This is a genomic window from Bradyrhizobium sp. USDA 4354, from assembly GCF_054060315.1.
Genome location: NZ_JBSSDC010000001.1, coordinates 2,209,770 through 2,266,979, shown reverse-complemented (window position 1 = coordinate 2,266,979; position 57,210 = coordinate 2,209,770). Strand labels below are relative to the sequence as shown.

The window sequence follows — 57,210 nt, the reverse complement described above, 5'->3', positions numbered from 1 at the left end:
CTCAAGCTCGACAACCAGGACGTCGGCCGCGCCGGCTTCGTCCGCTGCCTCCCCAACGGCTGCGTCGCCGAGGTCGTCCTGGAAGACAAGCTGCTCGGCCAGCTCCGCAGCGCCAAGACCGCGACCTTCATCATCTTCGAGACCCCCGAAGAAGGCATCGGCTTCCCGCTCAGCCTGAACGGGCTCGGCGAGGGTTATGACAAACTGCCGTAGCGGCGGCTGACGCTGGCGATTCTATTGTTTCCGTAATGTGAGGCTTCGCGCCCTCGCGGAACCGGTCCGAAACCATTATCTTGCCCCACATCTTCCGCTAATGGACGGACGCATGACCAACCCTGCCACAACCTCCCTGCTCGACCGTGCCAATCTCGACCGCGACCAGGTTCGCCACGAGATCGCGCGCGGGCTTTCGGGCGCCGACGACGGCGAACTGTTCCTGGAATACAGCCAGACCGAAGCGCTGATGTTCGACAATGGGCGGCTGAAGCAGGCGACCTACGACACCTCGCAGGGGTTTGGCCTACGCGCCGTCAAGGATGACGCGGTGGGTTACGCGCATTCCTCCGACGTATCGCTGCCGGCGCTGATTCGCGCCGCCGACGCAGTCGCAGCCGTGCGCGGCGGCTACTCGGGCAGCTTCGCCGCGCCGCCGGCGCATACCAACGTGCGGCTCTATGGCGATGACAATCCGCTGGATGCGCCGGGGTTCGAGACCAAGGTCAAGCTGCTCGCCGAGATCGACGCTTACCTGCGCGACAAGGATCCGCGGGTGCGGCAGGTCAGCGTGAGTCTCGGCGCGACTTGGCAGGTCGTCGAGATCCTGCGGCCCGACGGCGAGAGCTATCGCGACATCCGTCCGCTGGTGCGCGTCAACATCTCCGTCGTCGCCGGCCAGGGCGACCGCCAGGAGAGCGGCAGCAAGGGCTATGGCGGTCGTGCCGGCTATGCCGAATTCATCGAGAGCAGGAGCTGGCGCGAGGCCGCCGACGGCGCGCTGCGCGAGGCGCTTGTCAACCTGGAATCGATTCCGGCGCCGGCCGGCGAGATGGACGTCGTGCTCGGTGCCGGCTGGCCCGGCGTGATGCTGCATGAAGCGGTCGGCCATGGTCTCGAAGGCGACTTCAACCGCAAGAAGACGTCGGCGTTTGCGGGCCTGATGGGCCAGCAGGTCGCGGCCAAGGGCGTCACCGTGGTCGATGACGGCACCATCGCCTCGCGGCGCGGCTCGTTGTCGATCGATGACGAGGGCACGCCGACCAATCGCACCGTGCTGATCGAGGACGGCATCCTCGTCGGCTACATGCAGGATCGTCAGAACGCGCGGCTGATGAACATGAAGCCGACCGGCAACGGCCGCCGCCAGGGCTATGCCCATGTGCCGATGCCGCGCATGACCAACACCTACATGCTCGCGGGCGATCGCGATCCGGCCGAGATCCTTAGCTCAGTGAAGAACGGCGTGTTCGCCGCGAATTTCGGCGGCGGCCAGGTCGATATCACCTCGGGCAAATACGTGTTCCAGTGCACCGAGGCCTACAAGATCGAGAACGGCAAGATCGGCGCGCCGCTGAAGGGCGCCATGCTGATCGGCAACGGGCCGACCGACCTGCATCGCATCCGCATGATCGGCAACGATCTTGCGCTCGATACCGGCATCGGGACCTGCGGCAAGAACGGTCAGGGCGTCCCTGTCGGCGTCGGCCAGCCATCGCTGCTGATGGAGCGTATCACTGTGGGTGGAACGGGCGCATGAGCGTTGAGAAAGCAACCGTCACCCCGAAACGGAAAAGCAGCGGCTGGGGTGGGCAACTCGTGCAGCTCGCCGGCATCGTCGCCGCGGTCTTCATCGCCAAGGGCGCGCTCGCCGAGCCGTTCTACGTGCCGTCGGGCTCGATGGAGCCGACGCTCTTGATCGGCGATGCGCTGCTCGCCTCGAAATTCCCCTATGGCTACGGCACCTCGTCGCTGCCGATTCAGATCAGCCTGCCCGAGAGCGGCCGCGTCTTCGCGGAGACGCCGAAGCTCGGTGACGTCGTGGTCTTCCGCTGGCCCGGCGATCGCTCGCAGGCCTGGGTCAAGCGCGTGGTGGGGCTGCCCGGCGACCGCATCCAGATGCGGCAGGGCCAGCTCTTCATCAACGACCGCCCCGCCGAGCTGAAGCCCGATGGCGTCGGCGCCGCCGAGGACGACCATGGCGGCAGCGAGCCCGCCTCTCGCTATGTCGAGACACTGCCGAACGGCGTCTCCCATCTGATCTTCAAGATGCGCGACAGCGGTCCGCTCGACAACACGCCCGAAGTGACGGTACCGGCCGGCCACCTCTTCGTGCTCGGCGACAACCGCGACAATTCCGCCGACAGCCGCGTGCCGCTGCGCTCCGGCGGCGTCGGCCTATTGCCGATCGACAATCTGATCGGCCGTGCGGATGCGGTGGTCGGCTCCTGGGATCTCGGCATACGCGGCCAGCCGGTGTGGACCTGGCTGTCCGGGTTCAGGCTGGCACGGTTCTTCACCGCCGTGCATTGATTGGTCGTTGGGTGAGAAGAGACGAATTCGTCGATCTTGCCTTGCGCAATCCGGTCAACGCCGCGATTCTGGACGAGCTGCATCGCCTCGCGCTGCCGGATGCTTGGCTGGTGGCAGGTTGCCTGGTGCAGACGGTGTGGAACGTGCTCACCGGCCGTCCGATCAGTCACGGCATCGCCGACTATGACGTATTCTATTTCGATCCTGATACCTCATGGGAGGCGGAGGATGCAGTCATCCGCACCCTGCATGCGCGGCTCGCGCATCTCGGCGCCAAGGTCGAGATCCGCAACCAGGCGCGGGTGCATCTGTGGTACCCCGACAAGCATGGCCTGCCCTATCCGCCGCTGACGCGCTCGACTGATGGTATCGACCGCTTCCTCACGGAAAATACGCAACTGGGTGTCGGACCCGCTGCTGATGGGAATTTCGACGTCTATGCACCCCACGGATTCGATGACGTCGCAAGGCTGATCGTGCGGCCCAACCGGGCGCCAAATTTTTCCATCGCCAACTACGAGGCGAAGGCCGCGCGATGGAAGGCGCTGTGGCCGGAGCTCACGGTGATTGCGGCGGACGCATGAGCCCCACGTGTCCCGGACAAGACGCATCGTGAAACGATGCGGCGCAGAGCCGGGACCCGTGGCGCAATAGATTCCGGTGTTGCGTGGGCCCCGGTTCAGCAGCGCATCACTTCGTGCTGCGCCGCGCCCGGGGCACGATTGCTAACCTACCGCACCACGCCCGACGTGAATCCCGGCTTGCGGCGCGGCGGCTTGATTTCCTTCTTCAGGAAGCAGCGCGCCTCGCGCCCGGTGTAGCCGGGGCGGGCATAGGTGAAGGCGCGGCATTTGTTGTCGGCGCTGCAGGCGGCCTTGCAGGTCTCCTCGCCTTCGCCGACCTTGAGCTCGAAATTGCGCAAATCCCCGCCGGGACGGTCGATCGACGTCTCGACGCCCTCGACGCGCGGCTCGATTACGCCGGCGCCGCGCACCCCCGAGATGCAGCAACTTCCCGGCACGCGCGCCGGCACGGTATTCTTCAGCCAGCACACCGCCTGGCCGCCTTCGACGTCGGGATAATTGAAGCTCCAGGAGCGGCAGCGGCGATCACGCTCGCACAGCAGCGCGCAATCCTCAGGATCGCCCGAAGTGACCGGCGTGCTGAAATAGTCGCCGCCGGGCCGGTCGAATGCCGTCTGGGCACGCGCCGGCACGCTCGCAATTGCAAGCGAAAGCAGCGTGGCACATGCCACGACGCTGGCCATGACGGCCCGGGACAGGCGGCCCTTCCCCATCGGAACAGCTTTCGAGTTATTGACGACGCTCAGGTTTTTTCAGCCGGTCATTTGATCGCCGTAAACCTGTATGGGCGATGAACGGCTGAAATCCCGATCGTTGGGCTAAAGCATGATCCGGACCCGAAGGGCCGCGTTAGCGCAAAGTGTGACGCGGTCTTCCGAGAAGTTCATGCTCAAGCAAGGTCTAGAACGCGTACTCCGCGTAGGCCCGTTCCACCGAGCCCTTCCAGGGACCGTTGAACTTCTCCAGCATCTCCTCGGCCGGCGTCCTGCCGGAATCGATGATGCGATCGAGCGGCTCGAGGTGCCGGGTCTCGTCGCGGCCAAGCTGGTCGATCCGGCCGCGCCGGCGCAGGCCGGCATGTGCCAGAACGAGGCACTCCTTGGCGATCTCGAACAGATAGCGGTCCTTGATCCGCGCCTTGAAGCCGAAGCGCGGCACGTCGTCGCGCAACGCCTGACGCTCATGCGCGCTCCAGTGCTTCACCATGTCCCAGGCGGCATCGAGCGAAGCGTCATCGTAGAGCAGCCCGACCCAGAATGCAGGCAGCGCCGGCAAGCGGCCCCACGGGCCGCCGTCGGAGCCGCGCATCTCGAGATAGCGCTTGAGCCGCACTTCCGGGAAGATCGTCGAGAGATGGTTGGCCCAGTCCGACAGCGTCGGACGCTCGCCGGGAAGGTTGTTGTTGCGGCCGTCGAAGAACGCGCGGAACGAGGAGCCCGCCACGTCGATGTACTCCTCGCCGCGCTTGACGAAATACATGGGCACGTCGAGCGCGTAATCGACATAACGCTCGAACCCCATGCCGTCCTCGAACGCCCACGGCATCATGCCGGCGCGCGCGTTGTCGGTGTCGCGCCAGATCTCTGACCGGAACGAGAGGAAGCCATTCGGCTTGCCCTCGGTGAACGGCGAATTGGCGAACAGCGCAGTCGCGACCGGCTGGAGCGCGAGCGAGACGCGCAGCTTCTTGACCATGTCGGCTTCGGAGGAGAAGTCGAGATTGGTCTGCACGGTGCAGGTCCGGTACATCATGTCGAGGCCGTACTGACCGACCTTCGGCATGTAATTGGTCATGATCTTGTAGCGGCCCTTGGGCATCACCGGGATGTCGGCGCGCGACCAGGACGGCGTCATGCCGAGCCCGAGGAAGCCGATGCCGAGCGGCGTTGCGATCTCGCGCACCTGTGCAAGATGCGCCATCAACTCGCCCTGGGTCTGGTGCACGTTCTCGACCGGTGCGCCCGACAGCTCGAACTGTCCGCCCGGCTCGAGCGAGATCGCGCCGCCACCGGTGACATCGTAGAGGCCGATGATGTTGCCCTTCTCCATGATCGGCTCCCAGCCGAGCAGGAGCTTCATGCCTTCGAGCAGCGCGCCGATGCCGCGCGCACCCTCGTAAGGCACCGGACGGTGGCCGTCGAGGGTGAACGGCGTCTTTTCGTGCTCTGTGCCCATGCGGAATTCGGACGGGTCCTTGCAGCCGGCCTCGAACCACGCGACGAGCTCGTCGCGTGACTGCAGCGGCGTCATATCGATCTGGTCTCGCGCCATATCAAACTCTAATCAAAGGGCGCTTCGACCGAACGCGCGCGGGTGACAGGGATGGTCCGCGAACCCACCGGTTGCGCGGACGAGCGGGTTTGCCGCGCGATCATCGCGACGGCATGATTTCGTTGACGCCCGCAGGCGGTAGTTTCATCTCGCCGCACGAGCAGCCCAGGCGATCGAGCAGACTGCTGAGCTTGACGGCGTCGGCATCCGACAGTTTCGAACCGACATATTTCTCGATAGCAGCCGAATACGCGCCCCACATCCGCTTCTGCAACTCGCGGCCGGCCTCCGTGATCTCGACGAACTGACCGCGCTTGTCGATCTTGCATTCGCGCCGCGAGGCGAGGCCCTCGTCGACCAGGCGGTCGATCAGCCGCGAGGTAGAATATTGCGGAATCAGCATCTGCCGCTCGAGTTCGACCGGCCGTAGCTCGCCCGACGGCGCCCGCGACAGTTCGAGCAGCGCGTCATACCAGGCCAGCGGTGGGAAGCCGGCCTTTTTCAAGTCCTGCTCGACGCAATCGAGCACGCGGCTCTGCACCCGCATCAGGCGGATCCAGGCGGCTGTTGCCTCGGTCGATGGTTTGCGTTTCATGGTCCCGCTCAAGCTCGTCGCCCGTCTCTTACTCCATTTGATGCACCTGCATCAATCTTGACTATTTCAAGCAGGGGCATGTAGTCGTTCTTTCGGCCGAACCAAGCATCAGGCGAAGGAAATTCCGTGAAACCGTACGCTTCACCCGGTGCCGGCTCGCTGTCCCCAGATCGCGCTCCTGGAAGCCGGCCTGCCCGATGAGCTGGTCAAGCTCGATATCAGCGCCTGGAAGCTCGGAAATGGTGAGGATTATCTGAAGCTGAACCCCTGGGGGGCACCCTGGGGGCCAGGTCCCTGCGCTGCTAGGCTCGACGGCGGTGAGATCGTGACCGAAGGCCCTGTGATTGTCCAGATGACCGCCGATCAGGCTTTGGCCGAAGGCGCTGGCGCCGACCCGCGACAGTTCCGAGCACCACAAGCTGGATTTCCTCGCCTCCAAGGTGCGCAAGAGCTTTGGTCCGCCGTTCGCGGAGCACGACAGGCGGGACGACGACAAGCCGGATCGATGATCCGGCTCTTTGCTTGCACAATTCGCGAATTCAGAAGATTCGAGACGCACTGACGTCAATTTTTAGAGCATTGTCGGGGTTAACAATAACTCTGCGTTATGCGCCCCGCGGGCGTCGCCATCCTTGTGAGAGCAATCCACTTGGCTCAGCTTCAGCGCGGGACATGACGCAGACCGCTGGACCGGAAAGCTATTGTGACGACGGTACTCCTCCTCCTGCTCGCGAGCTCGATCACTGGCTTGGCGACGGGGCTATTCTTCCGAGTTTGGACGCTATTGCTGGTCTCGCCGGCGACCGCGATCCTTGCGGCAACGGTCCTTCAGACCTCAGGCTTTGGATTTTGGACGGGCGTTCCAATCGTCGTCGGCTGCCTGATTGCCGGCCAAATCGCCTATCTGGCGGCGACGTTCTACGTGCACAGAGGGGAGCTCTCAATGCAGGACGAGATCGACGGCGAGCCAGGCAAGCACGGCCAGCGCCATATCAAAGACGAGAACGAGTAGGACCAGGCCGACCCACGAAGGAATTTTTCTGCGCCGCCGGAGCAGCCTGCGGCGCGGCCACGGCCGACCCAGCAGCAATAGGGGAGCGTATCTTACCGCAAGGCCGGCTGCGCTGTCCTGAGACACCGTGGGGATCATTGCGGGACACCTTCAATGCCAATGGGCCATCCGGTGGACCATCAGCAAGAGCGGTGCCAGCGAGCGGGCGCGGCCGGGGCGGCGATAACCGATTTGGACAAGGCGCAAACAGATCGGCCGGATCGATGATCCAGCGCTTTTCATTTGAAAGTAAAAAAGCCGGATCGATGATCCGGCCTTTTGTTTCTGCGTAGCCCGGATGGAGCGCAGCGCAATCCGGGTGACTGCATCCGAGGAGATGCTGTCCCGGATTTCGCTCACGCTCCATCCGGGCTACAGGCGCCGTCAGGCCGCCGCCTTCTTCGGCGCGAAGCGGCCGTAGAAGGTCTCACCCTTCGCCGCCATCTCCTCCAGCAGCTTCGGCGGGGTAAAGCGCGAGCCGTACTTCGCCTCCAGCTTGTGGCAGAGCTCGACGAAGGTCCTCGTGCCCATGAAGTCGATGTAGGACAGCGTGCCGCCGGTGAACGGCGCAAAGCCGAAGCCGAGGATCGAGCCGACATCGGCTTCGCGCGGATCGGTGATGACGTGGTCCTCCACCGTGCGCGCGGCTTCCACAGCCTGCACCACCAGGAAGCGCTGCTTCAACTCCTCGATATCGAGCGTGTCGGGGTCGAGCTGCTTCGGCTGCAGCGCGGAGAGACCCGGCCACAGGCTCTTCTGGCCCTTGCCCTTCTCGGGGTAATCATAGAAGCCCTTGCTGTTCTTGCGGCCGAGACGGCCCTGCTTCTCGACCATCTCCACCATCAGCTTCTTCTGCTCGGGATTGATGGCGTTGGGGCCGAGGTCCGTTTCGGTCGCCTTCATGATCTTCAGACCGAGATCGAGCGCGACCTCGTCCGAGAGCGAGAGCGGCCCGACCGGCATGCCGGCCATCTTGGCACAGTTCTCGATCATTGCCGGCGGCACGCCTTCCAGGAACATCTCGTTGCCTTCGGCGACATAGCGGCCGACGCAGCGGTTGGCGAAGAAGCCGCGGCTGTCGTTCACGACGATCGGCGTCTTGCCGATCTGCCGGACGTAGTCGAGCGCGGTCGCGAGCGCGACATCGCCGGTGTTCTTGCCGAGGATGATCTCGACCAGCATCATCTTCTCGACCGGCGAGAAGAAGTGGATGCCGATGAACTTGCCCTGGTCCTTGAACGCCTCGGCCAGCGAGGTGATCGGCAGCGTCGAGGTGTTCGAGGCGAAGATCACGTCGGGCTTGAGATATTGCTGCGCCTTGGCGAAGGTCTCCGCCTTGACCTTGCGGTCCTCGAACACGGCCTCGATGACGAGGTCGACATCCCCAAGCGCGGCATAGTCGGCCGTCGGGGTGATGCGCGCGAGCAGGGCTTCGGCATCGGCGGGCTTGGCGCGGCCCTTCTTGATCTGCTCCTCGATCACCTTCTGCGCATGCGCCTTGCCCTTGTCGGCGCTCTCCTGGTCGCGGTCGATCAGGACGACGTCGAGGCCGGCACGGGCTGAGACGTAGCCGACGCTCGCGCCCATGAAACCGGCGCCGATCACGGCGATCTTCTTCACCTTGGTCGGGGCTACGTCCTTCGGACGGCGCGCGCCCTTGTTAAGCTCCTGCATCGAGAGGAACAGGCTGCGGATCATCGCCGCCGCTTCCTTCGAGCGCAGCACCGAGGTGAAGTAGCGCGACTCGACGCGCAAAGCGGCGTCGATCGGCAGCTGCAGGCCCTCATAGACGCAGCTCATGATCGCGCGCGCGGCCGGATAATTGTCGTAGGTCTCGCGGCGGTAGATCGCGTTGCCGGCCGGGAACATCATCATGCCCGCCTTGGAGAACACCGGGCCGCCGGGCAGCTTGAAGCCCTTTTCGTCCCAGGGCGCGACGGCCTTGCCGCCGCCCTTGATCCAATCCTTCGCGGCCTTGATGAGGTCGGCGGCGGGAACGATGGCGTGGATCAGGTTCAGCGCCTTGGCCTTGTCGACCGTGACAGGATCGCCCTTGAGCAGGATCGTCATCGCGTCCTGCGGCGGCACCAGGCGCGGCACGCGCTGCGTGCCGCCGGCTCCGGGGAACAGGCCGACCTTGACCTCCGGCAGGCCGAGGCGGGTCTTGGGATTCTCCACGGCGACGCGATAGTGGCAGCACAGCGTGATCTCGAAACCACCGCCGAGTGCGAGGCCGTTGATCGCGGCCGCCCACGGCTTGCCGGAGGTTTCGATCGAGCGCAGCACCAGCGAGAAGCGTCGGCTCTGTTCGAACAGCATCTGGTTCGCCGCGGTCTCGCCCTGCTCCTTCAAGACTTTGGCGTAGGCCTGGTTCATGCCTTCGAGCATGGACAGGTCGGCGCCGGCGCAGAACGCTTCCTTGGCGGAGGTGATGACGACGCCCTTCACGGCGGCGTCTGCCGTGGTCGCCTTGACGATCGCGTCGAGCTCGTTGGTCGAGGTCTCGTCGAGCACGTTCATCGAACGGCCCGGGATGTCCCAGGTGACGAGCGCGATGCCGTCGGAATCGGTCTCAACCTTGAAATTTTTGTACGACATGTTGGTTGCTCCTCGGTGCCGCAGCCAGTCTTCGGCGCGGCGGTTGACTGTGATCTCGTAGGGTGGGCAAAGGCGCTCTTGCGCCGTGCCCACCATCATTCGCGAAGACAGCAGTGATGGGCACGCTTCGCTTTGCCCACCCTACGGCAGCTCGTTACACCCGCTCGATGATGGTCGCGGTGCCCATGCCGCCGCCGATGCACAGCGTGACGAGGGCGGTGGACTTGTTGGTGCGCTCGAGCTCGTCGAGCACGGTGCCCAAAATCATCGCACCGGTCGCCCCTAGCGGATGGCCGAGCGCGATGGCGCCGCCATTGACGTTGATCTTGGCGTTGTCGATGTCGAAGGCCTGGATGTAGCGCAGCACGACGGAGGCGAAGGCCTCGTTGAGCTCGAACAGGTCGATGTCCGACTTCTTCATGCCGGAGCGCGCGAATAACTTTTCGGTGACGTCGACCGGACCGGTCAGCATCATCGCGGGCTCCGAGCCGATGTTGGCGAAGGCGCGGATCTTTGCACGCGGCTTCATGCCGTACTTGGCACCTGCCTCCTTGCTGCCGAGCAGCACGGCGCCGGCGCCGTCGACGATGCCGGATGAGTTGCCGGCGTGATGCACGTAGTTGACGCGCTCGATCTCCGGGTGCGACTGGATCGCGACGCCGTCAAAACCGCCCATCTGCGCCATCATCGTGAACGACGGCTGCAACTGGGCCAGCGACTGCATCGTCGTCGAGGGGCGCATGTGCTCGTCCTTGGCGAGGATGGTGAGGCCGTTGATGTCCTTCACCGGGACCACCGACTTGTCGAAACGCCTCTCGTCCCAGGCCTTGCCGGCACGCTGCTGGCTCTGCACGGCGTAGGCATCGACGTCGTCGCGCGAGAAGCCGTATTTCGTGGCGATCAGATCGGCCGAGACACCCTGCGGCATGAAATAGGCCGGCACTGCGATCGAGGGATCCACCGGCCAGGCGCCTCCGGAGGCGCCGATGCCGACGCGGCTCATCGATTCGGCGCCGCCGCCGATCACGAGCTCATGCTGACCGCTCATGATCTGTGCGGCGGCGAAGTTCACGGCGTCGAGGCCGGAGGCGCAGAAGCGGCTGATCTGCACGCCGGGCACGGCTTCGCCGAGGCCGGCCTTGAGCGCGGCGAAGCGCGCGATGTCGGAGCCGGCTTCGCCGACGGGATCGACAACGCCGAGCACGACGTCATCGACCGAATCCTCGGGAAGGTTGTTGCGGTCCTTCAGTGCCTTCAGCGGCACGGTCGCGAGCGCGAGCGCGGTCACTTCGTGCAGCGCGCCGTCCGGCTTGCCGCGGCCACGCGGGGTGCGGACGTGATCGTAGATGAATGCCTCAGGCATGACGCCCTCCTGATGTGATGTTCGAAAGCTGTTGGGAAACGGCAGCGGAAGCAGGCTCAGAACGCTTCCGCCGGCAATTCCATGATGGTGGCGCAGCCGGACTGGATGCGCGCGAGATTGGCCGCGGTCTCCGGCAGCATCCGCTCCATGAAGAAGCGCCCGGTGACGAGTTTCGTGGAGAGATAGGGCGTGGCGCCCGACTCGGCAATCTTGGCATTCGTCACCTTCGCCATCTTCGCCCACATGTAGCCGAGCGCGACGAAGCCGAAGAGATGCAGGTAGTCGGTTGCGGCTGCTCCCGCATTGTCCGGCTTCGCCATCGCATTCTGCATCAGCCAGGTGGTGGCCTGCTGGAGATGGCCGAGCGAGGTCGAGAGCGGGGTGATGAAGGGCTTCAGTGCCTCATCGCCGCCGTTCTCCTTGGCGAAGGCCATCACCTCGCCGAAGAACGCCATGATGGCGCGGCCGCCGTCGCGCGGCAGCTTGCGGCCGACCAGGTCGAGCGCCTGGATGCCATTGGCGCCTTCATAGATCATCGCGATACGCGCATCGCGCACGAACTGCTCCATGCCCTGCTCGGCGATGTAGCCGTGGCCGCCATACATCTGCTGCGCCTGCACTGCGTTGGCAAAACCGTATTCGGTGAGGAAGCCCTTCAGCACCGGGGTCATCAGGCCCATGTGGTCGTCGGCGGCCTGACGGTCCTTCGGATCTTCCGAGCGGTGGGCGACGTCGCTCTTCAGCGCGGTCCACATCACGAAGGCGCGCGCGGCCTCGTTGAAGGCGCGGATCGAGAGCAGCGTGCGGCGCACGTCCGGATGCACGATGATCGGGTCGGCCGGCTTGTCCGGCGCCTTGGCGCCGGTGAGCGCGCGGCCCTGGATGCGCTCGCGGGCATAGGCGACCGCGTTCTGATAGGCGACCTCGGACTGCGCGAGGCCCTGAACGGCGACGCCGAGGCGGGCCTCGTTCATCATCACGAACATGCCCTGCATGCCCTTGTTCTCTTCGCCGATCAGCCAGCCGGTGGCGTTGTCGTAGTTCATCACACAGGTCGAATTGCCGTGGATGCCCATCTTGTGCTCGATCGAGCCGCAGACGACGCCGTTGCGGGCGCCGACCGAACCGTCGGCGTTGACCAGGAATTTCGGCACCACGAACAGCGACACGCCCTTGATGCCGGCGGGCGCGCCCTCGATGCGGGCCAGCACGAGGTGGATGATGTTGTCGGCCAGATCATGCTCACCGGCCGAGATGAAGATCTTGGTGCCCGTGATCTTGAAGCTGCCGTCCACCTGGCGCACCGCCTTGGTGCGGAGCATGCCGAGGTCGGTGCCGCAATGCGGCTCGGTGAGGTTCATGGTGCCGGTCCATTCGCCGGCCACCATTTTCGGCACATAGGTCTTCTTCTGCTCGGGGCTTCCGTGCACCAGCAGCGCCGCGGTCGCGCCCATGGTGAGACCGCCATACATGGAGAACGCCATGTTGGCGGAGATCTGGAATTCGTTGACCGCCTGGCTCAGCGTCACCGGCAGGCCCTGGCCGCCGTATTCAGTCGGCGCCGACAGACCAAGCCAGCCGCCTTCGGCGACCTGCTTGAACGCCTCCTTGAAGCCTTTCGGCGTAGTGACGCCGCCGTCGTCCGCGCGCTTGCAGCCTTCGAGATCGCCGACGCGATTGAGCGGCTGCAGCACCTCTTCGGCGAGCTTGGCGGCTTCGCCCAGGATCGCCTCGCGCACGTCGCTCGACGCATCGGAGAAGCCCGGCAGATTGTCGTAGCGGTCGATCTGGAAGACGTCGTTGAGCAGGAAGTTCACGTCTTCGACGGGGGCTTTATAGATCGGCATGGCGTTCTCCCGGCATCTGCCTTGAAGTCATGGGCCTTGAAGTGATGATGTTGGGCTTATGATTGGGCGGCGGCAAGCTGCTCCGCCATCAGGCGGTGCAGCATGTTGATCGCCTTGAGCGGACGCACCATGACCTTGAAATGGGTGATGCGCCCCTCGCTATCGAAGCTGATGATGTCGACGCCGTTGATCTCGATGCCGTCGATCATGGTCTTGAATTCGAGCACGGCGCCGCGCTCATTCTTCCACTCACCGACATAGGTGAAGCCGGGACCGCCGAGCACCTTCTCGGCGCTGGAAAGGTATTTGAAGGTGATGTCGCGGCCGCGCTGCGGCGTGTGCACGACGGGGCTTTCGAAGATCGCGTCAGGATGCAGGAGGTCCCAGAGCGCTGTGCGGTCATGAGACTTCATGTAGGCGTACCAGGAATCGAGGCCGGTCATTCTCAGGTGCCTCCCTAGGCCAAAGGCAAAAGTTACGAAAACAACCCCATGCACAGTAGAGATGTGGTTGAATTCACTGGTTTTTTCAGTCGGGCTTTGGCCCGCTTGCACGTTGCCTCATATGCACATTGACGCATATGCGCCAATGCGCATAAAGTCAAGCAGGTTTGGTCAGACTTGGGAAGAGAGGCCGGTGATGGCGCTGGGCGACGCAATCCTCGCATGCCTGACGGAACGTCCGATGACGGGCTACGAGCTCGCCAAGACGTTCGATTCCTCGATCGGCTTCTTCTGGAAGGCCGACCATCAGCAGATCTACCGCGAGCTCTCCAAGCTGCGCGACCGCGGCCACATCCAGGGCCGCGAGGTCGTGCAGTCAGGCAAGCCCAACAAGCTGGTTTATACGCTCACGCCCGAAGGCAGAACAGCGCTGCGGCACTGGGCCGCGCGACCAAGCACGCCGCCCTCGATCAAGGACGACCTCCTGGTGCGGCTGCATGCGCTCGACAGCATCGACATCGAGCCCATGCGCACCGACCTGATGGCCCGTCTGGAGCACCACCGCGACCGCCACGCCAATTACGAGCGCATCCTGAAGAAGCGTTTTCCGGACGGTACGGCGGAAGGCCGGCTCGACCTCGGCAATTTGCTCCTGCTCCGCCTGGGGGCCCGGCACGAGCAGATGGTGGCCGACTTCTGCGAGGAGGCGCTGGAGGCGCTCTCGGCGATGAGCGGCAAGGCCGCGGTGGTGCCGCTGGAGGACGGCAAGCGCGAAGAAAAAGCCTGAACGCCTCTAAGGACCGGCGGCCGTCGCCGCGCGCCCGGCCTCGTCAGGCCGCCAGCTGGCTGACGTATTTGAGGGTCTGGAACTCCTGGAGGCCCTCGATGCCGCCTTCGCTGCCGATGCCGCTGTCCTTGTAGCCGCCAAACGGCGTTTCCGGCAGCGACGCCTGCCAATGATTGACGATCACGTTGCCGCTCTGGATCGCCTCGGATGCGGCGGAGGCGTTGCGCATGTCGTGCGTCATCACATAGGCGGCGAGCCCGAAAGGCAGGCGATTGGCAAGCTGCAGCGCCTCGTCCACGGTGCGGAACGGGGCCGTCGTCGCCAGCGGGCCGAACGGCTCGACGTTGGAGGCGAGGCACTCCTGGTCGACATGGGAGAGCACGGTGGGGCGGTAAAAATATCCGCCCTCTCCGCAGCGCCGGCCGCCCGCCGCGACGCGGATCTGGCGCGCCCGCGCGTCGTCCACGAAGCGCTCCATGCTCTCCACGCGCCGCGCATGGGCCAACGGTCCCATCTGGGTCGATGCATCGAATCCATCTCCGACCACGATGGCCTCGGCGAGTTCGGCCAGTTTGGCCGCGAAGCGGTCGTGGATCGATTCATGCACGAAGAAGCGCGTCGGCGAGGTGCAGACCTGGCCGGCATTGCGGAACTTGGCGGTGACCGCCGACAGCGCGGCAGCTTCGGGATCGACGTCGTCAAAGATCAGCACGGGCGCGTGGCCGCCGAGCTCCAGCGTCATCCGCTTCAGGCCCTGCACGGCGAGCGCCCCGATCTGCCGGCCGATCTCGGTCGATCCGGTGAAGGTGAGTCCGCGGATGACGGGCGAACGCAGCAGCGTCTGCGAGATCAGCGTGGGGTCACCGAACACGACGTTGAGCACGCCGGCCGGAAGTCCGGCGTCGTTGACCGCGGCGGCAATGGCGAGCGCCGTCGCCGGTGTTTCCTCCGCCGGCTTGATCACGACGGCACAGCCCGCCGCGAGGGCGCTGGAGATCTTGCGTGCCGGCGTGATGGCCGGCGCATTCCAGGGCGAAAAGGCCGCGATCGGACCGAGCGGCTCACGGATCGCGACCTGCTGGATGGCACGATGGCGCGAGGGAATGACCCGGCCATAGGCGCGGCGTCCCTCCTCCGCATTCCACACGAACAGCGCGGCCGCGGTCTCGACCTCGGTGCGGGCTTCGGCGATCGGCTTGCCGAGCTCCAGCGTGATCAGGCTTGCGATATGCTCGCGCCGCTCGGTGATCAGCGCCGCGGCGCGCTGCAGGATGCGGCCCCGGTCGCCGGGCGACATTCGGCGCCATTGCTCATGCCCCCGCGCGAGCGATGCGAGCGCCTCCTCCAGATCCTCTGCGCCGGCACAGGGCAGCTGCCCGATGACCTGCCCTGTTGCAGGATTGCGCACCGGAACGGTGGCGCGCCCGGCGGCGTCTCGCCACTGGCCATCGATGAAGAGTGCGAGCGCAGGATAGTCGGTCATGTGGCCCTCTGGGCAGGACGGACCGCAGCATGGCTGCGATCCGATCGCCGTTCGCGTGCTACTTGGCGACCAGCGGGCAATTGCCGTCCTTGAGCGGACGGAACGCCTGATCGCCGGGTACCGTGGCGAGGATCTTGTAATAGTCCCAGGAATATTTCGATTCCGAGGGATCCTTGACCTGCAGCAGATACATGTCGCGGATCACCCGCCCATCCTCGCGGATCGAAGCGTTGGTAGTATAGACGTCGTTGATCGGCAGCTTCTTCATCTCTGCGACCAGAGCCGCACCCGACTCGCTCTTCTTCGCATCGATCGCCTTCAGGTAATGCGTGACCGCGCCATACACCGCGATCTGCAGGCTGCCGGGCGCCTTGCCCTTGAAGCGCTCCATGAAGCGCTTGCTCCAGGCACGGGTCTTGTCGTTGGCATCCCAATAGAAGCTGTCGGCGAAGATGAGCCCCTTGGCGTTTGCGAGACCGAGACCGTGAATGTCGGGCAGATTGACTAGCAGCGCCGCGATGCTCTGCCCGCCGGCGGTGAGGCCGAACTCGTTCGCCTGCTTCAGCGAATTCATCATGTCGGCGCCGGCATTGGCGAGCCCGACCACCTGCGACTTCGAGGCCTGGGCCTGCAACAGGAAAGACGAGAAGTCCGGCGTGTTGAGCGGCGCCCGCGCCGCACCCAGCACCGTGCCGCCATTGGCGAGCACCACCTTGGAGGCTTCCGCCTCGAGCGCCTGTCCGAAGCTGTAATCGGCGGTCAGGAAGAACCAGCTCTTCAGGCCCTTCTTGACCAGCGGCGCGGTCGCGACATTCGCCAGCGCGTAATTGTCGTAGGCCCAGTGCACGCCGTTCGGCGAACAGGCCTTGCCGGTGAGGTCGGGCGTTCCGGGGCCGGTGGCGAGGAAGACCTTGTCCTTTTCGCGGGTCAGTTGCTGCACGGCCAGCGCGACGCCCGACGAGACCACCTCGGTGATCGCATCGACGCCTTCAGTGTCGTACCAGCGCCGCACGATGCCGAGACCGACATCGGCCTTGTTCTGATGGTCGGCCGAGACGATCTCGACCGGCATGCCGCCGGCCTTGCCGCCGAAATCCTCCACCGCCATCTGCGCCGCCAGCACCGATCCCGCGCCGACATTGTCGGCATAGGGACCGGACATGTCGGTGAGCACGCCGATCTTCACGGTGCCCTTGGCGATCTCCGCTTGCGCGGGTCCCCATACGGACAGCGCTGCCAGAGCCGCAACCAAAGCTTTCGTCTTCACGAATATCCTCCCTTGCTTTTCTTGAAACCGTTCACTCGATGGCCTGCAGAACGGGCAGCAGATATCCGAGGAACTTCTCGGGATCTTCGCTCATCGGGAAGTGGCCGAGGCCCTTCATGATGGTCACGTGGCTGCCCTTGATGCTGTTGGCGACCGCGAGCGTTTCCTCTGGGGTGCACGAATAGTCGTACTCGCCCGACAGCAGGAACAGCGGGCACCGCGACGTATCGATCTGCGCGACGCGGTCGCGGATGTCGCCGTCGAGCTTGTAGAAATACAGGTCGCCCTTGAAGACGCCGGGACCGCCCTGCATGTAGTGCCACAGCGTTTCCCAGCGATCGGCATCGGGTGCTTCGGGGCCGACGAGGCCGGAGACAATCGCCGCGCAGACCTCGCCGCCATGCACGTCAGGACGGTGCAGGAAGTTGAGGTCGTAATAAGGATCGACATGAGCGCCGGCCTGCAGGCCGATGATGGCGCGGAAGCGTTCGGGATGGTCGAGCGCCAGATGCAGCACGATGCGTCCGCCGATCGAGCAGCCCATCACGACCGGCCTGTCGAGTTCGAGCGCTTCGGCGACGCTCAGGATCATCCCGGTGTATTGGGCCGAGGTCAGCTGATATTCCTCGTCGTGCCAGCCGGCCGGCGGCGACGATTTGCCGTGCCAGGGCATGTCGAAAGCGATGACGCGAAATTTCGACGTTACGCGCGGATCGTTCATCAGCGCGCGATATTGGCGGCCGTCGGCGCCCGCGGTATGCAGGCACAGCAGCGGAATGCCCTGGCCGGCCTCTTCGACATACAGACGGTGGCTGCGGCCGAACAGATCGAGGTGGAGATAACGTCCGATCGTGGCTTCGAAACGCGGGCTCATGCTGCGACTCCCGTTGCACGCAGTTTCACCAGCGCTTCCTTGAAGTAGCGGAGGTTGGCCATGAAGACCTGCAGATTGCCTTCGGCCTTGAGGGTGCGCCGCTTGATCAGCGCCATGAGGTCGTGCGACCCGGGTTGCGGCTTCGTGCTCCAGAACTTCGTCCATTCCTCCTCGGAGGCGCGCAGCGCAAACGACCATGAGGGCATCACGAAGGGGCCGCGGGTCACTGCGGCAACCTTGCCGTCGGCAATCGTGATCAGCCAGGCCGCAGCTCCGATCTCGAGCAGGAACGTCGTCGACAGGAAGCGACCGCGCCGCACCAGATTCACGTCCGCGTTGACCCTGTCCTTGAGGTCTTCGATCATGTGTCCTCCCTTCGGGCGAGCGCGACCAGGGCGTCGACGGCGATGACGCCCTCGCCCACCGGCCTGACGATCAGCGGATTGATCTCCGCATCGACCACCTGAACGCTCTCCTCGTTTGCCAGTTGCGACAGGGCCACGATGGCCCGTGCCAGCGCTTCCATATCGCCATGCGGCCTGTTGCGATATCCCCGGAAGATGCGGCTGATGGCGAGGTCGGCGATCATGCTGCGGGCGGTGTCGAGATCGACCGGCGCGAGGCGGATGCTGCGATCGCGATAGATCTCGGTGTAGATGCCGCCAGCGGCGAGCAGCACCAGCGGCCCGGCATCGGGATCGACGCGATAGCCGAGCAGAAACTCGCCGAGGCCTGCCGTCATCGGCTGCACGATCACATGCGATGCCGCGTGGCCCTTGCCCATGGCATTCCCGGCAATGCGGCGCATCGCGGAGCTGAGCTCGGCATCGCTGCGCACGTTCAGCACCACGCCGCCGATCTCGGTCTTGTGCGCGATTGTCGCCGACAGGATCTTCACGGCCACCGGATAGGCGAAGGGAAGATCGAAGGGGCCTTCGGCATCGATCGCGACGGCAACGGCAGGCGCATGGGAGATGCCGAGCTTCGCCAGCAGCGCATAGGCTTCGATTTCATCGAGCTGCTGCGCCAATCCAGACGCGCTCGGCCGCGGGGATGGAGCGAGTGCCGTGGCCGCCCGGCGTAGCAAGGCTGCGCTCATCGCGTCCGCACAGGATTCCGGGGTGCGGAATGCGGGCACCCCGGCCGCGGCCAGCATGTTCAACGCCTCGGGCGCTTCCGGAACCAGGAAGGCGGCAAGCGGCTTGGCATGCCCGCCGCTGTCAGTGACGGGCTTGACGGCGAGCTCAGGCTGAAAGCGTGCGGACGAGCCGATCACCGCGATGATGGCATCGAACTCCGGGGCGCCCAGCAGAGTGTCGAGCGCCGCCTTCATCACGTCGTAGCGGGTGCCGGCCAGCGTCAGGTCGGTGATGCGGTCGTGCCCCGCCTTGACGCCGGCGGCGCCGAGACGCGCGTAGGTCTCGTCGTTCGGGGCGACCACATCGATGCCGCGCAGGGCCAGCTCGTCGACCACCATGGCGGCGCCGCCGCCGGTGGTGGTCACGATGCCGACGCGGGGAGCGCCGGCGCCCGGCCGACGCGCCGGCACACGCGCGACCAACGGCAGCGCTTCGAGCAGCGTTTCGAAGTTGAAGATGCGGGCGATGCCGCAATCGGCGAGGAAGGCGGCCGCGACGTCGTCCTCGCCGGCCAGCGCCCCGGTGTGCGACAGCGCCAGTTCGGCGGCGGCTGCGGAACGGCCGAGCTTGTAGGCGACGACCGACTTGCCACGGTCGGCAGCACCGCGCGCGAAGGCGCGCAGATCGTCGGCGTGGCGGATGCTTTCGAGGAACAGCATGTAGCCTGTGATCGTGGGATCATCGAGCGTCGCCGCGCAGATCTCGCCGAGGCTGAGATCAATCTCGTTGCCGACCGAGACGAGACCCGCGAAACCGAGATGGCGCGCCTTGCCGCGCGAGATCAGGCCGCCGAGCAAACTGCCGCTGTGGGAGGCGACGAAGATGCCGCCGCGCGGCAGGTCCGGCTCGGCGAATGCGGCGTTGGCAGTGATGATGGTCCTGCTGTGCAGATTGATGGCGCCGAGGCTCGACGGGCCCAGGATGCGCAATCCGTTCGCCCGCAGCGCCTTCAGCCGGGCGAGCAGCTTGCGGCCCGCTTCGTCGGCCTCCGAATAGCCGGACGCCAGGATGGTGGCCACGGAGACGCCGAGCCGCGCGCATTCTTCGGCGGCGTCCACGGCATCTTCTGTCGGCGTCAGGATGAAGGCATGGTCGGGAACGACGGGCAGACTTGCGAGCGACGGCCACGCCGGTTCGCCGAGCACGGTCTTGCGGCCCGGATTGATCGGATAGATCGCGCCCTCATAGCCGGCGCGCCGCAGATATTGCAGTGGGCGCGACGACGTCTTCGACGCATCGTCGGAGGCACCGACCAGCGCGATGCTGCGCGGTGCGAACAGCGCCTGGGCCAGCGAGGGTCTGGTCGTCTCAGCTGCCACGTCCGGCCTGCCCGCGCTGATCGAACCGGCGGTCGAACACGGATTCCGCGATCCGGTTCTTGAGGATTTCCGTGGAGCCGCCGGCGATCATCCAGCCGCGCGTCCGGCGCATGCAATATTCCGCGAGCGATTCCTGGCTGTAGCCGAGGCCGCCCATGATCTGCACTGCCTCGTTGGCCACCTCGAAACCGGCCTGGTTGCAGGCCAGCTTGGCGATCGCGGTCTGGTACGGCGATGGCAGTTCGTCACGGACATTGGCGGCGCGATAGAGCAGCATCTGCGCGGATTCGAGCTTCAGCGCCATGTCCGCGAACTTCCATTGCAGGCCCTGGAACTCGCAGAGATGACGGCCGAACTGCTTGCGCACGGCGGCGTGGTCGCGCGCCAGGTTGAAGGCGTAGCGGCCGAGCGCGAGCGAACGGGCGGAATTGCCGAGGCGCTCGACGTTGAAGCCAGCGATCTGCTTCTTGAAGCCACCAATTCCGAGCAGAACGTTACGCTTCGGGACCCGGCAGTTCTCGAAATAGAGCTGGCTCCACTCTTCGCCGCTCATGAAGGCGGTCGGCTTTCCGATCGTGAAGCCGGGCGTGCCGCGCTCGACGATCACAGAGCCGATGCCGGAGACCCCGGGCGCGAAGCGGACATAGACGAGGTAGATCGCCGCATCGGAACTGTGCGTGCCGAACACCTTGCTGCCGTTGATGACGTAATCGTCACCGTTCTCGGTCGCCATGGTCTTGAGTTCGGTGACCGCGGAGCCGGCTTCCGGCTCGCTCATGCCGAGACTGATGCAGATGTTGCCGGCGAGCAGATCGGGCAGCCAGCGCTGCTTCTGTTCCGGTGTCGCGTATTCCACGAAGGTGCGGATCGGTCCGAAATTGCCGGCCTGCACGACATCGGCGCTGCGCGGGCACACCGACGCGACCTGCTCGATCGCGATGACGGAATCCAAGAGCGTACCGCCCTGCCCGCCATCCTCCGGATCGAACGAGATGCCCATCAGGCCCTGCTTGCCCAGCATCTGCGCGACTTCGCGCGGAAAGCGCGGATCGTGTGCGCGCGCCAGCGAGCCATCCCTCAGGTTCGCTTCGGCAAAGCGGCGCACCGAATTGGCGAACGCCTGCTGCTCTTCATTCAGTTCAAAATCCATGGGCCATCACATCGCTGGAGCGACATCGTCTTCTCAGCGGGGGCTTTGACAAACAACTGCGTAAAAGTTATGTTGTAATTACATTTTGTAATGACCCTGCATGATACCTCCGCTCAATCCGCTGCACGCCTTCGACGTGGCGGCGCGACATCTGAGCTTCACGCGCGCGGCGCGGGAACTTCGCGTCACCCAGCCGGCCGTAAGCCGCCAAGTCACGATCCTCGAAGCCTTTCTCGGCGTACGGCTCTTCGAAAGGGACAAGACAGGACTGCGGCTGACCTCGGAGGGTGACGAGTTCCACCGCCAGATCGCGCCGGCGTTCCGGATCATCGCCCAGGCCACCACGGGCCTCACCGCGACCGGAAAGGCCCAGCCGCTGAAGATCAGGGTCTACACGACCTTTGCCGCGAAATGGCTGATCCCGCGGCTGCCGTCGTTCTATGTCAGCTACCCCAATATCCGGCTGGACATCAGCAACGTGGTGGCGCCGGTGGATTTCGAGAACGACAGGGTCGACCTCGCCGTCCAGTTCGGTTCGGGCGAATGGCCCGGCGCCGAGACCGAATTGCTGTTCCGGGACGTCATCCAGCCGGTCTGCAGCCCGAAGCTCCTGAAACGGGCGCGGCTTGCCGAGCTCGACGACCTCCGCAAGATCCAGCTGCTCCACTCCCATTACCGCCGCTCGGACTGGCCGGACTGGCTCATGGCAGTGAAACGGCCGGACCTGCTGACCGATCGCAGCGTGAGTTTCCAGAGCTCGGTGCTGACCTATCAGGCGGCCGCCGAAGGCGTCGGCGTCGCCATGGGCCAGCTCTTCCTGCTCCGGAACGAGATCGAGGGCGGGACGCTCGTCCCGCTATTCAACGCGCCGCTGGAACGCGCCTCCGCTCATTACCTGGCCTGGCCGAAGAGCCGACCGATGACCCGCAAGGCGCGCAGCTTCGTGGTCTGGCTGAAGGCCCAGATCGCCCACGACGTGAATCGCGGACGGGCCTGATCCAAGCTCGGGCCGGGCGCCCCGCCCAACTTTAAGACACCCGCGCCGCGTTCCTTAACCCGTTATTTACCGTAACAGGAAAAAGTCGGTTTTCGAGGCAGACGACCCGCGCCAAATTCGATTGTCTTTGCAACCGGCACGCGTGGGGAGGCTGGAGGCGCCGGGTGGGGCGCCGGAGTCGGAACCGGACAGAGTCATGAATTCGCGCGTATCGTGGAGTGTTGACGGCATCGATCCCTCCGTCCGGGAGCGGGCCGAAGCTGCTGCGCGCAGAGCCGGCATGTCGCTCAACGACTGGCTGAACTCCACGCTCGGCGAGACGACCCCGCCGAACTTTCGCGGACCCTACGACCAGCGTCCGCAACACATGCCGAGCCAAGGACCAAGTCAGGAGAGCCGCGAAGTCGCCGACATCCACCAGCGGCTCGACGCGATCACCCAGCAGATCGAGCGGATCTCCAAGCCCGCCCCGCGCCAAGACTCCTCAAGACCGGACGTCTCGCGCGAGCAGGGCGTCGCGCGCCAGCTCAATGACGCGATCTCGCGGCTCGATGCGCGCCTGTCGCAAATCTCCCGCCCGCAGCGACAACCGCAGCAGCCGCAGGCGCCACGCCCCGCCCCGGCCGACACGCGCCAGCGCCAGGCCGACGCCGTCGAGCGCGCGGCCGCGCAGGTCTATCGCAGCTCACCGCCCCTGAGCCCGGCTTCGTTCGACGTCGCGGTCGCCGAGATCACCGCGCGCCAGAGCGAGCTCGACGGCTTTTCGCCGAGGCAGATGCCGCCGCGTGCCGCGCCGTCGCTTGCACCCAATGCGGCTCCTTACGCGCCGCCGATGGCGCCGCCCGCACCGGCCTACGCGCCACCGCCGCCCCCGCAGCCGGGGCCGGATTTTTCTTCGCTCGAACGCCATCTGCTCAAGATCACGAGCCAGATCGAGTCGCTGCAGCGCCCTGATAATACCGAGCAGGCGATCGCCGCCTTCCGCAGCGAGCTTGGCGAAATCCGTGCCGCCATCACCGAGGCGATGCCGCGGCGCGCGATCGAATCGATCGAGAACGAGATCCGCTCGCTGCACCGTCGCATCGACGAGACCCGCTCCAACGGCACCGACGGCCAGGTCCTCGCAGGCATCGAGCACGCGCTGTCCGACATCAAGCAGGTGCTGCGCACGCTGACACCGGCCGAGCAGCTCACCGGTTATGACGAGGCGATCCGCAATCTCGGCGCCAAGCTCGATCTGATCCTGCGCGCCAATGACGATCCCTCGACCGTGCAGCAGCTCGAAGGCGCGATCTCCGCGCTGCGCGCCATCGTCTCCAACGTCGCGTCCAACGAGGCGCTCGCGCGTCTGTCCGAAGACGTGCAGCTGCTGTCGTCCAAGGTCGACCAGATCACCCGCGCCTCCGGCCATGGCGACAGCTTCGCGGTGCTGGAGCAGCGCATCGCGGCGCTCACCGCCGCGCTCGAAACCCGCGAGCGGCCTCAGCCATCCGAGAGCACGGAGCGCTTGGAAGCCGCGATCCGCGCGCTGTCGGACCGTTTCGACCGCATGCAGGTCGGCAACGATTCCGCCTCGACCTTCGCCCATCTCGAACAGCGCGTCTCGTATCTCTTGGAGCGGATCGAAGCCGCCTCCGACCCGCGCAACGGCAATTTGAGCCGCGTCGAGGACGGGCTGCACGACATCCTGAGGCACCTGGAGCGGCAGCAGGCGACCTATGCCGCGCTGGCCGAGAGTCGCAACTCCGCGCCGCCGCCCGATTCCGGCATGGTCGATCTCGTCAAGCGCGAGCTCTCCGACATCCGCTTCAGCCAGGCCGAGACCAATCGGCACACCCAGGACTCGCTCGAGGCCGTCCACAGCGCGCTCGGCCACGTCGTCGACCGCCTCTCCATGATCGAGGGCGATCTGCGCGCGGTGCGCACCGCGCCGCCGGCCCCCGCTCCGCAGCCGATGCCAATGGCGGCGCCGATGGAGCCGGCGCCGATGGCGCGCGAGCCGCGCCCGCAGCCACCGAAATACGATCCGAAGCCTGAGCTGCCCAATCCCGCTGCCGCGCAAGCCGCGCAGGCCGCCTTCGTCGCCGCGCCGCGCGAATTCCACGCTGCCGCTCCCGCCGCGCCGCCGCCGGTGCCGGCTGCACCACAAGCCGCACCACCCTTGCCGCCGCGTGCGATCAGCGAAATCCTGGAGCCGCACACTGCGCGGGCCGCGCTCGCGCCGGAATTGCCACCGGACCATCCGCTCGAGCCGGGCACACGGCCGGGCGGACGCGTCGCCACGCCGTCGGAGCGTATTGCCGCCTCCGAGAGTGCGATCAGCGAAATTCCCGCGGCTCCGAAGGAGCCGGTGTCGTCGTCGAGCTTCATCGCGGCCGCACGCCGTGCAGCCCAGGCCGCCGCCGCGCAGCCGCCCGAGAAAGCCGGCCGCGGTGCCAAGACGGCGGCGAGCCGCGGCAAGGACAAGGGCCAGGAAGGTGGTTCGACCATCACCTCGAAGATCCGCTCGCTGCTGGTCGGCGCGAGCGTGGTCGTGATCGTGCTCGGTACCTTCAAGATGGCGATGAATCTGCTCGAAGGCGGCAGCGCACCGCCGGCGCCGCAGGCCATGCAAAATATTCCGGGCGAGCCGGCACCACAGGCCGCGCCACCGCCGGTCGAGACCAAGCCGGCCGCGCCCGAGCAGATCACGCCGTCGATGACCTCGCCGACGCCGATCGGACGGCAATCCCAGAACAATGCCGCGCCGGCGCCCACCCCGAATTCCGGTAGTTCGGCCTCGGTTGAAATCCCGCAGGCGCCTGCCGCGGCAGTACCGCCGCCGGCTGCGAGCAGCGACGTCACCGGCGCACTGTCGGGCACGAGCCGCGCCAAGCTCGGCCTCGTCCAGGTCCCGCCGAGCGAGAGACTGCCTGACGGCATCGGCGGCCCAGCCTTGCGCACCGCCGCGATGAAGGGCGATGCCACCGCGGCCTACGAGATCGGCCTGCGGTTTGCGGAAGGAAAGGGCGTCGCCACGAATTACGACGAAGCGGCGAAGTGGTACGACCGCGCGGCGCAAGCCGGCGTCGTCCCTGCGACCTTCCGCCTCGGCACGCTCTACGAAAAGGGCCTTGGCGTGAAGAAGGACGCCGACATCGCCCGCCGCTACTACACGCAGGCTGCCGAACGCGGCAACGCCAAGGCAATGCACAATCTCGCGGTGCTCGACGCCGACGGCGGCGGCCGCGGCGCCAATTACAAGAGCGCGGCGCAATGGTTCCGCAAGGCCGCCGACCGCGGCGTTGCCGACAGCCAGTTCAACCTCGGCATCCTCTATGCCCGCGGCATCGGGGTCGAGCAGAACCTCGCCGAATCCTACAAATGGTTCAGCCTGGCGGCCGCGCAGGGCGATGCGGATGCGGCCGGCAAGCGCGACGACGTCGCCAAGCGCCTCGACCCGCAATCGCTCGCCGCCGCCAAGCTCGCGATCCAGACGTTCAGCGCCGAGCCGCAGCCCGACGATGCCGTCAACGTCGCGACCCCGAACGGCGGCTGGGACAGCGCGCCGCAGGCAAACGCAAAGCCGGCGCCGAAGCAAGTCGCCACCAAGCGCTCGGCCTCGGCGGCGCATTGAGCCGCATAGTATTAGATCGAACCAAGCTAGCCACGGACTCGGTGCACCTCTCCCCGCGTGCGGGAGAGGTCGGCGTAGGCGGCCTCTGGCCGCCGTTTTGCAAGACGCCGATGCTTCCGCATCGGCTATGGCGCCGGATGAGGGTTTTCTCCTCTGGGGGAGTCTCACTGCGGAGACACCCTCTCCCCAACCCTCCCCCGCAAGCGGGGGAGGGAGCGCACCTCCGTTGTGGCGACGATCTCGGATATCACCACGCTCTCATCCGTTCACCACGCGCAAAGATCCCCGTCCCGCCTGCAGGCGAATTCCGCTATTGAGGGACTCGGCAATCGTTCCGACCGTCCGGTGAGCATTCCGCGATGATCGAACCGTCTCGCCGGAGCGTGGTCCCTCAATGCAGCTCTATCTCCCGATCGCCGATCTTCCGGTCAACGTCTTCCTGGTGCTGGCGATGGGCGCGGCCGTCGGCTTCGTCTCGGGCATGTTCGGCATCGGCGGCGGCTTCCTGATGACGCCGCTCCTGATCTTCATCGGCATCACGCCGGCGGTGGCGGTCGCCTCCGTCGCGAGCCACATCGCGGCCTCGTCCTTTTCCGGCGCCCTATCCTACTGGCGACGGCGTGCGATCGATCCGGCGCTGGCGAGCGTGCTGCTCTGCGGCGGCGTGACCGGGACGACGCTCGGCGTGTGGACCTTCACGCAGCTGCGCGCGCTCGGCCAGCTCGACCTGATGATCGCACTCTCCTACGTCGTGCTGCTCACCACCGTCGGCAGCCTGATGTTCTCCGAAGGCCTGCGCGCGTTGATGCGGACCCGGCGCGGCGCGCTGCCGCCGCGACGCACCCACAACTGGATCCACGGCCTGCCGCTGAAGATGCGGTTCAAGCGCTCGAAAATCTATCTCTCGGTGATTCCGATCGTGGTCGTCGGCATCGTGATCGGCTTCATCGGCGCCATCATGGGCATCGGAGGCGGCTTCATCCTGGTGCCGATCATGATCTATCTCTTGAGGGTGCCGACCTCGACGGTGATCGGGACCTCGATGGTGTTGACGCTGGTCACGATGCTGTTCGCGACCATGCTGCACGCCGTGACCAATCACCTCGTCGACGCAGTGCTGGCGCTGATCCTGATGGTCGGCGGCGTCACCGGCGCGCAGTTCGGCGCTCGCGCCGGCCAGAAGATCCGCGGCGAGCAGCTGCGGTTGCTGCTGGGCCTCTTGATCCTCTCGGTCGGCGTCCGCTTCGCGATCGAGCTGGTGATCCAACCTGCGGATCTCTTCACCATCCGCGAGCTCGGAGTGAGCGGATGACGCGCACGCTTCTCGCCATCGTTCTCGTCCTGCTGCTCGGCGGCGCTGCGCGGGCCGAGCGGCTGATCGTGTCGGTCTCCAACCACCGCGTCACGGTGACGCCGAACTATTCCGGCGAGGAGCTGGTGCTGTTCGGCTCGGTGGAGAAGGACGCGACGACGCCGGCCGACCGTACGGCGTACGATCTCGTGGTCACCGTGATGGGCCCGCGCGCCGACATGGTGACGCGGCGCAAGGAGCGCACCTTCGGCATCTGGATCAACACCGACTACCGGCAGTTCCTGCAAGTGCCGAGCTACCTCGCGCTGTTCGCCAACCGTCCCTTCGATGCGATCACCTCGCCCGAAATCGCACGGCGGCAGCAGATCGGGCTCAACAACGTGCTGCTGACGCAGCGGGTCGGCGGCGATTACGCGGACGTGGTGCCAAACGATGCGTTCCGCTCGGCTTTCATCCGCTTGCGCACCCAGCGCGGACTTTATCGCGAGGATGGAAGCGCGGTGACGTTCCTGACGCCGACGCTGTTCCGCACCGGCATTCCGCTGCCGGCGGAGGTGCCGATCGGGACCTATGAGGTCGAGATCAAGCTGTTCGCGAACGGTGCCTTCATCGGCAAGACCGAGACCGCGTTCGAGATCGTCAAGGTCGGCTTCGAGCAGTTCGTCGCGACGACGGCGCGGCAGAACGGGCTGATCTACGGCCTCGCCACCGCGGCAATGGCGCTGATGACGGGATGGATGGCCTCGATTGTCTTCAGGAAAGACTAGGCCGTGCACCCGTAAAAGGAATGTCGGCTCTGAGGGCCGAGCGGAAATCTTATCGGCCAGCGCATTACTGCTGTGACCCGGAGCGGTCATTTCGGAGTCACCTGCCGGCGCATGGGTTTGCGTCTCGCGCAAAATTTTTCCGGAACCTTTTCCATTCCGAACCATCCGATGGGAGCACGGCAATCACCGACAAAGCCGCCCGGCGCGCACGGCGGCCGTTTGGACGGGATGATGCTGGTGCCGCAATGCCTCACGAAACCCTGTAAGGAGGTACCCATGGCAAGGGCTCGTTCGACTTCCATCAGCAGACGAAGCGTGGTCGCAGGCATGGCGCTGACAGCTGCCCCCGTGGCTTTGGCCGGAGCCAATCAGGCGCATGCGCAGGCCCAGCAAACCCCTCCGGGTCAAAGTCTGTATGAACGACTTGGCGGCGTTTTCGCCATTGCAGCGGTCGTGGATCACTTCAGCGACGCTGTCGTAAAGAACCCGATCGTCGGCCAGAAGTCCAAAAATCCGCAGTTGAGGGAATGGCACACCAAGAATCTGAAACGCTTGCCTGGCCTCAAGTTCATGCGAACACTTTGGGTTTGTGACGTTTCGCGCGGGCCGTTCCAGTTCAAGGCCACCAGGCCGGGGACGACGCCCCTTGGTCTTGAGGAGGCGCACCGGACCTTGCGGATCTCCCCGGCGGAATTCGACGAGGTCGCAGCTGAACTCGGACGGACACTTGACTTCGCCAAGGTCCCGAAGCGCGAGAAGACCGAAGTACTGGCTGCGTTCGCCAGCCACAAAGATGAGGTCACCGCCGGTTACGTATCGAGAGCCAAGCGCGGTTGAAGCATCCCGTGGTGCCGAACGACGAATTGTGACCTGCATGAATCTGTCTTGACCCACAGCATCTAACTGCGGAAGAGCAGAGCATGTCCGCTCTGCCCGCCGTCCAACGACGATACCTCGATGGAGTCTGCTGTTGGCCCCTGGCTGATGACGGGGTGGATGGCATCGATCGTGTTCAGGTAAGACTAGCCGCGTACTCCGTCATTGCGAGCGCAGCGAAGCAATCCAGAATCTTTCCGCGGTGACAGACTGGATTGCTTCGCTGCGCTCGCAATGACGCGGGGCCTCTACCTCGCCTACAACTTCGGCTTCGCCGGCCGCGTCACCAGATAGATGCCGAGCGCGACCGGAATGATGCCGAGCAGGTCGCGGGCCTCGACAGGCTCGCCGAGCACCAGGAACGCGAACAGCATGCCGAGCGGCGGCATCAGGAAATGATAGCTGCTTGCCGCCGTCGCCCCGCACACCTTCAAGAGATGAAACCAGAGCCAATAGGCGAGGATCGAGCCGCCGAGCACGAGGAAGGCGAAGGCGCCGATCAGGCTCGGCGTATAGTCGATCGCGCGGACATCGGCGAAGGTGAGCGCGACCGGCGCGAGCACGATGCCGGCAGCCAGGTTCTGCACGCCATTGCCGATCCACAAGGACCCCTTCGGCGCCAGCAGCTTGAACAGGATGGTGCCGGCAACGATCGAGGCCAGCGAGGCCAGCGTGAAGACGATGCCGTGCAGCGAATCGGTGCCGACCGACAGGCGATGCCAGACGATCGCCGTCACGCCGATGACGCCGAGCAGGAGGCCGCTCGCCTTGCGCCAGGTCATGCCCTCGCCGAGCAGAAGCGCGGCGAGTGCCGCCGTGAACACCGGATTGGCCGAGACGATCAGGCCGCCGAGGCCCGCGGAGACGGATTGCAGGCCGGTGTAGCCGAGGCCGAGATAGAGCGCGTTGTTGGCGATGCCGAGCAATGCGAAAATGGCGGCGTCACGCCAGGACAATGACCAGCCCTCGCCGCGGATCAGCGTCGCGCCAAGGATCAAAATGCCGGCGAGCGAGAAACGCGCGGCGAGCAGGATCAGCGGCGGGCAATGGGTGACGCCGATCTTGCCGGCGACGAAGGCGTAACTCCAGAGCAGACAGAACAGGCCGATGGCAAACGGCAGCGTATTGAAGCGGCTGCGGGGCGCGGGAAGCGAGGTGGCGAGGGACATGAGGGCATTCTCGGATGCTTTTTCTCTGGCCCTCGATCTAGGGACGCGGCTTGTCATTTGGAAATTAAATGATTAACTGCGCATCAGTTGATTTTCGAATGGAGGCGGCGATGCTCGATCTCGAGCTGCTGCGCAGCTTCGTCTCGGTGGTCGAGGCCGGCGGCTTCACCCGTGCCGGTGCGCGCGTTCACCGCACGCAGTCGACCGTGAGCCAGCAGATCAAGCGGCTGGAGGAGGATGTCGGCCAGGTGCTGCTGCACCGCGACGGCAAGGACGTGCGCCCGACCGAGGCCGGCGAGCGGCTGCTGTCCTATGCGCGGCGGCTATTGTCGCTTGCGGAAGAAGCGCGCGACGTTTTGCGCCAGCCGGGCGGCGAAGGCGCGATCCGGCTCGGCATCCCCGAGGATTTTGCGGCCTATCGGCTGGCGAAATTGCTGGGCGCGTTCTCGCGCTCGCATCCTGGCCTGCGCCTCGACGTGCGCGCCGACCAGAGCAAGCACCTCGCTCGCGATCTCGAACGCGGCGAGCTCGATCTAGCGCTCTACAAGCGCGAGGCCGGCGCGAAGGACGCGATCGCGGTGTGGCCGGAGCGGGTGCACTGGGTCACCAGCAAGAGCCATCCGGTCGACGTCAACGTGTCATCGGTGCCGCTGATCGGCTTTCCGCTCGGCTGCATCTATCGCGCCGGCGCCATCCACGCACTGGAAAGCGCGGGTCGTGCCTGGCACACCGCCTACACGTCATCGAGTCTTGCCGGCATCCAGGCCGCGGTCGCCGCCGGCATGGGGCTGAGCATCCTGTCGGAGATGGCGATCCAGTCCGACCACCGCGTGCTGACGGCAAAGGACGGCTTTGCGCCGATCAACAAGACCGAGGTCGCGTTGATGGCTTCGCCGGATGCGAGCCCGGCAACGCTGCGGCTTGCGGATCGTCTCGCGGAGTTTTGCGATGCGGTGCAGAGCAAGGCGGCTTGAATTCGCTGGACGTCAGGGCGCTCACTTGACCGCGGACATCAGCTTGTCGCCGCACGCATTTGCGTAGAACTTGCCGCCGCATTGGCGCTTGATCGCAGCGCAGCGGGCTGCGGGCGACGCATTCTGCGGGACCGTGAAGCCGCAGCTGAGGCCGTCGGCGCTGCGACCGGATTTGCCGGCGGCAAACGCCGCGGTGGTGGCGCCGATGCAGACGACGAGCAGGGCCGCAGTGGCGATTTCGATCAGCAGTCGCGTCAGCGATCGAGTCGGCAGTCTCATGGGGCGTCTCCACACTGATGGCTGAATCTTCGCTAATGTAGCACCGAATCCCGGGTTTCTCCGTGCTCGTCCGGGTTCCCAACTCGGCCCGTTCCTTGCATAAATTTGCGCCAGCGCAGTGCACGACCGCACCGGCGACAGTTCCGGTGCAAGGGCAGGACGCGTAGGATTGGTAAGAGTTCTTTCGACGTAGGAAGTGACGGCTTTGCAGGATTCATCGTTCCAACCCAGTTTTCCGGCCCCCGGGCAGCCCATCGACGAACTCGCGCTGGCTGAGATCAAGGGCGCAATCCTGGCAAAGCTGCGCCTTGCCATTGGCAAGGACGCGGGCATGGCGACCAAGCACGACTGGTATCAGGCCGCGGCGCTCGCGCTGCGCGACCGCATCGTGCATCGCTGGCTCACGGCCGAGAAGCACAGCTACGATGCGGGGCGCAAGCGGGTCTACTACCTCTCGCTCGAATTCCTGATCGGCCGCCTCTTCACCGACGCGCTCAACAACATGGGCCTGCTAGAGATCTTCGAGGTCGCGCTCGGCGATCTCGGCGTCTCGCTGCCGGAGCTGCGCAAATGCGAGCCGGACGCGGCGCTCGGCAATGGCGGTCTCGGCCGGCTCGCCGCCTGCTTCATGGAGAGCATGGCAACGTTGTCGATCCCCGCGATCGGCTACGGCATCCGCTACGATTACGGCCTGTTCCGCCAGATCATCAATCAAGGCTGGCAGCAGGAATATCCCGATGAATGGCTGAGCTTCGGCAACCCCTGGGAATTGCAGCGGCCCGAGGTGATCTACGACGTCAATTTCGGCGGCGGCGTCGAGCATGTCGACGACAAGGGCCGCGACCGCGCGATCTGGCATCCGGGCGAGACCGTGCAGGCGATCGCCTATGACACACCGATCGTCGGCTGGCGCGGCCAGCACGTCAATGCACTGCGGCTGTGGTCGGCGCGCTCGACCGATCCGCTCAAGCTCGATGCCTTCAACAAGGGCGACTATGTCAGCGCCAGCGCCGAGCAGGCGCGCGCGGAGGCTATCTGCAAATTCCTCTACCCGAACGACGAAAGCCCGGCGGGCCGGGAGTTGCGGCTGCGCCAGGAATATTTCTTCGTCTCCGCCTCGCTCCAGGACCTGGTGAAGCGGCATCTCGCCTCCGACGGCCAGCTGCGCAGCCTCGCCGGCAAGGTCGCGGTGCAGCTCAACGACACCCATCCGAGCCTTGCCGTCACCGAGCTGATGCGCATCCTCGTCGACCTCCACAATTTCCGCTGGGACGAGGCCTGGAAGATCACGGTCGCCACCCTCTCCTACACCAACCACACGCTGCTGCCGGAGGCGCTGGAGACCTGGCCGGTCGAGCTGTTCGAGCGGCTGTTGCCACGGCATCTGGAGATCATCTACCGCATCAACGTGCAGCATCTGGCGCTCGCCGAAGCGCGCTGCCCGGGCGACATCGATTTCCGCGCCTCGGTCTCGCTGATCGACGAGAAGAGCGGCCGCCGCGTCCGCATGGGCCAGCTCGCCTTCGTCGGCTCGCACCGCATCAACGGCGTCTCGGCGATGCATTCCGACCTGATGCGCGAGACCGTGTTCCACGATCTCAACCATCTCTATCCCGGCCGCATCACCAACAAGACCAACGGCATCACCTTCCGCCGCTGGCTGATGCTGGCAAACCCGAAGCTGACCGACCTGTTGCGCGAGACCTGCGGCGAGGCCGTGCTCGACGATCCCACCCAGCTCAGCCTGATCGAGGCGCGCGCCAGCGACGTCGAATTCCAGAAGAAATTCCGCAGCGTCAAGCACCACAACAAGACACAGCTCGCCCGCCTGATCGGCGAGCGGCTCGGCATCAAGGTCGACCCGAGCGCACTGTTCGACGTGCAGATCAAGCGCATCCACGAGTACAAGCGCCAGCTGCTCAACGTCATCGAGACGGTCGCGCTGTACCAGGCGATCAAGGACGACCCCAACGGCAATTGGGTGCCGCGGGTGAAGATCTTCGCCGGCAAGGCGGCGGCGAGCTACCGCTACGCCAAGCTGATCATCAAGCTGATCAACGACGTCGCGGAGGTCGTCAACAACGATGCCGCGATCGGCGGCAAGCTCAAGGTCGTCTTCCTGCCCGACTACAATGTCAGCCTCGCCGAGGTGATCATTCCCGCCGCCGATTTGTCTGAGCAGATCTCCACCGCGGGCATGGAAGCCTCCGGCACCGGCAACATGAAGCTGGCCCTGAACGGCGCCATCACCATCGGCACGCTCGACGGCGCCAACATCGAGATCCGCGACCATGTCGGCAGCGAGAACATCGCGATCTTCGGGATGGAAGCCGGCGACGTCATGATCCGGCGCAAGCAGGGGCTGGATGCCTCCGACGTGATCCGCAACTCGCCGAAGCTGCAGCGCGCCATCAACGCGGTCGGCGCCGGCGAGTTCTCGCCCGGCGATCCCGGCCGCTTCGAATCCATCGCGCATGCGCTGCGCTATCTCGACCACTACATGGTCAGCGCCGATTTCGCTTCCTATTACGAGGCGCAGCGCGCGGTCGATGCGCGCTGGCAGGTGACGCCGGCCTGGACGCGCGCCTCCATCCTCAATGTCGCGCGCATGGCGTGGTTCTCCTCGGACCGCACCATCCGCGAATATGCCGAGGAGATCTGGAACGTGCCGGTCAATCCGACCACGCCGCTGCTGCCGAACCTGCGCGACGTCGCGGGCTGATTTTCCGCGGAGTGGAATCGGCGTTACTCGGCAGGTAATTGCGCAAGCCGGCGGCGGACGTGATATGACGTCCGTCATTGAAAGCCGGAAAAAACAATGCACGCAAAACTCCCGCACCCGTTCGACGACGCCACGCGCATCACCGCCGGTGACAGCAGCTGGCAGGGGCACACCAGCGACGATTACTGGGCCTTTGTCGGCCCGTTCGGCGGCGCTACCGCTGCGACCATCTTGCGCGCGCTGATCGACCATCCCGAACGCGCCGGCGATCCGCTGGCAATGACCGTCAATTATTGCGCCCCGATCGCCAAGGGGCCGTTCGATCTCGACGTGCGCCTGGTGAAGGCCAATCGCTCCAGCCAGCACTGGAGCATCGAGCTCAGCCAAGGCGGCGGCGAGGTCGCAACGCTCGCCACCGCCGTGTTCGCCGAACGCCGGCCGTCCTGGGAGCACAGGGTGGCGCAGTGCCCGGACGCCAAGCCGTTCGAGCAGACGCTGCCGTTCCCCAAGATCGCGGCGTCCTGGGCCAACCAGTACGAATTCCGCTTCGTCGAGGGCGAGATGCGGATCGGCCCGCCGCAGGCCGAGCCCGCCAGCACCTATTCCAAGATCTGGATCAGCGACCGCACGCCGCGCCAGCTCGACATGCTGTCGCTGATGTCGATGTCGGACGCCTTCTTCGGCCGCATCTTCCACGCCCGGCGCGAGCTGGTGCCGTTCGGCACGGTGTCGCTGACGACCTATTTCCACACGACGAGTGAAGAGCTCGCGACTGAAGACATCACGCGCGTGCTGGCGACGGCCGATTCGAAGATCATGCACAAGAGCTACGGCGACCAGAACGGCGAGCTATGGTCGCCGAACGGACGGCTGCTCGCGACCACGACGCAGATCGCGTATTTCAAGGCGTAGGTGCTTCCACGTACTCGTCATTGCGAGCGCAGCGAAGCAATCCAGACTGTCTCCGCGGAGGAATTTCTGGATTGCTTCGCTACGCTCGCAATGACGATGGAGAGATTGCGCACACAACAAAAAGGGCGGCCTTTCGGCCGCCCCTTCGCAACTCAAACAATGCGACCTTACTCCGCCGCGAGCTTCACGTCCGGCGCGGCGGCACGCACCTCGGCATCCACCTGGGCCTCGAACTTGGCAAAGTTCTTCTGGAACATGCCGACCAGCGCGCGGGCGGTCTTGTCGAACTCGTCCTTGTCCTTCCAGGTGTTGACCGGGTTCAGGATCTCGGCCGGCACGCCCGGCAGCGCGGTCGGGACGGCGAAGCCGAAATACTTGTCGGTGCGGAATTCGACATTGCGAAGCGAGCCGTCGAGCGCGGCGGTGAGCAGCGCGCGCGTCACCTTGATCGGCATGCGGCTGCCTGTGCCGTACTTGCCACCGGTCCACCCCGTGTTGACGAGCCAGCAATCGACATTGTGCTGGGCGATGAGGTCGCGCAGCATGTTGCCGTAGACGGAGGGGTCGAGCGGCAGGAAGGGCGAGCCGAAGCAGGTCGAGAATTCCGGCTGCGGCTCGTTGCCGAGACCGCGCTCGGTGCCAGCGACCTTGGCGGTGTAGCCGGAGAGGAAATGATACATCGCCTGCGCCGGCGAGAGCTTTGCGATCGGCGGCAGCACGCCGAAGGCGTCGGCAGCGAGCATCACCACGTTCTTCGGCTGCGGCGCGCGGCCGGTACGCGAGGCGTTCGGGATGAAGTCGAGCGGGTAGGCCGAGCGCGTGTTCTCGGTCTTGGAGCCGTCGTCGAAATCGACCACGCGGGTATCCTCGTCGAGCACGCAGTTCTCCAGCACCGCACCGAAGCGCGTCGATGCCGCGTAGATCTCCGGCTCGGCCTCCTTCGACAGCTTGATGCACTTGGCATAGCAGCCGCCCTCGAAATTGAAGACGCCGTTCGGGCCCCAGCCGTGCTCGTCGTCGCCGATCAGCGTGCGGTTCGGATCGGCCGACAGCGTGGTCTTGCCGGTGCCCGACAGCCCGAAGAAGATCGCGGTGTCGCCGCCTGCGCCGACATTGGCCGAGCAGTGCATCGGCATCACGCCGCGCTCGGGCAGATAATAGTTCAGCGTGGTGAAGACCGACTTCTTCATCTCGCCGGCATAATAAGACCCGCCGATCAGGACGATCTTGCGGGCGAAATCGATCGCGACGACGTTCTCCGAGCGCACGCCGTGGCGTTTAGGATCGGCGCGGAAGCTCGGCATGTCGATGATGGTGAGCTCCGGCACGAAGGTCGACAGCTCGATCGCCTCGGGGCGGATCAACAGCGTGCGGATGAACAGCGAGTGCCAGGCCAGCTCGGTGAAGACGCGCGTCTTGATCCGGTAGGCCGGATCGGCGCCGCCATAGAGGTCCTGCGCGAACAAGCTCTTGCCTTCGGCGTGCTTGAGGAAGTCCTGGTAGAGCGTCTCGAACTGCTCGGAGGTGATCGACTGGTTGCCGGCCCACCACATCTTCTTATCGGTGGTGGCGTCACGCACCGTGAACTTGTCCTTCGGGCTGCGCCCGGTGAACTCGCCCGTGTCGGCGCAGAGCGCGCCGTCAGCGGAGAGCACCGCCTCACCCGCCGAGAGCGAGTATTGATAGAGTTGTGGCGCACCGAGGTTCCAGTGAACCTGCTTGAGATTCTTTAAGCCGAATTTGTCGGCGCCGAAGGCACCGTTGCGCACGCCCGTCTCTTGCACGAAAAAATCCTCCTAGAACCCGCGACACTCAGCGCGACCAAGTTTGGCGCCATCGCGGTCACCGTGATTATGGGCCGTTCGGCCTCGGCTGAACGACGTAATACTGATGAACGCTGGCGTTGCCAAGCTGATCCCGCAGGATTTGGTTTATTCAAGGACCGCGCCAAACGTCGCGCATGTCAGCTCTGAGCAGGCGCTTCAAGAAAAGTGCGAATGATCGCGCAACCAAACGCGCGTTTGCGCGTTGCATCCAGTTATTGCGACGCACAATCCATGCAGCAGCTTCCTATCGTACCTCGCCCTCGCCGATCAGCGCGAACGGTCCCCACATCGCGGGATAAGCGTTGCGTGGTGACGAGGCGTCGTCGAGATAGGTCAGCATCGCGCGGCGCAAAGCTTCGGCACGACCGATCTTCGGCTCGTTCTTGAGCAGCTCGAACGTCGATGTGGTCAGGCGGGTGGCAGCTTCGGAATCCACGGCCCAATGCGACACCAGCAGCGCGCGGGCACCTGCGTAGAAGAACGAGCGCGCCAGTCCCGACAGCGCCTCGGCGCCGGGCTTGTCGCCGGCGATGGTGTTGCAGGCGGACAGGATCACCCAATCGGCGTTGAGCTTGAGTTGAGCCACTTCGCTCGCGGTCAGAAGACCGTCGTCGAGCTCCGATGGCTGGTCGGGAATGGAGAGCGCAAGCGAGGGTTCACCCAGTCCCTTGACGTCGCCGGCAACGAGACCGTGGGTGGCAAAGTAGATGATGCCGTATTGGGCAAGCGCTGCACGCTTGAGCGTCGTTTCGCTGGCGTCGCGTCCGAGATGGATATCGGCCTCCGCGGCGCCGACGTCCCTTGCCACCGCGTTCAATTCATCGGCAGTATCGGGCAGTTGCGGCAACGCCAGGGCCAGCCGCGCGCGATCGACGCCTGCGCCGCGCCAGAAGTCGGCATAGGCGATCGTCGCGATGCTGCGTGCGGCGACCTTGCCGCTCGCGGCGCGCCGGTTGGCAGGTCCTTCGGCTGCAGGGTTGAACACGGGATCGCCGAAGCCGGTCATCGGCTTGACACCTTGATCCCTGCGGGCAAAGGCGCGCAGCGATTTCAGGCTGATCACCGACGGCAGCACCGAGACGGCCTGCCGCCGCAGCAGCCAGGCGGCGTCGCGATAGCCCTCGAGCCGGTCCGGAATCGCAGCCTGCGGCTTCTCCGTGACCAGCAGATGAAACGGCAATGCGGTCAGCGCCGCAGACGGTACGACCAGCAGGTTGCGCTTGTCCTTGGTCGACGCCTCGACCGGGCCGAGCAGCGCGACATAGAGCTCGCTCGCAAGCGCAAGATCGAACAGGCCTGATTTGCCGGAGGCATCGCGCGCCTTGCCGACGTCCAATCCCTTACGGAAAGCGGCCACCTTCTGCGCCAGCGCATCCGCTCCGAGCGGGATCTCCTTCCAGTCGACGCCCTCGCGCGTGATCGCGACGACATAGCTTTGCTTGTCGACGACGGAATAGATCACCATCGCCTCGTCGGCCGCGAGCAGCGGCTGGATGTCCTTCACCGTCAGCGGCAGCGGGTTGGAGAGCGAGGAATAGTCGGGAAACTCGACCGCGAGCGTCTTCTGCAATCCGTTGCGCGCGCTCGCGATCGCCGCGATCCGCGCGCGGCTGCGCTGCTCGGCCACAACATCGCGCTGGGCGGGTTGCTTCGACACCGCAGCGATGATCACCTTGTCGAGCGCTTCGGACTCGGCCGCGAGATCCTGATCCTTGCGCACCAGCTCGGCGAGCCGGTCGCTGCCGGCGGCGAGCCGCACCGCGAGCTTGTTCACGGCAGAAGCGGCCGAAGATTGCGTGCCGCGCTGGATCGCAGCGAGCGCGTCATCGAGTGCGTTGTCGCTCGCGAGCAGCGATTGCTGCCGCGCAGCGAACAGGATCGGCAGCACGACACGCAGCTGCGCACGATTGGCGGCGAGCGTCTTCTGCGCGAACGGCAAAGCGTCCGCAGTCCGTCCCGTCGCCTGGAGGAAATGGGCGAGATTGCTCGTCGACGTCGCGACGTCAGGATGATCCGGTCCGAGTGCATGCTCACGGATCGACAGAGCGCGGCGATAAAGCGGCTCGGCCTCGGCATAGCGCTGCTGGTGCTGATAGAGCCCGGCGAGATTGTTGAGCGAGCGCGCGACATCGGGGTGGTCCGGCCCCAGCACCTTTTCACGGATCGCGAGCGAGCGCTTGATCGGCGCTTCGGCATCGGCATCGCGATTGAGGTCGCGATCGACCTGACCGATGTTGTTCAGGACGGTCGCAACCGCGGGATGCTCGGGCCCGGCGGCTTTCTGATAGATCGCGAGCGCCCGCTGAAACAGCGGCTCCGCATCGGCAAAGCGCTCCTGCTTCACATAGAGCGTGGCGAGATTGTTCAGGGCCCGGCCGACATCGGGATGCTCGCGCGACAGGCTCCTTTCGCTGACCGCGAGCGCGCGCTTGAACAGCGGCTCGGCTTCAGTGAAGCGGCCCTGCCGCTGATACAGCGCGGCGAGATTGGTCAGCTCCGGCGCGATCAAGGGGGTGTCGAGGCCGAGCGACTTTTCCAACAGGGCGATGGCCTGCTTGTAGATCGGCTCGGCCAGATCGTCGCGGCCCTGGCCGGCATAGACCTGGCCGAGATTGTTGAGCGCGGCGGATAGTTCGCGACCGTCATTGCCCTTCTCAAGGCTCGTAACCATCGCCTGCGCGAGCGGAAGCGCTTCGGCATATTTGCCGGCGCTCATGAGCGCATTAATCCGTGCGCCCTGTGCGGCGGGACTGACCTTCTGGGCGAGCGCAGGCGGAGCAAATGACGTGGCAATCGCGAGTGCCAGACCCGCGGCCAATGCCAAACGACGATGCGTCATGAACCCTCTCGCTGCCAACCGGACCGGATACGATCTGGGTCGCAGCGACGGGCGGCGGCGTTCAAGGCGTTGCGCCCTGGTCCACCTTCATGCGCGCTTCGCCAGCGAGGCGGACCAGCATCTTGCGCAAGCCCGTGGCATCCGTCACCCGCTCCGGGAAGTCCAGCCGCAGTGTGGTTTGGCCGTCCTGCATGTCGAGGCCTTCAGGGTCACAGCCGGTGCAGCGCCAGTCGCCCGCGGCGCCGCCGAGGAGCTTTGTTGCATAGAGGTTCATGGCATCGCGATGGTCGGCGTTCATGTGCTCGACGGCGCCCACTTCCGCGGCCAGCAGGTCCTCGGCACCGGTGAGGTCCGTCAGGAATTGCCCAGGCTTGAGATCGACGATCCGGCCGAAACCCGCGACCAGATGAGTTCCCGTGGGCCGGATCCGGAAGAACGAGAAATCCTTAAAGGAAACAAAGCCCTCTGCTGACGGATGGGCACTGAGATACCGTCGCTGGAGCAGATCCTTGTCCGCAGCGGCCTCGTCCGCCCGGCCTGACAGCATGATCCGGGCGCCTTCCAGGGGATCGCCGGCTACGCGCTCGTCCAGCATCAGCGAGACCCGGCTGTCCGCAAGGATGTTCCTTGTGTGCACGGCAAGGCGCGAGATCAGAAGGATCGGCGAGCCATCGGGGTGGCTGGCGAGATTGACCAGAGAACAATAGGGATCGCCGCTGCCGGTCATCAGCGTCGCCAAGGCCCCCTGCCGGGACCTTCGCAGCAGCGATTTGGCGAGCTTTCCGGGGTCGAAATCGGGGGTCGGTTGCATCGGCTTTCTCGGGTCAGGTGGTTGCATGGGGGGCCTTGTTTCGGGTAAACGGGGGCCCGGTTATGGGTCGAGATGCGGCGAATCTGCCGTGTTTCGTGGAACTTGGTCACACTTCAGCCCAGCTTGCATTGCTCGGTGACAAGGTTCGAACGCCACTTTGGCACCCATGTATGCGGCGCATCACTGGATTGCTCGCCGTTTCAAGCCACGACCCAAACGGAAAGCAGAAAGCAGAGAGGCTCATGCCCACAATCGCTTTGGTCGACGACGACCGCAACATTCTCACATCCGTCTCGATCGCGCTGGAAGCCGAAGGCTACCGCATCATGACTTACACCGACGGCGCCTCCGCGCTCGACGGTTTCCGCACCACCCAGCCCGATCTTGCCATCCTCGACATCAAGATGCCGCGCATGGACGGCATGGAGACGCTGCGTCGTCTCAGGCAGAAATCCGACCTGCCGGTGATCTTCCTGACCTCCAAGGACGAAGAGATCGACGAGCTGTTCGGCCTCAAGATGGGCGCCGACGACTTCATCCGCAAACCGTTCTCGCAGCGCCTTTTGGTCGAGCGCGTCAAGGCGGTGCTGCGCCGCTCGGCGCCGAAGGACCCGACCGTCGCGCCGAAGGAGAACGACGCCAAGGCGCTCGACCGCGGCCTGCTGCGCATGGATCCGGAACGCCACACCTGCACCTGGAAGAACGAGCCGGTGACGCTGACCGTCACCGAATTCCTGATCCTGCAGGCGCTCGCGACCCGGCCCGGCGTGGTGAAGAGCCGCAACGCGCTGATGGACGCCGCCTATGACGACCAGGTCTATGTCGACGACCGCACCATCGACAGCCACATCAAGCGGCTGCGCAAGAAGTTCAAGGTGGTCGACAACGAGTTCGAGATGATCGAGACGCTTTACGGCGTCGGCTACCGTTTCAAGGAAGCCTGAGGCGGCGGGCGCCCTCCACGACGATCGAGAGCATCTCCGGTTCTCGTTCCATCGGGACCACGATCGCTCTAGGATGCGAGGGACCTTCGCACGAGCTGTCCTAACGCGAGCGTAAGCATTGCTTGACCGAACGCAGCCTGACCCAAACCAGAGCGCCGGGGATGTCGCATCCAACGGCGTTCCGGAGCACGTCACTGATGATAAGCCGCAGGGCTGGCGACCGCTCAACTGGCTGAAACGCGCCGGGCAGTTCTTCTTTGCGCTGTCCTTCTCGAGCCTGACCCGCCGCATCGTCTCGCTCAACCTCGCCGGCCTCGTCGCGCTGGTCGCGAGCATCCTGTATCTGTCGCAATTCCGCGCCGGCCTGATCGACGCGCGCGCGCAGAGCCTGCTGGTCCAGGCCGAGATCATCGCCGGCGCGATCGCGGCCTCCGCGACCGTGCAGACCAACGCCATCACCATCGATCCCGACAGGCTGCTCGACCTCAAGCCGGGCGAGACCTATGGTGGCTCGGACGAGTATTCACCGCTGGACTTCCCGATCAATCCGGAGCGCGTGGCGCCGGTGCTGCGCACGCTGATCTCGCCGACCAAGACCCGCGCCCGCATCTACGATCCGAACGGCAGCCTGCTGGTCGACAGCCGCAACCTCGAAAACGTGCTGCGCTACAACCTGCCGCCGCCGGCCGAGAAGCCCGGCATCGTCGAGCGCGGCATGGTCGCGGTGCGCACCTGGCTGAACCGCGGCGACCTGCCGCTCTATCGCGAGCTCGGCCCTGAGAACGGCAATGGCTATGCGGAGGTCGGCGACGCGCTCCAGGGCCAGAAGCGCTCGATGGTGCGGGTCAATGCGCGCGGCGAGGTGATCGTGTCGGTCGCGGTCCCCGTGCTGCGCTCGCGCGCCATCCACGGCGCCTTGATGCTCTCGACGCAGGGCGACGACATCGACCAGATGGTGACCGCCGAGCGCCTCGCCATCCTGAAGGTCGGCGGCGTCGCGGCCGCCGTCATGATCATGCTGTCGCTCTTGCTGGCGAGCACGATCGCCGGCCCCGTGCGCCGGCTCGCCGACAGTGCCGAGCGCGTCCGCCGCCGCATCAAGGCGCGCATCGAGATTCCCGATTTCACCCGCCGTCGCGACGAGATCGGCCACCTCTCCGGCGCGCTGCGCGACATGACCAGCGCGCTTTACAGCCGCATCGAGGCGATCGAGATGTTCGCCGCCGATGTCGCCCACGAATTGAAAAACCCGCTGACCTCGCTGCGCTCGGCGGTCGAGACGCTGCCGCTGGCGCGCAACGAGAACAGCCGCGCGCGCCTGCTCGAGGTGATCGAGCACGACGTCAAGCGGCTCGACCGGCTGATCTCCGACATCTCCGACGCCAGCCGCCTCGATGCCGAATTGCAGCGCCAGGACGCGCTCCCGGTCGACCTGCGCCGCCTGCTGACGACGCTGGCGTCCGTTGCCAATGAAACCAAGCTCGGCCACGACGTCGCGGTCGAGACCCGCTTCGAGGGCCGCAGCTCGACCGATACTTTCTCCGTGACCGGCCACGATTCTCGGCTCGGACAGGTCGTCTCCAACCTGCTCTCCAACGCACAATCCTTCTCTGAACGTGGCAGCAAGGTGCGCCTCGCCTGCCGCCGCGTGCGCGGCGAGATCGAGATCGTGGTCGACGACGACGGCCCCGGCATTCGCGACGACGCGCTGGAGCGCATCTTCGAGCGCTTCTACACCGATCGTCCGCATCAGGGTTTTGGCCAGAACTCCGGCCTCGGCCTGTCGATCTCCAAGCAGATCGTCGACGCCCATGGCGGACGCATCTGGGCGGAGAACCGTCCTGGCGCGCTGGATGCCGACGGCACTCCGACGGTTGCCGGCGCGCGCTTCGTGGTGAGGCTGCCGGCCCTATGAGCGACGGCGGGCCCAGCGTTCACGCCTCCGCCGTCAAGGTCGGGAATTTTGCCGTGCTGATCCGCGGGCCCTCGGGCTCCGGCAAGTCGCGACTTGCCTTTGATTTGATCATGGCAGGCCGCGCTGGTGTGGTCGAAAGGGCCGTTCTGGTCGGTGATGACCGTGTCCATCTGGCGACAGTCGGCGATGAAATTGAGGTCCGCCCCGCGCCGGCTTTGGCCGGCCTGATCGAGATCCGGGGCCTCGGGATCCGCCGCTGCGACTTCGTGGAGCATGCGACCGTCGGCCTCGTGGTCGATCTGGACGCAGCGGATGCGGAGCGCCTGCCTGCGGCGGAATCCCTGAAAACCAGCATTTCTGGTGTCGAAATACCGCGAATCCCCGTTGCCCGCGACTATTCGCCCCTCCCCCTGGTTGTTGCGGCCTTGACCACTACCAAGAGTTCATCTTCCGTTAACCCTTCCGGCGATTGTTTGAAGGGAAATGGTAACCATATGAAGCCCACTATCGCGACCGAATAGACCGGCGCAGCTCCCCTTATCCATCCGTCTATATTCAGGGAGATACGCAACATCCCCTCTTGCGCGGGGGCTCTGGATGGTCAAAGTGGCGCGTTCGTGCGGTGCACCAAAAGCGCCCGCGAGGAGTTTTCCGATGATTGGTCTAGTACTTGTGACCCACGGGCGCCTTGCCGACGAATTCAAGGCGGCGCTTGAACATGTCATGGGTCCACAAAAGCAAATCGAAGCGATCACGATCGGCGCCGAGGATGATTCCGATCTCTGCCGAAGCGACATCATCGAGGCGGTCAACCGCGTCGATTCCGGCGACGGCGTTGCGATCCTCACTGACATGTTCGGCGGCACGCCGTCGAACCTCGCAATATCCTGCATGAGCCGGCCCAAGGTCGAAGTGCTCGCGGGCATCAACCTGCCCATGCTGGTGAAGCTCGCCAAGGTGCGCGAGGAGCGGCCGCTGCCCGACGCGATCGCAATGGCCCAGGAAGCGGGCCGCAAATACGTCACCATCGCCAGTCGCGTGCTCGCTGGCAAATGAGCGACGAGGCGCCACAAGCGGGGACCGGCGCGCCCGCGGGCGCGATCTCCAAGGAGCTCCTGATCATCAACAAGCGCGGCCTGCATGCGCGCGCCTCGGCGAAGTTCGTCCAGGCGGTCGAGCGCTTCAACGCGCAGGTGTGGGTGACGCGCGGCGGCGAGACGGTCGGCGGCACCTCGATCATGGGCCTGATGATGTTAGCCGCGGGGCCCGGCACGACAATCACGGTGGCCGCGGCGGGTGATGACGCGGAAGCCGCGCTCGCGGCGATCACCGAGCTCGTCGAGAGCAAGTTCAACGAGGAAGGGGTCTGAGCCACGCGCTCGGCACCGTAGGGTGGGCAAAGGCGCGACGCGCCGTGCCCACCATCTCTCGACAATCGCGAAACAAGCGGTGGGCACGCTTCGCTTTGCCCACCCTACGGCAGTTCGGCTATTTCCCCGGCGGCGCGATGTAGACGTTCCAGCTCATCGCCGGGCCCGCCTTGCCGTGGGTGAAGCGGCGCGTGGTCATCACGATGCGCTCGGCGTTGGGCGCAACTTCCGAGACCCATTTCTCGAACTTGGGCAGACGGCCATCGGTCGGATCGAACACGCCGATGAAGCCGTACGTCCTGGCGTCATCTCGCGAGGTGAGCCCGGAATCCCAGGCCTCGAGCGGCAGCAATGCGGACGGATGATCCGGGCTGTAGAACACCATCGGCTGGATCGACTCCATGGTGCCGGCGACGAGGGCCCAGCGCGAGGCGAAGCGCGCGTGCCAGGCTTGCGTCAATTCGCGCGCCAGTTCCGAGCGTGCGCCATAGGTCGCGGTGTTGCCGGCATTGGCCGCCATCTCGCGCGCGGCGATTAGGGGCGAGGCGGCGAGCGTCGCTGCGCTGAGCACGAGCCAGATCGCGGCGATGTTGAACAGCACGGCGCTCTGCACGCGCAGTGTCGGGATCGCGACCAGCGCGAGCGGGACCAGGAAGAACAGCGAGATGCCCCAATCGGTCTTCATGTAGATGCTGAACACCAGCGCGCCGAGCGGCGGGCCGACCGCAACGATGAGCTGGATGATCCAGACGTTCAGCGCCTGCGAGACATTGATGCCTGCATTGGCGCCGCGTGCCCAGGCGCGCGTGACGATGCACGAGGGCGCGCGCAGCAGCAATTTGACCCAAGGCGGCACCAGCGCCATGGCCAGCGCCGCGAGCGCCACCGGCAAGGCCAGCAGCCCCAAATTATGCAGCACATAACCGGCGACGAGCTGGTGCACCTGGCTCTTGTCCTGAAGGCTGTAGGTGTCGCCGGCATAGGTCAGCGGCACGAAATGCGCATCCGCCAGCCAGACGATGTGCGGGATCATCGCCGCGACCATCGTCGCGATCGCCACCCACGGCGCCGGCGACATCAGGAACTTCATCCGCTGCGGATGGATCAGCGCGGCAAGGCCGATGGCGCCGATCATGGTCAGCACCCAATATTTGGCCATCAGCGCCAGCGCGCCGGCAAGCCCGAGCAGGATTCCAGATTGCCAGCTCCGCTTCTCGAATGCGTGGAGATAAGCGAGCACGAGCAGCGGCAGCGTGACGAGCTGGAGCAGGTCCGGGTTGTACTTGAAGCCCTTGAAATTGAAGATCGGGTAGAGTGCGATCATCATCACGACCAGGAACGCGCGCCGCGCGTCCACCACGCGCAAGCTCACGAGCCAGCAGATCACCATGCCGACGCTCACCGTCGCCATCGCCAGCGCATAGGTCGCCCAGTCCGCCGCCGGGAACGCCTTGAACCAGAGGCCGGCCACCCAGCCCGACAGCGGCGGATGCTTGCCATAGCCCCAGAGGAATTGCTGGCCCCAGCCATAGGCTTCTGCGACGTCCATGTGAACGTCCTGCGCCGCCTTGAGATTGATCAGGATGAAGGTCCAGAGCACCGCATGCAGGATGGCGAGCTGGATCACCAGCCACAGGCGCGTCTCGGGGCGGACCGCGCAGGCAACCAGCCAGGCCCGGAGGCGGTTGTAGCTGAAGCGGGTCTTCGCCCGCGTTCTGGCGGATGGGATCGAAGTCGTGGACATGGGCCGTTGCGTAGCGCGTTTTGGGCGATCGTGGAATCAGCTTGGCGTGAAGAAAGGCCCTGAAAATACAGCAATATGGTTGCCGCACGGGGATGTGAGTGGTATCCCGCGCCCATGACGACCGTCCCCATTTCCAACATCCGCAACTTCTCCATCGTCGCCCATATCGACCATGGCAAATCGACGCTCGCCGACCGCCTGATCCAGATGACCGGCGGCCTCTCCGACCGCGAGATGGCGGGCAAGGAGCAGGTGCTCGATTCCATGGACATCGAGCGCGAGCGCGGCATCACCATCAAGGCGCAGACGGTGCGCCTGCAGTACCGCGCCAAGGACGGCCAGGATTACATCTTCAACCTGATGGACACACCCGGCCATGTCGACTTCGCCTACGAAGTCTCGCGGTCGCTGGCGGCCTGCGAGGGTTCCCTCCTGGTCGTCGACGCCAGCCAGGGCGTGGAAGCGCAGACGCTCGCCAACGTCTACCAGGCGCTCGACAACAATCACGAGATCGTTCCGGTCCTGAACAAGGTCGACCTGCCCGCGGCCGAGCCCGAGAAGGTCAAGCAGCAGATCGAGGATGTCATCGGCATCGACGCCTCCGATGCGGTGATGATCTCGGCCAAGACCGGCCTTGGCATTCCCGATGTGCTGGAAGCGATCGTCACCCGCCTGCCGCCGCCGAAGGGCGACCGCGACGCCACGCTGAAGGCGCTCTTGGTCGACAGCTGGTACGACGTCTATCTCGGCGTCGTCGTGCTGGTGCGCATCGTCGACGGCACGATGAAGAAGGGCCAGCGCGTGCGCATGATGGGCACGGGCGCGGCCTATGACGTCGAGCGCGTCGGCTTCTTCACGCCGAAGATGCAGCAGGTCGAGGAGCTCGGCCCCGGCGAGATCGGCTTCATCACCGCCGCGATCAAGGAAGTCGCCGACACCCGCGTCGGCGACACCATCACCGACGACAGGAAGCCGGTTGCCGAGATGCTGCCGGGCTTCAAGCCGGCGATCCCCGTGGTGTTCTGCGGCCTGTTCCCGGTCGACGCCGACGACTTCGAGACGCTGCGCGCCGCAATGGGCAAGCTGCGCCTGAACGACGCCAGCTTCTCGTTCGAGATGGAGACATCAGCCGCGCTCGGCTTCGGCTTCCGCTGCGGCTTCCTCGGGCTTCTGCACCTCGAGATCATCCAGGAGCGGCTGTCGCGCGAGTTCGATCTGAACCTGATCGCGACCGCGCCGAGCGTCATCTACAAGATGAAGCTCACCGACGGCCAGGAGATCGAGATCCACAATCCCGTGGACATGCCCGACGTGGTCAAGATCGCCGAGATCGACGAGCCCTGGATCGAGGCGACGATCCTCACGCCGGACGAATATCTCGGCAGCGTCTTGAAGCTGTGCCAGGACCGCCGCGGCTCGCAGAAGGAGCTCACTTACGTCGGCTCCCGCGCCATGGTGAAATACGACCTGCCGCTCAACGAGGTCGTGTTCGACTTCTACGACCGCCTGAAGTCGGTCTCCAAGGGCTACGCCTCGTTCGACTATCACCTCACCGACTACAAGCCGGCCGATCTCGTCAAGATGCAGATCCTGGTCAATGCCGAGCCGGTCGATGCGCTCTCGATGCTGGTCCATCGCACCCGCGCGGAAGGGCGCGGCCGCGCCATGGTCGAGAAGATGAAGGAGCTGATCCCGCCGCACATGTTCCAGATCCCGATTCAGGCGGCGATCGGCGGCAAGGTGATCGCCCGCGAGACGGTGCGCGCGCTGCGCAAGGACGTCACCGCGAAGTGCTACGGCGGCGACATCACACGCAAACGCAAGCTTCTGGAGAAGCAGAAGGAAGGCAAGAAGAAGATGCGGCAGTTCGGCAAGGTCGACATCCCGCAGGAAGCCTTCATCGCCGCGCTAAAGGTGGATAGCTGAGGCGAGGCTCGGCCGCTTCCGACATGACGAAGTTCGGGTCGGTCATCGGGGCCCGCAAACAAAAACCGCGAAAACAACCCCATGCACAGTAGCCGCCCCCTTGGCGGCACTGTGCTTTTTCGATTTTACGAAGTCGGTTTGACCCGTCGGGCAAAACAGGGGTATGGTGGCATCATCGCAGCGGGTGTGAGACAGGCACGCATCGTCTAATCTCAATATCCAGGCGATGGCAGGTGACGGCTTACCCGGGCCTTAACTAAACCTGCCAGGCCCTCGCCTCGAAGTGAGCTTTTGCCCCCTCAGATCCGGCGCTTTCTGACGCCGATCATATTGCTGTACCATCGCCTCGATCAGATCGCTCTGGATCGCGAGACTCCAAATGAGACGACGAAAGTTTCTGGGCTTCTTTGGAATGGCGGCTATATCGGCGCTCGAAGCATTTGCCCAAAAGCGCGTTCCGGTCGTGGAGTTCGTCGGATTTGCCACGCCGGAAATCGACAATGCGACGCTCGTTCCATTCCGGAAGGCGATGGCCGATCTGGGCTATGTGGAGGGCCGCAACATCGTCATCGAGGCCCACTCGACGGCCGGCGATGTTTCGCGAGGGCTGGCATTGATCGACGATCTGGTAGCCAGACAAGTGGATGTACTGCTTTCGCCAGGCCCAGCCGCAGCTCGTAGGATGGGTTGAGCTCTTGCGAAACCCATCGCCCTGCCGGGCAGGCGTAGTATCTATACCTTCTCACTAGCTCGACCCGCTTGTGGGGATGCGTTTGATCGGTTTCGCTTCGCTCTATCCACCCTACGAGCTTGCTTGTCCGCGATTGTAGGAAACCTAAAATGTTCCTACAAAGTTGCACGGCTATTTCTAGGAGTCGGTTGATGTCGTACAGCGCCACCGCATTTAAGGAATTTAAGGCAGAACTGAAAGATCGTGGCTTGTTCGTTGACTACGACACGCCGGGAAACTTCGCGGAGTTATTTCGGCGCCATTTGCCGACTAAAATAAACAACGACAAGTTCTTCCGTGCGGCGTCCGCGACTGTAGCGCAGGATTCTACAGTAATTGAGACAGTGCTCTCGATCGCCAAAGGCACGCTGCCAAAGTTGTCTCACGAAGCCAAGGTCCTGCTTACAGAGGCATCGCTAGACCGCAATGGAATGATCATGCATTCGTCTTTCATTGGCGGCGTTTCGATTCAGACGAATGGCAAGCAGTTCATTGCGGACAAGTTCCCTCGCTCCCGTGCTCTATGGGAAGGTGCTTTGAAGGACTTGGCTAACCTGGGCTTAGTACAGGATAGAAGTGGAAAGGGTGAGGTGTACATCTTAACTCGCGAAGGATACGACTTGGCTGAGGAGCTTCGACCCTAATTCACATCGAAGTCCGTAGATTGATCTCTCGCATCATATCATGCTCACGGTTTCGTGTTGTGATAGAACGAGCGGCACCGCATCCAGCAGCCCTTGTTAGCTCAATCCGATTGTGAGGATAAAGTTTGGTGGGTTTCGCTTCGCTCTATCCATCCTACGCGCTGCGAAGCATGCACATCTGAAGTTCTCGCCTCGCGAGATCAAACTCAACGCCTGCATCAATTCGATCGAGCATGCCTCGATAGCAAGGGACTTCGTGAGCAATCTCCGCCGAACCTGACAATGCATCGCACGCGCCCAAGATGATCCGTCGCGCATCCGCCCAAAGATCCGGAATGCTTCGATAGAACATCAATGGGATAATCATATAGTCCAGCAGCCATTCTTCCATAGCCGAACAAGTTGCTGCGTCGCTCCGACACCTCTCCATGATTCGATTCAGCGCCTGGAGCGCTTCTCGCAAAAGCAAACCGTCGGCGCAGACCTCTGAAGCAAACCGCTCGTCACCCGATGAAATTCCAAGGACCTTGGTGCATATCTCGCGAAGTAGCGTCTCCCATTCACTGATCTGATGGACCACGCCAGCGGCGCCAAGTTCGCTTGGATAACTCATCCCAGCTATTTCGCTGATATAGTCCAACCTCTCCTTCACAAGGGACATCATCTCTGCTCGGTTTAGTCCGCCGAGCGTATCGCCAATGAAGACCCGACATCGAACCGCTTCCGGCAAGCGATTGAGAAGAGACAGATCGAATTGATGTTGAAATCGATCGGGACTTCTCAGCACGACAAGATTCGCCAAGGCAAGGCGATCAGACGTCAACCGGTCGACAATCCCCGCCAACCAACTTGCCATATAGCCGACCAGAGAGCTGTCTGACTCTTGGGCGAGACAAACCAGCAGGTCGTCAAGCGTCTGCTGACGCAACCAACGCTTGTCAATCGCCTCCAGCAGCATCAAGCCATTTGCGCGATTGTCGGCGTCAGAGCTCCTCGTCGCAGAAAAAGCCAGGCGACGCAGCGATTCACCGTTTGCACTGTCTGGATCATCGAGCAACCCTGGCTGCAATTGAACACGATTTCGTTCCAAGAATAACCGTTCTGAAAAGACGCCCGAGTTCGCCTCCTTTTCCATCTTGGATTCGCCGGGGCGGACCGAGTCAATGCGAACAGCACATCCTTTCAGAATTTCGTCGGGGTTGAAGTCAAGACGATTGCCTTCGCGGAGGAAGTCCGCAAGCTGCTTCAGAGAATTCGTGCCAAAACGCGGAGCGTTGCGCAGCGCGGCGGGAATCAGGCTCTCATCTCCGTCCGAGAGAACGACGGTACGAATGAGATTTCCGTGCTTCTCCAGCTCAAATGTCGGACGATACTCGCATTGAACCCAAGCTGAATCACGAAACTGTGCGGACACATAAACAACAAGATAGCGGGAGGCTCTTAGAGCCCGCGCGACGTGGGCTTGAACCTTCCGCTCCCTTAGATCCGCGTCCTCATCATGCCAAATGGAGACACCGAGCGAGCGCAATTGGGCTGCTATGTGAGACGATCCATCATTGCGGTTGTGACTGATAAAGCCGTCAAACTTGAACACTCGATCACCTAGTGCAGGCGTCCAGTCGGGTTCAAAGATCCCGTCCAAATTCAATACGGTGAACATCCAATTAGCCCCCTACAACGACCGAATTCCGCAAGGAAGCATCTAAAAGAATTACGCAAGCAATTTATAGTTGTACGCTTTCTTAGCAGACCGCGCCACCCAGAACGTGGGATGAGTTGAGGTCTTGCGAAACCCGTCGCCCAGGCGGGCGGGACGCAGGTATCTCGCAGTTTCTTGCCAGTTCTGATTTGCAAGGATGAGGTAGGATGGGTTTCGCCTTGCTCTGCCCCATCCTACGCCCTTGCACACCCTCACGACGCCTTCTGCTTCGCCTCGACGTACCGTGCAAAATTGTCGAGGATCGCCTGCCAGCCGCCTTGCTGCTGCTCGACCGAGTGCGTCGGTTCGCTGTCGAAGACGACGCGGACGACAATCCCGTTCGGGCCGGGTACGAACTCGACCTCGGCCTTTCGATCGCCGAACGCATATTCGATCCGCTTGTGTTCGACGATTTTCGTGTAGGTGCCGGCGAAGTCGAAGCCCATGCTGCCATCCTTGGCCTCCATGCGCGAGGAGAAGGCGCCGCCGTCCCGCAGGTCGACCGTCGCCCTGGTCGTATGCCAGTCGTCGGACGCGGCATTCCAGTTCACGATGTCGGCTGGCGTCGTATAGGCACGCCAGACCTGATCAATCGGGGCGGCTACGCGTGGTTTCGACGGTGATCCTCATGGGCATTGCTCCAGTTGCGACTTTGACGGCTCGAATTGACGAAATCACGTCAAGTGTGCCGGGTCATCTCCGGCACGTCCCGGGCGTGTCCACCCAAGGACGATCGAGGCCGGCCCATGCCGACATGGTCCGGCCGTCAATGCGCTAAAAAAGTTAGAGCCAACCAAATTGTGTGCTGTCGGGAAGATGGCAGCACGGCGCTCGGCGCCTTGCGCGCCCTACGAAAGCTGACGGGCGGCGTAGGATCTAGCGATGCTCGCTAACGATCCGACGAAGTTCAGTGGCTTTCTATTGCACCTTCGCTCTTCGGGTTACGACGGACAGGTCGCTCGACCATCCTGCGCTGGTCTTCAGATCGGCCTTGCCTTCCCTCGGATGGCCATCGACCGTTTCAGGACCTGTTGGGCATCGGCATGGCGGCCCTGATCCCTGTAGAGACCGGCGAGGTTATCCAGGATACCGGCGAGATCCGGATGGTTGGGGCCGAGGGTTTTCTCGAAAGTGGCCACTGACCGCTTGAACAGCCGCTCGGCTTCGGCGTTACGCCCCTGACGCGCATAGAGTGCAGCCAGATTGTTCTGAGCCTGCGCGATGTCGGGATGATCGGGGCCGAACGCCTTCTCGGTCACCGCCATCGACCGCTTCAGCAGCCGCTCGGCATCGGCATAGCGATGCCGATTGATATAAGCGTCGGCCAGATTGTTCATCAGCACCGTGGCTTCGGGATCGTCGGGGCCGAGCGCCTTCTGGAGCACGGCGAGGCCTCGCTTGAACAGCGGTATAGCCTGATCGTACCGGCCCTGATTGCTGTAAACGGCGCCGAGATTGCTCAACGCCAGCACGATCGACGGATCATCGCTTTTCTCGCCAATGGCGATCGAGCGCCTGAGAAGCGGCTCCGCTTCCGCGTAACGCTCTTCCGCGCGATAGAGATCGCCCAGATTGTTCAGCACCATTGCGACTTCCGCATGATCCCGGCCGAGCGTCTTCTCCCGGATGGCCAGCGCGCGCTTGTACAGCGGTTCGGCAACGGCGTATTGGCCGAGATTGTAATGGATCGTGCCGAGGTCGTTCAGCGGCATCGCGACGCGCGCGTCATCAGGGCCGAACTCTTTCTCGCGAAGGGCAAGGGACTTCTGGGCCAATGGCAGCGCTTCCGTATACTTCCCGGCCCGGTAAAGCTCCTTCATTTGCCGCGTGAGCGTGCCGGCGTCGTCCTCCTCGGCATAGGATGGCGCGCCGAACGACAGGCTCAAGGCAAGCGCGGTGACTGCAACACGGATCGATGCTTTCAGGGTCCTCATCGCGCCTTCCCTCGTCGCGTCTATCGGGACTTACGCGCCATTGGTTCTCCTGGAAGCCGGACAGGTTCAATGCAGCGGCGGCGCTGACGGGTCCATCATCGGACGGCCGCCAGGTACCGGTCAGGAGGACGAACGCGACCGACCGCGCGACGGCGCGGCTGTATGCCGCCGGCGGGCGTCAAATCATCATTGCCCGAGCTGCTGAAGCACGGCGAACCACAACGCGAGCGGCTCCCTGAGCGCGCCCGGCTCGGACGGCTTTTGGCGAACGGCCGTGTGCACCATGACGAGCTTGGACGCCGGATCGACCAGGATGACCTGGCCGCGGATGCCGAGCAGGGCAAATCTGCGCTGCTCGCCAGGGAGTAGCCACACCTGATAGCCGTAGCCGAAATAGGGCGTGGCCACGCGCGGCGCGAGATGACCATCGGCCGGCCGCACGGTCGTGGCATCCAGCAGCCACTGCCGGGGGATCAGCTGCCGACCTTCCCAGGCGCCGTCATGGGCGAGCAACCGGGCCAGGCGCGCGTAGTCGCGCAAGGTCGCGTTGAAGCAGCAAAAGGCAATCTCTTGCCCGCTACCGTCGATCGCCCACGAGGCATCCGCTTCGGTGCCGATGGGTTCCCAGATCCGGTCGTGGAGATAGTCGGCAACCGGCATGTCCGTGGCGGCGCGCAGGACCAGGCCGAGGATCTCGGTTTCCACGCTGGCATAGTGCCATCGGGTCCCCGGCGGTGCGGTTCTTGTATTGAATTGCGCGACGATGGCGGCGGGATCTTTCGGCTCGTCGCCGAACAGGGCCCGCCCAAGCCGGGCGATGTCGTCGTGCCCGTCATACACTTCCGAGAATTCGACACCCGAAGACATGTTCAACAAGGCGCGGATGGATGTGTTGCCATATTCCGTGCCTGCAAGGCCGCCGACGTAGGTCGAGACCAGGTCGTCGATCGACTTGATCCGCCCCTCCGAGACTGCGATCCCGACCAGCATGGCCACCAGCGTCTTCGCCATGGACTGCGAGACAAGGCGGTGGTGGTCGGTCCGCGCATATTGATAGTGCTCGTACAGGATGGTGTCGTTCCTGGCGATCAGGAGTCCCGTCACCGGGTTGCGCTTGAGATAATCCGCGATGCTCAGCCGCTCGGTGCCGAAGCTGTAGGCGATCGCTGGCTCCGGCGCGCGCTTGAATTGCCAGGGCACCGTCGCGCGACCGACCTGGCGCGAGGGATAGATCTCGCCGAAATGGCTGTAGACCCCGACGAGCTTGTCGAGCTGGGGGGCGGCTCCCCGCGTGCCGACTGGATAGCCCTCGGCCGCGCCGTAGAGTTCGGCATCGGGACCACTATCCGAAAAGACCGGCCCTGGCTCGGCGGGCGCGCTTCGGACGTCCTGTGCGCATGCCAAGGGCGCCCAGACCGCGGCGGCGAAAATGACGGGCAAGAAAAGCCCGCGGCAACCGCGCGGCCTGCACAGCGCTCCCCAGTTCATTGCACTTGCCTCCTCGCACGTTCGTGTGTGCGCGCTTATGAGAACAACATCGCAGGCCGGTGACGCGCGGCATGCTAACATTGCGGGCAGACGGTGTCAGTCGGATAGGAACAATCGGTGAACTCCGCCGTTCGTAGCGCGAGGAGACGCCTTTGGCGGGGGCGTCCAAGCTCATTGACGAAATGCGCAAGAAAACAGGCGTCAAATAGGGGCAGCAGGAAAAAGCGATATTTGTCGAGGGAGCCGTGATGCCACGCGGAGACAAGCGCAGCTACACCGATAAGCAGAAGCGACAGGCCGAACACATCGAGCAAGGCTACGAAGCCCGAGGTGTTCCCGAAAAGGAAGCCGAACGGCGGGCCTGGGCGACCGTCAACAAAGAAACCCATGGCGGCAAGAAGAGCGGGTCCGGCAGAGGCACCGAAGAAGACACTTCCCCGTCACGCAAGGGCGGCAGGCTTGGCGGAAACGCGTCAGCCAGCCGACCGGCCGATGAACGTTCCAGGTCAGCCAAGAAGGCTGCTCAAACTCGCAAACGCCGCGCGGCGTGAAGGAGGCACAATGTCGACATGCGAAACCTGCGGCAATGACTATGACAAGACTTTTCAGGTGGTGATGAACGGCCAGGCGCACACGTTCGACAGCTTCGAGTGCGCAATTCATGCCTTGGCGCCAATGTGCAAGCATTGTGGAACGCGCATCGTGGGGCACGGCCTGGAAAAGAGCGGCACCTACTATTGCTGCGACCACTGCGCCCAGAAGGAAGGCGTGACTGACCTCCGCGACCGTGTGTAAGAAATAGACCCGCGCGCGCACCTTCCTCAGGAATTTTGGTGCGCACTCGGGAAGAGTGAGATGAAACGGACTGCCGTTGCCAGGCGCCGCTCTCGCTGAAATAGACGACGGACGGGCCTGTCCGCTGGCCATGCCTTGCTTGAGACGATCTCAGTACGAGTTTGTGCTATGGCGGCCGCAAATAATCGCCTTGTTACGGTGTTCGGTGGAACGGGATTTCTCGGCCGCCGCGTCGTTCGACACCTGCTCCGGACGCCTGAATTTTTTGTTCGCATTGCATCAAGACATCCCGAACGAGGCAGACAGCTTTTTGGTCACGACGACCCACGCCTCCAATCTGTGAACGTCGATCTACGCGACGAGGGTTCGCTTGCCGCTGTTGTTCATGGCGCATACGGCGCCATCAACACGGTCAGTCTCTACGTGGAACACGGGGAGGAGACTTTTCATTCCGTGCATGTGGAATCAGCCCGGCGATTGGCGGCCCAGGCACATCGAGCTGGCGTCAAGCGGCTTATCCACGTTTCCGGAATCGGCTCTGATGCCACTTCGCCGTCCCTCTATATTCGCAAGCGTGGCGAAGGCGAACTCGCTGTCCGCGCGGTATTCGCTGAGGCTACGCTGGTTCGCCCGGCAGTAATGTTCGGCCCGGATGACGCGTTTCTCACCATCATCCTCAAGCTGCTCCGCCGATATCCGATCTATCCGATGTTCGGCCGCGGATTGACGAGATTGCAGCCGGCCTATGTTGACGACGTGGCCGACGCGATCACAAGAGCGCTTCTGAAACCCGAAACGAACGCAATCACGTATGAATTCGCCGGTCCTCGCATCTACACATACGAAGAGCTTCTCAGAACCGTCGCGCACGCAGCCGGCCGCAGCCCCATGCTCATTCCAGTGCCATTTGCTGCTTGGCATGTAGCGGGATGGATTTCGGAGCTGCTTCCAAGGCCACCTATCACACGGAATCAGGTGGAGTTGATGCAGATCGACAACACAGCGTCGGTGGGAATGCCAGGATTTTCCGAGCTTGGAATCCCGCCGCAACCGGTCGAACAAGTTGTACCGACCATGTTGCGGAACAGTGTTGGTCGTACCGGCTCTTGAGCGCGGCCGGTCAGTACGATTCGTTCTCTTTGCAGTGCGGGGGGAAACCAGCGGTCCCGCCGCGTGCGATGCGGTCCAGCCATTAAGGAGGAACTGGTTTCGTCCGTCCTGATTGGCTTATGCAGCGGCATTTTCGATGGACGGATCGCATGAGCGATTTTTCAGATCTTCGCGACCGCATGGTCGACGTTCAACTCGCCCGCCGTGGTATCCGTGATCCTCGCGTGTTGGAAGCTATGCGACAGGTCCCGCGGGAGCGGTTCGTGGAATCCGGTTTTGAGGAATTTGCCTACGAGGACAGCGCCCTGCCGATCGCAAGCAACCAGACCATCTCGCAGCCCTACATTGTCGCGCTGATGACCGAGGCGGCCGAACTGACGCCGACGGACAAGGTGCTCGAGATCGGTACCGGCTCAGGCTATGCTGCCGCAATTGCCTCTCGGCTTGCTAAGACGGTTCACACGATCGAGCGACATGGCGCCCTGGCCAGAACCGCAGCGCAGCGGCTGGTTGC

At 64.3% G+C, this 57,210-nt stretch carries 49 protein-coding genes and 2 pseudogenes (2 of these 51 running past the window's edge); 27 read left to right on the top strand and 24 right to left on the bottom strand.

Annotated features, from left to right (window positions below; all coding sequences use genetic code 11):
* From ACVIIV_RS10575 to ACVIIV_RS10560, 4 genes are all read left to right on the top strand, one after another.
* On the top strand, positions 1-213 hold the final stretch of the coding sequence (locus ACVIIV_RS10575; protein ID WP_027574305.1) for an invasion associated locus B family protein. The gene continues 321 nt to the left of window position 1, outside the view; 213 of the gene's 534 nt are visible here — the last part of the coding sequence; the start codon falls outside the window, past its left edge; the stop codon is at positions 211-213.
* Between the two features lie 112 nt (positions 214-325).
* Positions 326-1,753, top strand: a complete 1,428-nt coding sequence (gene tldD / locus ACVIIV_RS10570) for a metalloprotease TldD (protein WP_456744138.1) — start codon at positions 326-328, stop codon at positions 1,751-1,753.
* A complete protein-coding gene (lepB, locus tag ACVIIV_RS10565; protein ID WP_456744137.1) occupies positions 1,750-2,526 on the top strand; it encodes a signal peptidase I in 777 nt (258 codons plus the stop codon). The genes tldD and lepB overlap by 4 nt, the downstream gene beginning before the upstream one ends.
* Positions 2,527-2,537: 11 nt before the next feature.
* Positions 2,538-3,110 (top strand): nucleotidyltransferase family protein, encoded by a 573-nt coding sequence (locus ACVIIV_RS10560; RefSeq protein ID WP_456744136.1) that lies wholly within the window; start codon positions 2,538-2,540, stop codon positions 3,108-3,110.
* A 146-nt stretch (positions 3,111-3,256) separates the two neighbouring features.
* Here ACVIIV_RS10560 and ACVIIV_RS10555 read toward each other — a convergent pair whose 3' ends face one another.
* From ACVIIV_RS10555 to ACVIIV_RS10545, 3 genes are all read right to left on the bottom strand, one after another.
* Complete coding sequence (locus tag ACVIIV_RS10555; protein ID WP_456744135.1) at positions 3,257-3,823, bottom strand: PAN domain-containing protein; 567 nt, start codon at positions 3,821-3,823, stop codon at positions 3,257-3,259.
* Between the two features lie 187 nt (positions 3,824-4,010).
* The gene (locus tag ACVIIV_RS10550; RefSeq protein ID WP_456744134.1) at positions 4,011-5,381 is read right to left on the bottom strand and encodes a glutamate--cysteine ligase; all 1,371 of its coding nucleotides are present in this window, start codon (positions 5,379-5,381) and stop codon (positions 4,011-4,013) included.
* A 100-nt stretch (positions 5,382-5,481) separates the two neighbouring features.
* Entirely contained in the window at positions 5,482-5,976 is a 495-nt protein-coding gene (locus ACVIIV_RS10545) for a MarR family winged helix-turn-helix transcriptional regulator (protein WP_456744133.1), read from the bottom strand.
* 126 nt (positions 5,977-6,102) lie between these two features.
* Here ACVIIV_RS10545 and ACVIIV_RS10540 point away from each other — a divergent pair.
* A pseudogene (locus tag ACVIIV_RS10540) lies at positions 6,103-6,446 on the top strand (glutathione transferase GstA); the annotation flags it as partial.
* A gap of 233 nt (positions 6,447-6,679) precedes the next feature.
* Complete coding sequence (locus tag ACVIIV_RS10535) at positions 6,680-6,988, top strand: hypothetical protein (RefSeq protein ID WP_456744132.1); 309 nt, start codon at positions 6,680-6,682, stop codon at positions 6,986-6,988.
* A 150-nt stretch (positions 6,989-7,138) separates the two neighbouring features.
* On the opposite strand, the gene ACVIIV_RS10530 is transcribed toward ACVIIV_RS10535, so the two are convergent.
* The 5 genes from ACVIIV_RS10530 to ACVIIV_RS10510 form a co-directional block, all read right to left on the bottom strand.
* Positions 7,139-7,387, bottom strand: a complete 249-nt coding sequence (locus tag ACVIIV_RS10530) for a hypothetical protein (protein WP_456744131.1) — start codon at positions 7,385-7,387, stop codon at positions 7,139-7,141.
* A 24-nt stretch (positions 7,388-7,411) separates the two neighbouring features.
* Positions 7,412-9,625 carry an FAD-dependent oxidoreductase gene (locus ACVIIV_RS10525; protein WP_456744130.1) on the bottom strand — a complete coding sequence of 738 codons (2,214 nt, stop codon included), beginning with the start codon at positions 9,623-9,625 and terminating at the stop codon, positions 7,412-7,414.
* Positions 9,626-9,779: 154 nt separating this feature from the next.
* Entirely contained in the window at positions 9,780-10,988 is a 1,209-nt protein-coding gene (locus tag ACVIIV_RS10520; protein ID WP_456744129.1) for an acetyl-CoA C-acetyltransferase, read from the bottom strand.
* Positions 10,989-11,044: 56 nt separating this feature from the next.
* A complete protein-coding gene (locus ACVIIV_RS10515) occupies positions 11,045-12,835 on the bottom strand; it encodes an acyl-CoA dehydrogenase C-terminal domain-containing protein (protein ID WP_456744128.1) in 1,791 nt (596 codons plus the stop codon).
* A 56-nt stretch (positions 12,836-12,891) separates the two neighbouring features.
* The gene (locus ACVIIV_RS10510) at positions 12,892-13,278 is read right to left on the bottom strand and encodes a nuclear transport factor 2 family protein (protein WP_456744127.1); all 387 of its coding nucleotides are present in this window, start codon (positions 13,276-13,278) and stop codon (positions 12,892-12,894) included.
* Positions 13,279-13,474: 196 nt separating this feature from the next.
* Here ACVIIV_RS10510 and ACVIIV_RS10505 point away from each other — a divergent pair, with 196 nt between their 5' ends.
* The gene (locus ACVIIV_RS10505) at positions 13,475-14,065 is read left to right on the top strand and encodes a PadR family transcriptional regulator (RefSeq protein WP_456744126.1); all 591 of its coding nucleotides are present in this window, start codon (positions 13,475-13,477) and stop codon (positions 14,063-14,065) included.
* Between the two features lie 43 nt (positions 14,066-14,108).
* Here the strand turns inward: ACVIIV_RS10505 and ACVIIV_RS10500 are convergent, their stop codons facing one another.
* From ACVIIV_RS10500 to ACVIIV_RS10475, 6 genes are read right to left on the bottom strand one after another with little or no spacing between them, the layout of a single operon-like run.
* Positions 14,109-15,548, bottom strand: coding sequence for an NAD-dependent succinate-semialdehyde dehydrogenase (locus ACVIIV_RS10500; RefSeq protein WP_456744125.1), 1,440 nt, complete (start codon positions 15,546-15,548; stop codon positions 14,109-14,111).
* A 58-nt stretch (positions 15,549-15,606) separates the two neighbouring features.
* Complete coding sequence (locus ACVIIV_RS10495; protein WP_456744124.1) at positions 15,607-16,815, bottom strand: ABC transporter substrate-binding protein; 1,209 nt, start codon at positions 16,813-16,815, stop codon at positions 15,607-15,609.
* 31 nt (positions 16,816-16,846) lie between these two features.
* Complete coding sequence (locus ACVIIV_RS10490) at positions 16,847-17,689, bottom strand: alpha/beta fold hydrolase (RefSeq protein ID WP_456744123.1); 843 nt, start codon at positions 17,687-17,689, stop codon at positions 16,847-16,849.
* Complete coding sequence (locus ACVIIV_RS10485) at positions 17,686-18,054, bottom strand: hypothetical protein (RefSeq protein WP_456744122.1); 369 nt, start codon at positions 18,052-18,054, stop codon at positions 17,686-17,688. The genes ACVIIV_RS10490 and ACVIIV_RS10485 overlap by 4 nt, the downstream gene beginning before the upstream one ends.
* Positions 18,051-20,147, bottom strand: a complete 2,097-nt coding sequence (locus ACVIIV_RS10480) for an acetate--CoA ligase family protein (RefSeq protein ID WP_456744121.1) — start codon at positions 20,145-20,147, stop codon at positions 18,051-18,053. Before ACVIIV_RS10480 ends, ACVIIV_RS10485 begins: the two co-directional genes overlap by 4 nt.
* Positions 20,137-21,297 (bottom strand): acyl-CoA dehydrogenase family protein, encoded by a 1,161-nt coding sequence (locus ACVIIV_RS10475; RefSeq protein ID WP_456744120.1) that lies wholly within the window; start codon positions 21,295-21,297, stop codon positions 20,137-20,139. The genes ACVIIV_RS10480 and ACVIIV_RS10475 overlap by 11 nt, the downstream gene beginning before the upstream one ends.
* Before the next feature lie 100 nt (positions 21,298-21,397).
* Here ACVIIV_RS10475 and gcvA point away from each other — a divergent pair, with 100 nt between their 5' ends.
* The 5 genes from gcvA to ACVIIV_RS10450 all read left to right on the top strand — a co-directional run bounded on the left by gcvA (position 21,398) and on the right by ACVIIV_RS10450 (position 28,826).
* Complete coding sequence (gene gcvA / locus ACVIIV_RS10470; RefSeq protein WP_456744119.1) at positions 21,398-22,294, top strand: transcriptional regulator GcvA; 897 nt, start codon at positions 21,398-21,400, stop codon at positions 22,292-22,294.
* Between the two features lie 196 nt (positions 22,295-22,490).
* Positions 22,491-25,910 (top strand): hypothetical protein, encoded by a 3,420-nt coding sequence (locus ACVIIV_RS10465; RefSeq protein ID WP_456744118.1) that lies wholly within the window; start codon positions 22,491-22,493, stop codon positions 25,908-25,910.
* Between the two features lie 394 nt (positions 25,911-26,304).
* Entirely contained in the window at positions 26,305-27,222 is a 918-nt protein-coding gene (locus ACVIIV_RS10460; RefSeq protein ID WP_456744117.1) for a sulfite exporter TauE/SafE family protein, read from the top strand.
* Positions 27,219-27,989, top strand: a complete 771-nt coding sequence (locus ACVIIV_RS10455; RefSeq protein ID WP_456744116.1) for a TIGR02186 family protein — start codon at positions 27,219-27,221, stop codon at positions 27,987-27,989. The genes ACVIIV_RS10460 and ACVIIV_RS10455 overlap by 4 nt, the downstream gene beginning before the upstream one ends.
* A 111-nt stretch (positions 27,990-28,100) precedes the next feature.
* On the top strand, positions 28,101-28,826 hold the full coding sequence (locus ACVIIV_RS10450) for a globin domain-containing protein (RefSeq protein WP_456744115.1): 726 nt from the start codon (positions 28,101-28,103) through the stop codon (positions 28,824-28,826).
* Between the two features lie 296 nt (positions 28,827-29,122).
* Here the strand turns inward: ACVIIV_RS10450 and ACVIIV_RS10445 are convergent, their stop codons facing one another.
* The gene (locus tag ACVIIV_RS10445) at positions 29,123-30,034 is read right to left on the bottom strand and encodes a DMT family transporter (protein WP_456744114.1); all 912 of its coding nucleotides are present in this window, start codon (positions 30,032-30,034) and stop codon (positions 29,123-29,125) included.
* Between the two features lie 110 nt (positions 30,035-30,144).
* On the opposite strand from ACVIIV_RS10445, the gene ACVIIV_RS10440 reads away from it, so the two are divergent.
* Positions 30,145-31,008 (top strand): LysR family transcriptional regulator, encoded by an 864-nt coding sequence (locus ACVIIV_RS10440; RefSeq protein WP_456744113.1) that lies wholly within the window; start codon positions 30,145-30,147, stop codon positions 31,006-31,008.
* A 21-nt stretch (positions 31,009-31,029) separates the two neighbouring features.
* Here the strand turns inward: ACVIIV_RS10440 and ACVIIV_RS10435 are convergent, their stop codons facing one another.
* Positions 31,030-31,287 carry a hypothetical protein gene (locus tag ACVIIV_RS10435; RefSeq protein WP_456744112.1) on the bottom strand — a complete coding sequence of 86 codons (258 nt, stop codon included), beginning with the start codon at positions 31,285-31,287 and terminating at the stop codon, positions 31,030-31,032.
* 205 nt (positions 31,288-31,492) lie between these two features.
* On the opposite strand from ACVIIV_RS10435, the gene ACVIIV_RS10430 reads away from it, so the two are divergent.
* Both ACVIIV_RS10430 and ACVIIV_RS10425 read left to right on the top strand, forming a co-directional pair.
* Complete coding sequence (locus ACVIIV_RS10430; RefSeq protein WP_456744111.1) at positions 31,493-34,009, top strand: glycogen/starch/alpha-glucan phosphorylase; 2,517 nt, start codon at positions 31,493-31,495, stop codon at positions 34,007-34,009.
* Positions 34,010-34,105: 96 nt separating this feature from the next.
* On the top strand, positions 34,106-34,921 hold the full coding sequence (locus ACVIIV_RS10425) for an acyl-CoA thioesterase (protein WP_456744110.1): 816 nt from the start codon (positions 34,106-34,108) through the stop codon (positions 34,919-34,921).
* 167 nt (positions 34,922-35,088) lie between these two features.
* Here the strand turns inward: ACVIIV_RS10425 and ACVIIV_RS10420 are convergent, their stop codons facing one another.
* The 3 genes from ACVIIV_RS10420 to ACVIIV_RS10410 all read right to left on the bottom strand — a co-directional run bounded on the left by ACVIIV_RS10420 (position 35,089) and on the right by ACVIIV_RS10410 (position 40,397).
* Positions 35,089-36,705: a phosphoenolpyruvate carboxykinase gene (locus ACVIIV_RS10420; RefSeq protein WP_456744109.1), complete on the bottom strand. Its 1,617-nt coding sequence runs from the start codon at positions 36,703-36,705 to the stop codon at positions 35,089-35,091.
* Between the two features lie 286 nt (positions 36,706-36,991).
* Positions 36,992-39,586, bottom strand: coding sequence for a CHAT domain-containing tetratricopeptide repeat protein (locus ACVIIV_RS10415; protein ID WP_456744108.1), 2,595 nt, complete (start codon positions 39,584-39,586; stop codon positions 36,992-36,994).
* 61 nt (positions 39,587-39,647) lie between these two features.
* Complete coding sequence (locus tag ACVIIV_RS10410) at positions 39,648-40,397, bottom strand: HugZ family pyridoxamine 5'-phosphate oxidase (RefSeq protein ID WP_456744107.1); 750 nt, start codon at positions 40,395-40,397, stop codon at positions 39,648-39,650.
* Positions 40,398-40,639: 242 nt separating this feature from the next.
* On the opposite strand from ACVIIV_RS10410, the gene ACVIIV_RS10405 reads away from it, so the two are divergent.
* From ACVIIV_RS10405 to ACVIIV_RS10385, 5 genes are all read left to right on the top strand, one after another.
* On the top strand, positions 40,640-41,341 hold the full coding sequence (locus ACVIIV_RS10405) for a response regulator transcription factor (RefSeq protein ID WP_008542552.1): 702 nt from the start codon (positions 40,640-40,642) through the stop codon (positions 41,339-41,341).
* Positions 41,342-41,459: 118 nt separating this feature from the next.
* Positions 41,460-43,256 (top strand): stimulus-sensing domain-containing protein, encoded by a 1,797-nt coding sequence (locus tag ACVIIV_RS10400; RefSeq protein WP_456744106.1) that lies wholly within the window; start codon positions 41,460-41,462, stop codon positions 43,254-43,256.
* Entirely contained in the window at positions 43,253-43,777 is a 525-nt protein-coding gene (locus ACVIIV_RS10395) for an HPr kinase/phosphorylase (protein WP_456744105.1), read from the top strand. Before ACVIIV_RS10400 ends, ACVIIV_RS10395 begins: the two co-directional genes overlap by 4 nt.
* Before the next feature lie 133 nt (positions 43,778-43,910).
* The gene (locus tag ACVIIV_RS10390; protein WP_007597752.1) at positions 43,911-44,312 is read left to right on the top strand and encodes a PTS sugar transporter subunit IIA; all 402 of its coding nucleotides are present in this window, start codon (positions 43,911-43,913) and stop codon (positions 44,310-44,312) included.
* A complete protein-coding gene (locus ACVIIV_RS10385) occupies positions 44,309-44,626 on the top strand; it encodes an HPr family phosphocarrier protein (protein ID WP_456744104.1) in 318 nt (105 codons plus the stop codon). Before ACVIIV_RS10390 ends, ACVIIV_RS10385 begins: the two co-directional genes overlap by 4 nt.
* A gap of 118 nt (positions 44,627-44,744) precedes the next feature.
* Here the strand turns inward: ACVIIV_RS10385 and ACVIIV_RS10380 are convergent, their stop codons facing one another.
* Positions 44,745-46,370, bottom strand: coding sequence for a glycosyltransferase family 39 protein (locus tag ACVIIV_RS10380; protein WP_456744103.1), 1,626 nt, complete (start codon positions 46,368-46,370; stop codon positions 44,745-44,747).
* A 114-nt stretch (positions 46,371-46,484) separates the two neighbouring features.
* Here ACVIIV_RS10380 and lepA point away from each other — a divergent pair, with 114 nt between their 5' ends.
* The 3 genes from lepA (at position 46,485) to ACVIIV_RS10365 (ending at position 49,670) form a co-directional block, all read left to right on the top strand.
* A complete protein-coding gene (gene lepA, locus ACVIIV_RS10375; protein ID WP_456744102.1) occupies positions 46,485-48,296 on the top strand; it encodes a translation elongation factor 4 in 1,812 nt (603 codons plus the stop codon).
* 379 nt (positions 48,297-48,675) lie between these two features.
* Entirely contained in the window at positions 48,676-48,987 is a 312-nt protein-coding gene (locus ACVIIV_RS10370) for a hypothetical protein (protein WP_456744101.1), read from the top strand.
* A 191-nt stretch (positions 48,988-49,178) separates the two neighbouring features.
* Positions 49,179-49,670, top strand: a complete 492-nt coding sequence (locus tag ACVIIV_RS10365) for a hypothetical protein (RefSeq protein WP_456744100.1) — start codon at positions 49,179-49,181, stop codon at positions 49,668-49,670.
* Between the two features lie 154 nt (positions 49,671-49,824).
* Here ACVIIV_RS10365 and ACVIIV_RS10360 read toward each other — a convergent pair whose 3' ends face one another.
* The 4 genes and pseudogenes from ACVIIV_RS10360 to ACVIIV_RS10345 all read right to left on the bottom strand — a co-directional run bounded on the left by ACVIIV_RS10360 (position 49,825) and on the right by ACVIIV_RS10345 (position 54,743).
* A complete protein-coding gene (locus tag ACVIIV_RS10360) occupies positions 49,825-51,330 on the bottom strand; it encodes a toll/interleukin-1 receptor domain-containing protein (RefSeq protein WP_456744099.1) in 1,506 nt (501 codons plus the stop codon).
* A gap of 251 nt (positions 51,331-51,581) precedes the next feature.
* Positions 51,582-51,999: pseudogene (locus tag ACVIIV_RS10355) on the bottom strand (SRPBCC family protein).
* 350 nt (positions 52,000-52,349) lie between these two features.
* Positions 52,350-53,303, bottom strand: coding sequence for a tetratricopeptide repeat protein (locus tag ACVIIV_RS10350; RefSeq protein ID WP_456744098.1), 954 nt, complete (start codon positions 53,301-53,303; stop codon positions 52,350-52,352).
* Positions 53,304-53,489: 186 nt separating this feature from the next.
* Entirely contained in the window at positions 53,490-54,743 is a 1,254-nt protein-coding gene (locus tag ACVIIV_RS10345; RefSeq protein ID WP_456744097.1) for a serine hydrolase domain-containing protein, read from the bottom strand.
* A 296-nt stretch (positions 54,744-55,039) separates the two neighbouring features.
* Between ACVIIV_RS10345 and ACVIIV_RS10340 the strand changes: the two genes are divergently transcribed.
* From ACVIIV_RS10340 to ACVIIV_RS10325, 4 genes are all read left to right on the top strand, one after another.
* Positions 55,040-55,342: a plasmid stabilization protein gene (locus ACVIIV_RS10340; RefSeq protein WP_456744096.1), complete on the top strand. Its 303-nt coding sequence runs from the start codon at positions 55,040-55,042 to the stop codon at positions 55,340-55,342.
* A gap of 10 nt (positions 55,343-55,352) precedes the next feature.
* A complete protein-coding gene (locus ACVIIV_RS10335) occupies positions 55,353-55,586 on the top strand; it encodes a hypothetical protein (protein WP_456744095.1) in 234 nt (77 codons plus the stop codon).
* Between the two features lie 168 nt (positions 55,587-55,754).
* Positions 55,755-56,696 carry a complex I NDUFA9 subunit family protein gene (locus tag ACVIIV_RS10330; protein ID WP_456744094.1) on the top strand — a complete coding sequence of 314 codons (942 nt, stop codon included), beginning with the start codon at positions 55,755-55,757 and terminating at the stop codon, positions 56,694-56,696.
* A gap of 149 nt (positions 56,697-56,845) precedes the next feature.
* Positions 56,846-57,210: the 5' portion of a protein-L-isoaspartate(D-aspartate) O-methyltransferase gene (locus ACVIIV_RS10325; protein ID WP_456744093.1), read on the top strand. It continues 1,630 nt past the right edge of the window; only the first 365 of its 1,995 coding nucleotides appear in the window; its start codon is at positions 56,846-56,848; its stop codon lies off the right edge, out of view.

Excerpts from the sequence above, each read along its gene's own strand:
- tldD (WP_456744138.1), top strand. The coding sequence starts at position 326 with ATGACCAACCCTGCCACAACCTCCCTGCTCGACCGTGCCAATCTCGAC.
- lepB (WP_456744137.1), top strand. The coding sequence starts at position 1,750 with ATGAGCGTTGAGAAAGCAACCGTCACCCCGAAACGGAAAAGCAGCGGC.
- ACVIIV_RS10555 (WP_456744135.1), bottom strand. The coding sequence starts at position 3,823 with ATGGGGAAGGGCCGCCTGTCCCGGGCCGTCATGGCCAGCGTCGTGGCA.
- ACVIIV_RS10550 (WP_456744134.1), bottom strand. The coding sequence starts at position 5,381 with ATGGCGCGAGACCAGATCGATATGACGCCGCTGCAGTCACGCGACGAG.
- ACVIIV_RS10545 (WP_456744133.1), bottom strand. The coding sequence starts at position 5,976 with ATGAAACGCAAACCATCGACCGAGGCAACAGCCGCCTGGATCCGCCTG.
- ACVIIV_RS10525 (WP_456744130.1), bottom strand. The coding sequence starts at position 9,625 with ATGTCGTACAAAAATTTCAAGGTTGAGACCGATTCCGACGGCATCGCG.
- ACVIIV_RS10520 (WP_456744129.1), bottom strand. The coding sequence starts at position 10,988 with ATGCCTGAGGCATTCATCTACGATCACGTCCGCACCCCGCGTGGCCGC.
- ACVIIV_RS10515 (WP_456744128.1), bottom strand. The coding sequence starts at position 12,835 with ATGCCGATCTATAAAGCCCCCGTCGAAGACGTGAACTTCCTGCTCAAC.
- ACVIIV_RS10510 (WP_456744127.1), bottom strand. The coding sequence starts at position 13,278 with ATGACCGGCCTCGATTCCTGGTACGCCTACATGAAGTCTCATGACCGC.
- ACVIIV_RS10505 (WP_456744126.1), top strand. The coding sequence starts at position 13,475 with ATGGCGCTGGGCGACGCAATCCTCGCATGCCTGACGGAACGTCCGATG.
- ACVIIV_RS10500 (WP_456744125.1), bottom strand. The coding sequence starts at position 15,548 with ATGACCGACTATCCTGCGCTCGCACTCTTCATCGATGGCCAGTGGCGA.
- ACVIIV_RS10490 (WP_456744123.1), bottom strand. The coding sequence starts at position 17,689 with ATGAGCCCGCGTTTCGAAGCCACGATCGGACGTTATCTCCACCTCGAT.
- ACVIIV_RS10485 (WP_456744122.1), bottom strand. The coding sequence starts at position 18,054 with ATGATCGAAGACCTCAAGGACAGGGTCAACGCGGACGTGAATCTGGTG.
- ACVIIV_RS10475 (WP_456744120.1), bottom strand. The coding sequence starts at position 21,297 with ATGGATTTTGAACTGAATGAAGAGCAGCAGGCGTTCGCCAATTCGGTG.
- gcvA (WP_456744119.1), top strand. The coding sequence starts at position 21,398 with ATGATACCTCCGCTCAATCCGCTGCACGCCTTCGACGTGGCGGCGCGA.
- ACVIIV_RS10465 (WP_456744118.1), top strand. The coding sequence starts at position 22,491 with ATGAATTCGCGCGTATCGTGGAGTGTTGACGGCATCGATCCCTCCGTC.
- ACVIIV_RS10460 (WP_456744117.1), top strand. The coding sequence starts at position 26,305 with ATGCAGCTCTATCTCCCGATCGCCGATCTTCCGGTCAACGTCTTCCTG.
- ACVIIV_RS10455 (WP_456744116.1), top strand. The coding sequence starts at position 27,219 with ATGACGCGCACGCTTCTCGCCATCGTTCTCGTCCTGCTGCTCGGCGGC.
- ACVIIV_RS10450 (WP_456744115.1), top strand. The coding sequence starts at position 28,101 with ATGGGTTTGCGTCTCGCGCAAAATTTTTCCGGAACCTTTTCCATTCCG.
- ACVIIV_RS10445 (WP_456744114.1), bottom strand. The coding sequence starts at position 30,034 with ATGTCCCTCGCCACCTCGCTTCCCGCGCCCCGCAGCCGCTTCAATACG.
- ACVIIV_RS10440 (WP_456744113.1), top strand. The coding sequence starts at position 30,145 with ATGCTCGATCTCGAGCTGCTGCGCAGCTTCGTCTCGGTGGTCGAGGCC.
- ACVIIV_RS10435 (WP_456744112.1), bottom strand. The coding sequence starts at position 31,287 with ATGAGACTGCCGACTCGATCGCTGACGCGACTGCTGATCGAAATCGCC.
- ACVIIV_RS10425 (WP_456744110.1), top strand. The coding sequence starts at position 34,106 with ATGCACGCAAAACTCCCGCACCCGTTCGACGACGCCACGCGCATCACC.
- ACVIIV_RS10415 (WP_456744108.1), bottom strand. The coding sequence starts at position 39,586 with ATGACGCATCGTCGTTTGGCATTGGCCGCGGGTCTGGCACTCGCGATT.
- ACVIIV_RS10410 (WP_456744107.1), bottom strand. The coding sequence starts at position 40,397 with ATGCAACCGACCCCCGATTTCGACCCCGGAAAGCTCGCCAAATCGCTG.
- ACVIIV_RS10405 (WP_008542552.1), top strand. The coding sequence starts at position 40,640 with ATGCCCACAATCGCTTTGGTCGACGACGACCGCAACATTCTCACATCC.
- ACVIIV_RS10395 (WP_456744105.1), top strand. The coding sequence starts at position 43,253 with ATGAGCGACGGCGGGCCCAGCGTTCACGCCTCCGCCGTCAAGGTCGGG.
- ACVIIV_RS10390 (WP_007597752.1), top strand. The coding sequence starts at position 43,911 with ATGATTGGTCTAGTACTTGTGACCCACGGGCGCCTTGCCGACGAATTC.
- ACVIIV_RS10385 (WP_456744104.1), top strand. The coding sequence starts at position 44,309 with ATGAGCGACGAGGCGCCACAAGCGGGGACCGGCGCGCCCGCGGGCGCG.
- ACVIIV_RS10380 (WP_456744103.1), bottom strand. The coding sequence starts at position 46,370 with ATGTCCACGACTTCGATCCCATCCGCCAGAACGCGGGCGAAGACCCGC.
- lepA (WP_456744102.1), top strand. The coding sequence starts at position 46,485 with ATGACGACCGTCCCCATTTCCAACATCCGCAACTTCTCCATCGTCGCC.
- ACVIIV_RS10370 (WP_456744101.1), top strand. The coding sequence starts at position 48,676 with ATGAGACGACGAAAGTTTCTGGGCTTCTTTGGAATGGCGGCTATATCG.
- ACVIIV_RS10365 (WP_456744100.1), top strand. The coding sequence starts at position 49,179 with ATGTCGTACAGCGCCACCGCATTTAAGGAATTTAAGGCAGAACTGAAA.
- ACVIIV_RS10360 (WP_456744099.1), bottom strand. The coding sequence starts at position 51,330 with ATGTTCACCGTATTGAATTTGGACGGGATCTTTGAACCCGACTGGACG.
- ACVIIV_RS10350 (WP_456744098.1), bottom strand. The coding sequence starts at position 53,303 with ATGAGGACCCTGAAAGCATCGATCCGTGTTGCAGTCACCGCGCTTGCC.
- ACVIIV_RS10340 (WP_456744096.1), top strand. The coding sequence starts at position 55,040 with ATGCCACGCGGAGACAAGCGCAGCTACACCGATAAGCAGAAGCGACAG.
- ACVIIV_RS10335 (WP_456744095.1), top strand. The coding sequence starts at position 55,353 with ATGTCGACATGCGAAACCTGCGGCAATGACTATGACAAGACTTTTCAG.
- ACVIIV_RS10330 (WP_456744094.1), top strand. The coding sequence starts at position 55,755 with ATGGCGGCCGCAAATAATCGCCTTGTTACGGTGTTCGGTGGAACGGGA.